Here is a 55,024-nt window from a genome sequence, read left to right as displayed (position 1 = left end):
AGCACCAGGCGCCCGAGCGTTTCGAGCCGCGCGCGAAGTAGTCCCCGATGAAGACCGCCACATGTTCGCCTCCGCGCGTGACCTCCCAGGCCCGGCAATCGGGGTGATAGAGCGGAATGTCGACCGGAGCGAACTCCAGCCCGAAGAGCCGCGTCGCGCAGGTGAAGGCCGCTTCGATCATCCGGTCGAGTTGCAGATAGGGCTTGAGCGCGGCCTCATCGAGATCGTGCTCGGCCTTGCGGCGTTTCTCGGCGTAGTAGCGCCAGTCCCACGGCTGGAGCGGCCCGTCGATGCCCTCCTCGGCCATCATTGCCGCGAGCACCTCGGCGTCCTCCTCCGCGCGGGCCTTGGCCGGTTCCCAGACGGCCATGAGCAGCGCGCGCACGCGCTCCGGCGTCTTGGCCATCTCGGTTTCCAGCTTGAAGGCCGCGAAGCTCTCATAGCCCAGCAGCGCCGCGCGCTCCTGGCGCAGGGCGAGGATTTCGGCACAGATCGCGCGGTTGTCCGTCTCGCCGCCATTCGCTCCACGCGCCTCCCAGGCCCGGAAGGCGCGTTCGCGCAGATCCCGGCGCGGCGAAAATTGCAGGAACGGCACGATCAGCGAGCGCGAGAGCGTGATCACCGGCCCCTCGGCCCCCTTTTCCGCCCCGGCCGACCGGGCCGCGGATTTGACGAACTCGGGCAGCCCGTCGAGATCGGCCTCCGAGAGCGGCATGGTCCAGGCGGACTCATCGGCGAGAAGGTTCTGGGTGAACTCGGTCCCGAGGACGGCGAGCCGCGAGGTGATCTGCCGCATCCGCGCTTCGTCCTCGCCCTCAAGCGCCGCGCCCGCGCGCAGGAAAGCGCGATGCGTCAGCATCAGGAGCCGCGCCTGTTCAGGCGTGAGGTCAAGGCCGTCGCGACCCTCCCAGAGGGTACGGATGCGCTGGAACAGGGCCGAATTCGCGTAGTATTCGCTACGGTATTCGGCGAGCCGGGGCGAAAAGGCGCGTTGGAGCGCCTGGCGGGTGTCGTTGCTGTCGGCGCCAGAGACGGTGAAAAACACCGAAAGCACCTTGTCGAGATCCTCGCCCACGCGTTCCAGCGCTTCGATGGTGTTGGCGAATGTGGGGGGCTCGGCTTGATCGGCGATGGCCGCGATATCGGCCCGCGCGCGCTCCAGCGCCGTCTCGAATCCCGGCTCGAAATGCGTGTCCTCGATGGCATCGAAGGGCGCGATGGAAAACGGTGTGGTCCAATCGTCGAGCAGTGGGTTTGTCATGGAGGCCTCTGGGGTAAATTGGGGGCGTTCGGCGTCTGTGTCCCCGTGAAGATGAGGCTCCGGCCGGTGGAGCGCAAGGGCGGGCGTATGGCGCCGCGCCGCGATCAGGCCTGCGCGCGCCCCGCGCCGCAGACCGGACAGTCGGGGCGGGATTTCAGCCGGACGCGGCGGGTCTCGCCGTAGAGCGCGTCAAAGATCAGCATCTCGCCCTCAAGGCCCGCGCCCGCGCCCGTGATCCGTTTGATCGCCTCGTTCGCCATCATCGCGCCGACGACGCCGGGCAATGTCCCGACGACGCCCGCTTCGGCGCAGCTCGGCGCGAGGCCCGGCGCCGGGGCCTTGGGAAAGATGCACTCGTAACAGGGCGTGCCGCGCGCCGGATCGAAGACCGAAAGCTGCCCTTCCCACTGGCTCAGCGCGCCGGAGATCAGCGGCTTGCCGAGCCGGGCCGCCACGCGGTTGGCGAGATAGCGGGTCTCGAAATTGTCGGTTCCGTCGAGGATCATGTCATAGTCGGCGAGCAGGTCTTCGGCGATGGTCTCGTCAAAGCGCCGGTGATAGGGGCGGATATCCACATGCGGGTTGAGCGCCTTGAGGGCGGCTTCGGCGGAGAAGACCTTGGGCATGCCGCTGCGGGCGTCGGTGTGGATCACCTGGCGCTGCAGGTTGGAGAGCTCCACCACGTCATCATCAATAACGCCGATCGTGCCGACCCCGGCGGCGGCGAGATATTGCAGCGCGGGCGCGCCGAGCCCGCCGGCCCCGAGCATCAGGACACGCGCCTGTTTCAGCGCCTTCTGCCCCGGCCCGCCAACCTCGCGCAGCACGATATGGCGTGCATAGCGTTCCAACTCGGCCTCGGAAAACCGGTCCTGCCGGGGGGCGGGGCGCTCCGGCGCCTGATCCGCGATCCGGGCCTTGAGCCGCCCAAGGAGGCGGCGATAGATCAGCACGAGCGCTGCGAGGCCGCCGAGGATGAGCCAGCCCGCCGCGCCGCCGCCGGTCGCCTCGCGCAGGGGGGCGCCCTCGGGCAAGGTGAGCTGTATCAGGATCACCGCGACGTAGAGCACGCCGATAAGCGCCCATCTCTGGGCCTTGGGCGCGTCCGTCAGGTGGCCTGCGCCCCAGATCGCCGCCGCCACGGCGAGGACCAGAAGCATCAGCGCGTCCCCGTGGAGCCGAATCCGCCCGCGCCGCGCACCGTGTCCGGCAGTTCTTCGACCGCGCGGAACGCCGCACGCACCACCGGGGCCACGACCATCTGCGCAATGCGCATCCCGTGGGTGACTTCGAACATCTCGGTGCCCGCGTTGAGCACGATGACGCCAAGCGGGCCGCGATAGTCGGCATCGATGGTGCCGGGGCTGTTGGGCAGGGTGAGCCCGTGTTTGAGCGCAAGGCCCGAGCGCGGCCGCAGCTGGACCTCGAAGCCCGCGGGGATCGCGATGCGCAGCCCTGTCGGCACGAGCGCGCGCGAGCCCGGCGCAAGACGAAGCCCGCCGCGCGCCACGGCCGGGAAATTGGCCCGGATGTCGGCACCCGCCGCGCCGGCGGTGGCATAGTGGGGCAGCCCGAGCGCGCGATCCGCGCCCTCCTCCCACAGAAACTCCACCGTCACCTCACTCATCGGCCGCAGGCCCCCCGAGCGCCTCGGCGATCCGCGCCGCCAGCTTGCGCGCCACCATGTCCTTGGCCATGCGTGGCCAGCTCTCGTGGCCGTCCTTGTAGATGAGGGTGACGGCGTTTTCGGCCCCGCCCATGATGCCCGTTTCCGGTGAGACATCGTTGGCGATGATCCAGTCGCAGCCCTTGCGCGCGCGCTTGGCGGTGGCGTGCTCCAGCACGTCGTCGGTCTCGGCGGCAAAGCCCACCACGAGCGCCGGGCGGGCGGTCTTGCGCTGCGCAACGCCGGCGAGGATGTCGGGGTTTTCGGCGAACTCCAGCGCCGGCATCCCGCCACCGGTCTTCTTGAGCTTGCGGCTGCTTTGCCGGGCCACGCGCCAGTCGGCCACCGCCGCGGCAAAGATCGCCGCATCGGCGGGCAGCGCCGCGTCCACCGCTTCGGCCATCTCGCGGGCGGTCTCGACGGGGTGGACCGTAACCCCCCTTGGCGGCGGGACCGAGGCGGGACCGGTGATGAAGACCACCTCCGCCCCGAGGGCCGCGAGGGCGGCGGCAATCGCCGTGCCCTGAGCGCCGGAGGAGCGGTTGGCGATGTAGCGGACGGGGTCGATGGGCTCGTGCGTCGGGCCGGAGGTCACCACGATGCGCCGCCCCTTGAGCGGCCCGTCCACGAGCCGCGCGGTCGCCGCCTCGACGATCTCCATCGGCTCCGCCATCCGTCCCGGCCCGTATTCGCCGCAAGCCATGTCGCCCTCGTTGGGCCCCACAAGCGCGATCCCATCGCCGCTCAGGGTCGCGAGGTTGCGCTGCGTCGCCGGATGCTCCCACATCCGCACATTCATCGCCGGGGCGATGAGAACCGGCGTGTCGGTGGCCAGAAGGAGCGTCGAGGCGAGGTCATCGGCCTGCCCGCCCGCCATCTTGGCCATGAGGTCCGCCGTCGCGGGGGCGACGACGATGAGATCGGCCACGCGGGAGAGCTGGATATGGCCCATGTCGGCCTCATCGGTGAGATCGAACAGATCGGTGTAGACCTTCTCGCCCGCCAGCGCCGCGACCGAGAGCGGCGTGACGAATTCGGCGCCTGCGCGGGTGAGGACCGGCGTGACCGCAGCGCCGCGCTCGCGCAATCGGCGGATCAGATCCAGCGCCTTGTACGCCGCGATGCCGCCGCCAATGATCAGAAGAATACGCTTGCCGTTCAGCATTTTGCCCCCGAAATCCGGCCCCTTGCGCCCGCGCCGGACACCGCTTGACCCCTTGCGGGGCAACTTACGCAGGCGCCGATGCGGTGGCAAGCTACCGGAAGGCGGCGCAGGGATCTTCGCGCGGGATCGGCGGCGTGATGATCAACTCATCGAACCCAGCGCCGAATTCCGCGCCCTCTTCGGCCTGGCCGATGGTGACGATGGTGATCTCCGGCGCGGCCCGGCGGAGCAGGAACGGCGCGCCCCAGTCGGGCCGGGCGTGGCCGGTTCCGGTGATCACGGCGACGGGCCCGCCGGTCTCGCTGAGCGCGATCTCGGCCACGCGGGCAAGCTCGGCATCGCGCAGCCGCTGAACCATGACCATCCCGGGCAGAAGCGCCTCGGGCAGCATGTCGCAATGGGCGCTGGCCTGCATCGCCTCTCGCGCCGCCTGCTGATCCTCGGGCAGCGGCTCCGTGAGGCCAAATCGCGCCGCGTCCCCGTCAAACACCGGCTCCGCCCCCTCGTTCAGCGCTGTGCGGGCAAGCTCCCGCGGGATCGCCGCGCCATAGATGCGCGCCTCCGGGGCGGCGGTGAAAATCGGATAATACATCGCGAAATCGGGCCAGCCGCTCTCCGCCCAGCCAAGCGCGGCCTCAAGCGCCGCCGCGTCCCGACGCAGCTCCTCAGTCACGCGCGCCGCCACACCCGCCTCCAGCATCTCGAACACCAGTGCGGCGGGCGCAAGCTCGGCCACGCGCGCGGCCTGAACCGCATGATGCGCGGGGTTGTCATGCACCTCGCCGATAAACACCACATCCGCCCCGGGCCCCGCCACGGCAGGCGCGGCGGAAAGGCAAACGGCGATCGTGGCGGCAAGACCCCTCATAGGAGAAAGTCGTGCACCTCGCGGGATTCGCTTTCAAGGGTCTTGCGCATTTTCTGAAACGCCGCCGCCTCAAGCTGGCGGACGCGTTCCTTGGACAGGCTGAGCTCCTTGCCGAGGCTTTCCAGCGTGCGGGGCTCGTCGCGCAGCTTGCGCTCCCGGACGATGAACCGCTCGCGCTCATTGAGCCTGGTCAGCGCTTCGAGGAGCCAGGCGCGGACCTGATCGGTATCATGCGCGGTCTCGACGGTGTCCGCCGCCTGCGGCCCGGTGTCTTCCAGCGCGTCGATCCACTCGCGGCCCTCATCCTCGGAGGATTGAGTCGCGTTGAGCGAATAATCCGAGCCCGACAGCCGCCCCTCCATCATCTCCACATCATGCAGCGGCACGCCCACTTCCGTCGCGATGAGCTGGCGCAGCTGGTGCCGGTCAAGCTCCTGGCCATCGGCCATCGCCTCGCGCTCGATGCGGGCCTGGACCCGGCGCATGTTGAAGAAGAGCGATTTCTGGGAGGAGGTCGAGCCGGTCCGGACCATGGACCAGTTGCGCATCACGTAATCCTGAATCGAGGCCTTGATCCACCAGACCGCATAGGTCGAGAATCGCACGCCGCGGTCGGGATCGAACTTGTCGGCCGCCTTCATCAGGCCGAGCCCCGCCTCCTGAATGAGGTCATTCATCGGCGCGCCGTAGCGGCGAAACTTGGAGGCCATCGAGATCGCCAGCCGCATGTAGGCGTTGATCAATCGGTGCAGCGATTTCTCATCCCGCTCGTCGCGCCAGGCCCGGGCGAGCTTCTGTTCGGTTTCTGCATCGAGCAGCTCGGCGCGCATCGCATTTCGCGAAAACGCATTGTCCGCGGCAGTCTGTGTCATTGCACGTCTCCCTGAAGCCGGATCGCTATTTCAATGATACGATCTTGAAAAACTCGATAGGACTACGCTTGAACGCCGGCATCGGTTCACTATTCATAGCGTGTTTTTTTCGCCGGGTAGCTTCACGTTTCGTTGTGGAGGTGGCCTCAATTATTCATTTTACCCGCGCATGCTCTTGGAAATAAGGTGTTTTCAACCGGATACATGACAGATCAGGAGCCGCCGATGGCCCGCTACCTTCTCGCCCTTGGCGATCGCGCCTATTCCTCGTGGTCGCTGCGCGGCTGGCTTTTGTTCGAGAAATTCGGGCTGACGGCGGAGTATCGGTTCGGCCGGCTCTATGATCCGGCCTTTGGCGAGATGCTCGCCGAATTCGCGCCGGCCGAGACGGTCCCGGCGCTGAAGATCGACGATCTGGTGATCTGGGACAGCCTCGCCATCGCCGAAGAGCTCGCCACTCGCCATCCCGGCGCCGGGCATTGGCCCGCCGATCCTCGGGCGCGGGCAATGGCGCGGACGCTCGCGGCGGCGATGCATTCGGGGTTTGGCGCGCTGCGCGACTATTGCCCGATGAACCTGCGGGTGAGCTTTGCCGACTGCTCCCCGCCCGACGCGGTGTTGCGGGACGTGGCCCGGCTGACGGACCTCTGGGCGCGGGCGCGGGCCGACTTCGGCGGCGACGGGCCATGGCTCTGCGGGGCGTATTCCGTGGCCGATGCCTTCTTTGCCCCGGTGGCGGCGCGGATCGCGGGGTATAACCTGCCGATCGACGAGGCCGGCGCGGAGTATGTTTTCGCGCATCTCACCGAGCCGTGCTTCCGCGACTGGCGGGCCCAGAGCCTGACCGACGGGCCCGATCAGCCGTTCTACGCCCGCGACTGGCCCCTGCGGGACTGGCCCGCGCCGGTCTGAGAGCGCCTTCACCCCCCGGTAACCTTTGGCGCGCTAGGGTCCGGGCCGGAACATCCGGAGAACCCGTCATGGTCGCGCGCGCCTGTACCGTCGCATTCGAAGGGGTCGAGGCCCGCATGGTGGAGGTGCAATGCGCCGTCACGCCCGGCCTGCCGGCCTTTGCCATCGTCGGGCTGCCCGACAAGGCGGTCTCGGAGGCGCGGGACCGCGTCCGCGCGGCGCTGGCCTCGATGGGCATCGCCCTGCCCTCCCGCCGGATCACGATCAACCTCTCGCCCGCCGACCTGCCCAAGATCGGCAGCCACTTCGACCTGCCCATCGCCGTGGCGCTGCTCGCCGCGCTGGAGATCATCCCCCAGGACGCGACCGAGGAGCTCGTCGCGCTCGGGGAGCTGTCGCTGGACGGCACGATCGTCCCGGTGATCGGCGCCCTGCCCGCCGCGATGGCCGCCGCCGAGGAAGACCGCCACCTGCTTTGCCCCCGCGCCTCCGCGCCCGAAGCGGCCTGGGTCGGGGCCTGCACCGTGATCGGTGCGCGCACGCTGGGCGAGGTTGTGGGCCACTATTCGGGCCGCGCGCCGCTTGCGCCGGCCGAGCCGGGCGAGGTGACCTCCGAGGCCAAGTTCCGCGATCTGCGCGATGTAAAGGGTCAGGAACGGGCCAAGCGGGCGATGGAAATCGCCGCCGCGGGCCGCCACCACATGATCATGATCGGCACGCCCGGAAGCGGCAAATCCATGCTCGCCGCGCGGATGCCGGGGATCCTGCCGCCGCTGACCGCCACCGAGGCGCTGGAGACGTCGATGATCCATTCGGTCGCGGGGCTGCTCGAAGAGGGCGGCATCTCGCGCACGCGGCCTTTCCGGGAGCCGCATCACACCGCCAGCCAAGCCGCGATCATCGGCGGCGGCCGGACGGCCCAGCCGGGCGAGATCAGCCTTGCCCACAACGGCGTGCTCTTTCTCGATGAATTCCCCGAGTTCCCCCGTCAGGTGCTCGAAACCCTGCGCCAGCCAATCGAGACCGGCGAGGTGATGATCGCGCGGGCCAATGCCCATGTGCGCTATCCCTGCCGGTTTTTGCTGATGGCCGCGGCCAATCCCTGCAAATGCGGCTACATGAGCGATCCTGCGCGCGCCTGCGCCCGGGTGCCAAACTGCGGCGAAGATTACCTCGGGCGTATTTCCGGCCCGCTGATGGATCGGTTCGATCTGCGCATCGATGTGCCCCCGGTGGCATTTTCAAACCTCGACCTGCCCGCCAGCGGCGAGCCGTCCGCCACGGTGGCGGCGCGCGTGGCCAAGGCCCGGGCGCGGCAGGATGCGCGCTTTGCGGACGCTGCGGGCATGCGGACGAATGCCGATGCCGAGGGTGAGCTGCTGGAGCAGATCGCCGCGCCGGATGCCGAAGGGCGGGAGCTTCTGACCCGCGTCGCCGGGCAGTTCAGCCTCTCGGCACGGGGGTATCACCGGGTGCTACGCGTGGCGCGGACCATCGCCGATCTGGCCGGCAGCGAGGCGGTCCGGCGGCCCCACGTGGCCGAGGCGATCAGCTTTCGTCTGGCCGAGGCGCCGCTGTCGTCGCAAGCGGCCTGATCCACGCGGCGAGGTGGCGCAGCGTCGCCCGCGCTTCGGGCAGGTAGCTGTGAAAGATCGGCCAGACATGGGGCAGATCGCCCTCGATGATCTCATCGACCTCGACCCCCTCGGCCCGCAGGGTCTCGGCCATGCGCAGCGTATCGTCGCGCAGGATCTCGGTGCGCCCCACCGTGAGCCAGACCGGCGGCGCGCCGTTGAACCCTGCATGGAGCGGCGAGGCCCTGGGGTCGCGCGGATCGGCATCGCCCAGGTACATCTCCCCCATTTCCGAGGCGCGCGCGGCGGGCAGCATCACGTCCCGCGCCGCGTTCTCGCTGAAGCTCCTGCCGGAAAACGTCATGTCCGTGAGCGGAGAAAACGCAAACACGCCGAGCGGCTTGGGCAGGCCTTGGCGCAGGATCTCGGCCAGCAGCGCCAGCGCCAGACCGCCGCCCGCGCTGTCGCCGCCGATGATCACCCCGCCGGGCGCCGCCGCCATCGCGCGATAGGCCGCCAGCGCATCGTCAAAGGCGGCCGGAAACGGATGCTCCGGCGCGAGGCGGTAATCGGGCAGGACGGCCTCCAGCCCGGTCATCTGCGAGATCTTGCCGAGCAAGCCGTGATGCGTCCGGGCCGAGCCGAAAACATAGCCGCCGCCGTGCAGGTAGAGAATCCGCGGCCCGGCGCCGGGCCGCTCAGCGCCCACCACAAGCGCCGGAACGCCGCCCACCGTCTCGCGCCGCACCTCCGCTGCGCGCGGCGGGCGGAAGAACAGCCGGGACTTGGTCTCCAGATTGCGCCGCACGGTCTCCGGCGCGCCCTTGGCCAGAACCGGGCGCTCCGTCAGGCGGAGCCACCGGTTCAGCAAAGGGCGCTGCCAGCTCATGCGCGGCGCGCTTCGATGGCGTCCCAGATCTTGCCGGTGACGTTCACCCCGTCGAAGCGCTCCAGTTCCTGCAACCCGGTCGGCGAGGTCACGTTGATTTCGGTGAGGTAGTCGCCGATCACGTCGATCCCGACGAAAATCTGGCCCTTCTCGCGCAGGAGCGGCCCGATGGCGGCGCAAATCTCGCGGTCGCGGTCCGTCAGGCCGATCTTCTCGGCCCGCCCGCCCACATGCATGTTGGAGCGCGTCTCGCCCTTTTGCGGCACACGGTTGATCGCGCCCACCGGCTCGCCATCGACGAGGATCACCCGCTTGTCGCCGTTCGACACGTCCGGCAGGAACTTCTGGACAATCAGCGGCTCGCGCGAGAACCCGGTGAACAGCTCGTGCAGCGACGACAGGTTCCGGTCATTGGCATCAAGCCGGAACACCCCGGCCCCGCCATTGCCGTAGAGCGGCTTGAGGATGACGTCCTGATGCTCGGCCTTGAAGGCGCGGATGGTGTCGAGATCGCGGGCGATGGTGGTGGGCGGGGTCAACTCGGGGAAATCGAGCACCAGCAGTTTTTCGGGGTAGTTGCGGACCCAGAATGGATCGTTGACCACCAGCGTGCCCGGCGTGACGCGCTGCAACAGGTGGGTCGTGGTGATGTAGAACATGTCGAAGGGCGGGTCCTGCCGGAGCCAGACCACGTCCCAGTCGGCAAGGTCGATCTCCTGCTCCTGTCCAAGCTCGAAATGATCGCCAACCACGCGGCGCACGGTCAGCGGCCAGCCGCGCGCGGTGACGCGCCCGTCGCGGAAAGCGAGCTTGTCGGGCGTGTAGTAGAAGAGCTCATGCCCGCGCGCCTGCGCCTCTTCGGCGATGCGAAACGTGCTGTCGGCGTTGATGTCGATCGGCCCGATCGGGTCCATCTGGATTGCGACCTTGAGCGTCATTCTATTCCCTTTCCCGCGGGCCGTCGGCGGCCCCGATCTTCATGGCCCAAGCCTCGGCCGGGTGCAACGGATATGAGGTTTGATCACAGCCCGAGGTTTTCAACCACCTCGACCGCGCCGGCCGCGTCGACGAGGGCCAGATCGATCCGCATCGGCGTCAGCGCGCCGCGCGGGCGGGTGGCGAGAAACTCCTCGGCGGCGGCCTGAATCCGGGCGAATTGCGCGGGCCGGAGGCGGGTCGCGGCGGCGGCGAAGCTGCGCGATGCCTTGACCTCGACGAAAATCACCTCCTCGCCGCGCGCGAGGATCAGGTCGATCTCGCCGGCCTCCCCGCGCCAGTTGCGGGCAAGCTCTGAATGGCCAGCCGCGAGGTAATGCCGCAGCACGCTCTGCTCCGCCGCGGCCCCCGCAAGCTGGCCGCGCGCGCCGGTGATCCGGCGGCTCACTTCGACAGCTCCAGCGCCATCTGGTAGACTTCGCGGCGCTTGTGGCCGAAGGCCGTGGCGACCGTATCGGCGGCATCGCGTACCGACATGGTGGCCAGCGCCGCCTCCAGCGCGCTGGCGATATCCGCCGCGTTGGCCTCCGCCGCTTCGCCGCGCCCGATGAGGACCACGATCTCGCCCTTGGTCGTCTCGCCCGCGAACGCGTCGGCAAGCTCACCCAGCGGCGCGCGGCGCACGTCCTCGAAGCGTTTCGTCAACTCGCGGCAGACCGCCGCCTCGCGCGCAGGCCCCAGCACCGCCGCCGCATCGCGCAGCATCGCGGCCACCCGTTTGGGGGATTCGTAGAACACCAGCGTGGCGGGGATCTCGGCAAGCGCCTCAAGCTCCGTCTGCCGGGCCTTTTCGGCGTTGGGCAGGAAACCCACGAAGAGAAACCGATCGGTGGGCAGCCCGGCGATGGCCAGCGCCGCGATGGCCGCCGAGGGGCCCGGCGCGCCGGTGACCGGCAGATCGGCCAGCCGCGCGGCGCGCACGAGTTGGAAGCCGGGATCGGCGACCAGCGGCGTGCCGGCCTCGGAGGCATAGGCCACGCTTTTCCCGGCGGTGACTTCGGCCAGAAGCCGGTCGCGGATCTGGGGGCCGCTGCGGTCGTGATAGGCGATGACGCGGCGGTCGCCGAGCTTGACGCCGTGGATTTCCATCAGACGCCGCAGCGAGCGGGTATCCTCGGCCGCCAGCACATCGGCCTTGGCCAGGGTATCAAGCGCGCGCAAGGTGATATCCCGCGCCGTTCCGATCGGGACGGAGACCAGATACAGCCCGGCGGCGAGCGGCCGCGAATCCTCATTCCACACTGGACCCGCCTCCGCTGTCCGCTATAGTCCCCACTAACCAGGCGGGCCCGCAAGGCGCCTGCGACAGATCAGGGGATAGTCAGTACCATGTTCGCGTTCCTTCGCTCAATCCGCAACCGGCTTTCGCGCGGCGCAATCGTGCTTTCGGCGCTTGCCGTGGCGGCCTGTGATCCCGGGGCCTTCCCGCTGGCGGGGGGCGGCGCGTTTGGGCCTAGCATCGATCCGGCCGAGACGGTCACGGTTGCGCTGCTTGTGCCCAAGAGCCATTCCGGCGCGGCGTCGGTGGCTCAGGGTCTGGAAAACGCGGCGCGACTGGCGGTGGCTTCCCAGAGCGACGCGAAGATCGACCTGCGCGTCTATGACACGGCGGGCGATCCCGAACGGGCGGCGCAGCAGGCGCTTCAGGCGGTGGATGATGGCGCCAAGATCGTGATCGGCCCGCTCTTCGGCGCGGCGGCCAATGCCGCGGGGGTCGCGCTCGCGGGCTCGGGCGTCAAGGTCCTGACCTTCTCCAACAACGTCGAATACGCCGGCGGCAACGTCTTCCTGCTTGGCAACACCTTCACCAACACCGCCGACCGTCTGGCGGGCTATCTGAGCACCCAAGGCATCAACCGCTACGTGAGCGTCTATGCCGACAGCGCCAGCGCGCCGACCGGGCTCATCGGCAATGCCGCAATCGGCTCGGCGGTGCAGGCCAACGGCGGCACGGTTGTCGCTTCGGTGGGCTATGAGCTGAGCCAGAGCGGCATCATGGCGGCGGGCCCGCGGGTGCGCGCGGCGGTGAGCGCCAACAACGCGCAGGCGGTGTTCATGACCGCCGATGTCGCCACCGACCTGCCCTTCCTGCTGACCTTCCTGCCCGAAGCGGGCGTCGATCCGGCCACGACCCAATATGTCGGGCTGACCCGCTGGAACGCCTCGCCGCAGATCGGCGATCTGCCCGGTGCGGAGGGCGGGATCTTCGCCATTCCCGATCAGGACGCGAGCTCGCGGTGGAATTCGAGCTACGCCACCGCCTACGGCGCCTTGCCGCACCCGCTCGCCGGGCTTGGCTATGACGGCGTTTCGGCCGTGGCCTCGCTCATCGCAAGCGGCGGCGATGCGTTCAGCACCGCATCCATCACCCGCGCGCGCGGCTTTGCCGGCTCGACGGGCGCCTTCCGCCTTCTGCCCAATGGCACCAACCGGCGCGCGCTCGCAGTCGCCCAGATCCGCGATCAACAGGTAATCGTCCTTGACCCCGCGCCAAGCACCTTCGGTGGCGCCGGTTTCTGAACCGGCCGCCGCCCGCCACACCCCGTCAGATCGCCCCCTTCCGCCGTCGGCGCCGCTCATCGTGGCGCCGGAGCGGTTGTTTGATACCGATGCGGTCTATGCCGAGATCGAGGATCTGGCGCGCACCCATGACGAGGCGTCCGCCTTTCGCGGCGCGCTGGTCCGGCTCCTGCTCGCCCGGCGCAAGGCGGGAATGGCGCTGATCGAGGAGGCCTTCACCGCCCGGCCCTTCGACGCCCGCCCCACCACGCGCGCCTATTCCTGGCTCACCGATTGCATCGTCGTCACCGCGCTGCACGCGGTCAAGCGCCACCTCCACCCGCTCTCCAACCCGACCGAGGGCGAGCGGCTCTCGGTCCTTGCCGTCGGGGGCTCGGGGCGGGGCGAGATGGCGCCCTACTCCGATGTCGACCTGCTGTTCCTCACGCCCTACAAGACCACGCCCTGGGCCGAGGCGGTGGTCGAATCCATGCTCTACGTGCTGTGGGACCTGCACCTGAAGGTCGGCCACGCGACGCGCACGATCCGCGATTGCCTCCGGCTCGGCGCCGAGGACATGACCATCCGCACCGCGATGCTCGAACACCGGTTCCTCGCGGGCGATGCCGTGCTCGCCGGCAAGCTTCACGACAGGCTGTTCAACGATCTCTTTCAGGGCAGCGAGCGGGAATTCACCGAGGCCAAGCTTGCCGAACGCGACAGCCGCCACGAGAAACAAGGCCAGCGCTACATGGTCGAGCCCAACGTCAAGGAGGGCAAGGGAGGGTTGCGCGATCTCCAGTCGCTCTACTGGATCGCGAAATACCTCCACGGGGTGCAGGATGCGGGCGAGCTGGTCGGGCTCGGGCTCTTCACCGACGAGGAGTTCGCGGTCTTTGCCCGGGCGTCGGAGTTCCTCTGGGCGACGCGCTGCCACATGCATCTGATCACCGGCCGGCCCACCGAACAGCTCACCTTCGATCTGCAGGTCGAGGTCGCGGCACGGATGGATTATTCCGACCACGGCGGGCGCCGCGCGGTCGAGCATTTCATGCAGGACTACTTCCGCCATGCGACGTCTGTGGGTGATCTGACGCGGATCTTCCTTGCCAAGCTGGAGGCGGAAAACATCAGTGTGGCGCCGATGCTGCGCCGGTTCTTCCGCCGCACGCCGCGCCTGCGCAAGGGCTTTCGGGTGGTGACCGGGCGGCTCAGCATCGCCGACGAGGACGAGTTCCTGAGCGATCCGATCAACCTGCTGCGCCTGTTTCAGGAGGCGCTGCGCACTGGCCTGCTGATCCACCCCGACGCGATGCGCCTCGTGCCCGCCAACCTCGCGCTCTTCAACGACGAGCTGCGCCGCCGGCCCGAGGCCAACCGGATCTTCTTCGACACGCTGCTGAAATACGGCAACCCCGAACGCGCGCTGCGGCGGATGAACGAGCTCGGCCTGCTCTCCGCCTTCCTGCCCGAATTCGAGCCCATCGTGGCGATGATGCAGTTCAACATGTATCACAGCTACACCGTGGACGAACACACGATCCAGTGCATCAAGGTGCTCTCCGAGATCGAACACGGCGATCTGGTCGAAGAGCTTCCCGTCGCCTCCTCGATCCTCAACGAGGGCGTCAACCGCAAGATCATCTACACCGCGCTGCTGCTGCACGACATCGGCAAGGGCCGGGAGGAGGATCACTCGGTCCTCGGCGCCCAGATCGCGCGCAAGGTCGCGCCCCGGCTCGGGCTCAAGCCCAAGGAGGCCGAAACCGTCGAGTGGCTTGTGCGCTATCATCTGCTGATGTCGGACATGGCCCAGAAACGCGACATTGCCGATCCGCGCACCGTGCGCGATTTCGCCAAGGCGGTCCAGACGAAGGAACGGCTGGACCTGCTCTGCGTGCTCACGGTCTGCGATATTCGCGGCGTCGGGCCGAATGTCTGGAACAACTGGAAGGCGGCGCTGCTGCGCGCGCTCTACCGCCAGACGCGGCGGGCAATGGATGGCGGGCTGGAGGCGCTCAACCGCGAGCAGCGCGGCTCCGAAGCCAAGCGCAACCTGCGCGCGGCGCTGTCCGACTGGTCCGCGCGCGAGTTGCGGGCCGAAACCGGGCGGCATTATCCACCCTACTGGCAGGGTCTGCACGTGACCGCGCATGTGGTCTTTGCCCGGCTGCTGCGCGAGGTGACGGAAGGCAAGGTCGCGATCGATCTGCAGATCGACGAGGACCGCGACGCAACGCGCGCCTGTTTCGTGATGGAGGATCACCCGGGCATCTTCTCGCGGATCGCCGGGGCGCTGGCGCTCGTGGGGGCCAATGTGGTCGACGCGCGCACCTATACCACCAAGGACGGCTATGCGACCGCCGCCTTCTGGATCCAGGACGGCGACCAGACCTCCTATGAGGCCGACCGTCTGCCGCGCCTGACGCAGATGATCCACAAGACGCTGCGGGGCGAGGTCGTGGCGCGCGAGGCGATCAAGTCCAAGGACAAGCTCAAGAAGCGCGAGAAGGCCTTCCGCGTCCCCACGTCGATCACCTTCGACAACGATGGCTCGGACATCTTCACCCTGATCGAGGTCGACACCCGCGACCGCCCCGGCCTGCTCTACGATCTCACCCGGACACTGTCCGAGGCCAATGTCTACATCTCCTCCGCGGTCATCGCGACCTATGGCGCGCAGGCGGTGGATACCTTCTACGTCAAGGACATGTTCGGCCTGAAGTTCCAAAGCCTTTCCAAGCAGAAATCGCTTGAGCGCAAGCTGCGCACCGCCATCGAACAGGGCACCAAGAGGGCGCTGTCATGAGCCGCCGCCGGGAGCGCCTCGGGCCATGAAACCCATCCGCCTGATGTCGGGCATCTTTACCGTCGGCGGCTGGACGCTGATGTCGCGCGTGCTTGGCTTTCTGCGCGATGCGATGATCCTCGCCTTTCTCGGGGTGGGCCCGCTCTACGAGGCCTATGTGGTCGCTTTCCGTCTGCCCAACATGTTCCGCCGCTTCTTCGCCGAGGGCGCGTTCAACATGGCCTTCGTGCCGCTCTTCTCCAAAAAGGTCGAAGCGGGAGAGGACGCGCGCGCCTTCGCGCAGGAGGCTTTTGCCGGGCTCGCCTCGGTGCTGCTGGTGCTGATGCTGCTGGTCCAGCTGGCGATGCCATGGGCGATCCTCGTGCTCGCCTCGGGGTTCCGAGGCGAGCCGGAGTTCGACATCGCCGTGGCCTTCGGGCGCATCGCCTTTCCCTACGTGCTCTTCATCTCGCTCGCCGCCCTGCTGTCGGGCGTGCTGAATGCCACCGGGCGCTTCGCCGCCGCCGCCGCCGCGCCGGTGCTGCTCAACGTGGTGCTGATCGGGGCGATGTTCGGCGCCTACTGGCTCGGCGGGCCGGTGGCCGGCGCGCTCATCTGGGGGATCCCGGTGGCGGGCGCGGCCCAGCTCGCGCTGGTGTGGTGGGCGGCGGCAAAGGCGGGCTTTCCGGTGCGGCTCGCCCGCCCGCGCATGACGCCCGAGCTGCGCAAGCTGATCCGCATCGCCATCCCCGCCGCGCTCGCGGGCGGGGTGGTGCAGGTCAACCTCCTCGTCGGCCAGCAGGTCGCCTCCTATTTCGACAAGGCCGTGGGCTGGCTCTACGCCGCCGACCGCCTCTATCAGCTTCCGCTCGGCGTGGTGGGCATCGCGGTCGGGATCGTGCTCCTGCCGGACCTGTCGCGCCGGCTCAAGGCGGGCGATGACGCCGGCGGGCGCATGGCCTATTCCCGCGCGGGCGAGATTTCCCTCGCGCTGACCATTCCCGCCGCCGTGGCGCTTGTCGTGATCCCGTTGCCTCTGGTCTCGGTGCTGTTCCAGCGCGGCGCGACCACCGCCGACGACAGCGCGGCCATTGCGCTCGCGGTCGCGATCTACGGGCTCGGCCTGCCCGCCTTCGTGCTGCAAAAGGTCGTCCAGCCGCTGTTCTTCGCGCGCGAGGATACGCGACGCCCGTTCCGCTATGCGCTGGTCTCGATGATCGTCAACGCCGCCCTGGCCATCGGCCTCGCGCCGGTGCTCGGCTGGTTCGCCCCGGCCATCGCGACAACCCTCGCCGGTTGGGTCATGCTGGTCCTGCTCCTCACCGGCGCGCGCCCCATGGGCGAGGTCGCCCGGTTCGATGACCGGTTCCGCCGCCGCGTCCTGCGGATCTGCGGCGCGGCGGTGATCATGGGCGGGGTGCTTTGGGTCGCCAACCTGTTGCTCGGGCCGATGCTGGCGGCGCCGGGATGGCGCTATCTCGGCCTCGTTGCGCTGATCGCCTGCGGGATGGTGAGCTACTTCCTCGCGGCGCACAGTCTCGGCGGGCTGCCGCTGGGCGAGCTCAAACGCGCGCTCCGCCGCTGACTCACCGCTGCCGCAGCTTGTCGAGGATCCGCGCGAACCCGCCGGGCACGACAAAGACCGAGACCGCGAAGCCCGTGACGAACCCGCCCACGTCGCCGATCCAATCGGGATTGCCGCCAAAGAGCAGCCCAAAGGCCAGTTGAATCGCCATCAGGATACCGATCAGCCGGAAGGCCGCGAGCTGGGATTGGCCAAGCGCCCCGGCGCGCAGCCAGAGCAGGAAGGTGAAGGCGCCGATGAGCCCGTAGGCCGAGGGGAAGCCGCCGATGAGCCAGCCCTCCGCCGGCCCAAGCAGCCAGAAGATCAGCGCGCCGCCGATCGCCGACAGGACGAACACCGCCAGCACCGCGAGCGGATGGAAGAGCTCACCCACGAATTTCCCGAGCGCGAGGACGAAGACGCCGACGAAGAGCGCCTGTGTGAAGCTGACGTGAACAAAGGCGTAGGTCACGAGCCGTTTCAGCCCGTCGAGGCCCCAGCTCTGGCGCAGGAGCATCAGGTCCATCCACTCGTTGGAAAACCCGTAGCGCTGCATCGCGCCGAGCCGCCAGCCCACGCCCGAGGCCCCGCCGACAAGGCCGCGATCGGCCAGTGACAACACAAGCTCTATGCCCGCGATGAAGAGAAACAGCGCCGCGACGATCGGCGGCAGCGGGTTCACCGGGCTGGGATCATGCGCGCTCATCGGGTCCCCTCGCTTGACGGCATTGGGGCGCAGGGATAAGCCACCCGCACGCCAATATCCAGACGGAGTTTCCCGATGTCCGATGCCGCCCCCGCCAGCGAAGGACCTGCCCGCCAGTTCACACCGCGGGTGTTTTCCGGCATCAAGCCCTCGGGCGGTCTGACGCTTGGCAACTACCTCGGCGCCGTGCGCCGGTTCGTGGCGATGCAGCATGAGTTCGACCAGACGCTCTATTGCGTCGTCGATCAGCACGCGATCACCGTCTGGCAGGATCCGGCCGAGCTCCGGGACCGCACGCGCGAGCTTGCCGCCTTCTACATCGCCGCCGGGCTCGACCCGAAAAAAGCGATCCTCTTCAACCAATCGGCCGTCCCCGAACACTCCCAGCTCGCCTGGGTTTTCAACTGCGTGGCGCGGATGGGCTGGATGAACCGGATGACCCAGTTCAAGGACAAGGCCGGCAAGAACGCCGAGAAAGCCTCGCTCGGGCTCTATGCCTACCCCGCGCTGATGGCGGCCGACATCCTGCTCTATCAGGCGACGCATGTGCCCGTGGGCGAGGACCAGAAGCAGCATGTGGAGCTCACGCGCGATATCGCGGCCAAGTTCAACCATGACTTCGGCACCGAGCTTTTCCCGATGACCGAGCCGGTCATTCAGGGCGCGGGCACGCGGATCATGAGCCTGCGCGATGGATCCAAGAAGATGTCGAAGTCCGATGCCTCCGATGCCAGCCGGATCAACATGAGCGACGACGCCGAAGCGATCGCCCGCAAGATCCGCAAGGCCAAGACCGATCCCGACGCCTTGCCCTCGGAGGCGGAGGGGCTGAAGGACCGGCCCGAGGCGCGCAACCTCGTCAATATCTATGCCGCGCTGTCCAACCAATCGGTCGAGACTGCGCTGGCGGAGCTGGGCGGCAAGCAGTTCGGGGAGTTCAAGCCGATGCTCGTGGATCTTGCCGTGACCGAGCTGTCGCCCATCACCACCGAGATGCGCCGGCTTCTGGCCGATACGGCCGAGATCGACCGGGTGCTTCAGGCGGGCGCCACACGGGCCCGCGAGATCGCCGCGCCGATCCTGAAGCAAACCTACGACTGCGTGGGCTTCGTCGGCGCCTGAGCTCGCGCGTTCAGAAAACCGTATCGGCCCTGTCACGAATCTGACTCACTGGCGCGCTATGAACGGGCTGCGCGACGTGAGGCGCAGTTCGTATTTCCAACGAATGCATTCAGCGCGACTTTCGCCCCCGGTCCCCCCAAGGCCGGGGGCCTTTCACATGTTGCCCCCGAGGAACGTTGCGTCCGGACCGCCGAGCGGGCATGATCCCCCCGCAAGGGGGAGGCACGAACATGCGCAAGTTCCTGGTGGTGCTCGATGACAGCAGGGAATGCCTCAACGCGATCCGCTTCGCGGCGATGCGCGCGGCCAGGACCGGCGGCGGCGTCGAGGTCCTCTCGATCATCCCACCCGAAGAGTTCAACCACTGGATCGGCGTGGGCGACATCATGCGCGAAGAGGCCCGCGAGCGGATCGAGGTCCATTTCGAGGTCTTCGCCAAGTGGATGCGCGACCGGCAGGGGATCGAACCCCGGCTGGTCATCCGCGAAGGCGAGCCGGTGCACGAGATCTTCGCCCAGGTGAACGAGGATCCGCAGATCGGCGTCCTCGTGCTCGGCGCGGGCACCGGAAAAGGGGGCCCAGGCCCGCTTGTGACCCAGCTCGTCAAGTCCGCCGGCACCCTTCCGATCCCGATCACGATCGTTCCCGGCGACATGAGCAAGGACAAGCTCGAAGCCATCACCTGATTTCGAGAAAAAATCACCCGTTCAAGATTGGCCCGATCACGGGACCGATCACGCGACCGTGAGCCGGCGGGCCGGGTTCTGCGCTTTGCCGCACCAAGTCGGTCCACCCGCGCGCAGAGCGTCATTACGCTGCGTCTTTTTCGGATTTCAAGGCCTCCGCCGCTCACAAACGTAGCGCATTGATGTGACGCGAGCGGCTCTTGGCACAGCGGCATTTGCCCCCAAATTCATCGACAAGGGGCGGCACTGACCACCCTGAAACAACCGAGAAAACAGACTGTAAAGGAACTCACAAATGAAACGCTCCATCATCACCGCTTCGCTCGCCGCCCTCGTTGCCTCCGCATCGATCGCAACCGCAGACACCAGCTTCTTCTCCTATGAAGGCGCCCAGTCCGGCAAATCCTACGTCACCTTCGACAGCGTGACCGCCGACTCTGACGCCGTTGTGGAAATCCGCGATTTCCGCCTTGGTGAAGTGGGCGATCTGCTCGGCACCGAAACCGTCCACGCCGGCGCCAACACGCAGGTCAAAGTCCGCATCGGTGAAGAGCCGCTGGGCGACGTGATCGCGATCCTGAAATCCGGCGATCAGGTTCTCGCCACTCAGGAAGTCGACATCAACCGCAACTGATCGGTATCGATATCACGCAAGACAGGGGCTGGTCATGCGACCGGCCCCTCAACTTGTCTGCGACACCGCCACCGCGACGGCGTTGAAGTTCTGAAGTGCGCGTCAAACGGGCGCTTCGCTCGGCGCCACACCCCTCGGGCGCAATCAGCAACGCCGACCAGCGGCGCGCAACGTCAGCCTACGCTGCGGCGACGGACCAGAGCGAACCCGCCCAGAGCCGTCAAGGCAAGGGGCAAGCCAGCGGGCAATGGAACCACGTCAGGCGAGGCCGAGAGGCTGAACGGTGTGTCGAATGAAGCATGTGTGACAGTGAACACGCCAGAGGCGCGCGCGAGGGAATTCACAATGATACTTGGATCGTCATCGCACTGCATGTCGAAGCTGTCTGTAAAGTACCGCACTTCACCGTGCATTTGTGCAAAGGTGGGGGCGAAACGACCGCACCCTCTGAACCCATATTGGACCCCGATGAATGGCGCTGTTTCCTCGGCGAGGGACAGGTCGGCAAAATAGACGCGGGGGTCAGGGATTTCACCTGCTCGCCACGCGTCATTGTACGCCGTGATTTGTTCCGGTGTAGCGCCTGTTATGTCGAATGTTTCGATTGGCGCAGTCAGAGAATCGCAAGGACGTACAACATAATTGACCAATCTGGAAATTCTGGAGCGGCGCGCAATTTGCCAATCGCCGTAGGTATATTCACACGCAGGTGGGCCGGATGACATTCGGTTCCCAACTTGATCAAACGCCATCCCTGGGGCCAACACCGAGTTTGAAAAAAATGTGCCGGTGAGTGTCCGCTCACCTGGGGTCCCATCGGGATTGGTGAAAGAATGTGTCCCCATGAAATACACCGGCGCTGCGGTCGCGAAACTGGCCAAGAGGGCCATCGAAACAGCAAGTAGCAAAATACGCAAAATATAAATTCCTTAATATAAACTGGCCGATATAGGCTGGTTGATAAGTATGCTTGAAACCCGCTTCAAGGCAAGCGATCCCGTCAGAGTTTTGCCAAATTCTCGTTTTTCCAGAAGAAATTACACGTTATGCGCTAAAGGCAGATCCCGCCACACGCTATGCGCAACATTGTGGCACAACAGCACGCAATCTCGTGCAAAGCGCAGCATCGAGAGTGCGCCATGCGTCCGGCCCTTTTTCGGGCCCGCAGCATTGGGCCTGGCCAGAGGCCCCTTTCGCAACGGCGCGAGCTGGTGTATACATGTTTAGAATGGTTCTAAACCTTGACAGGGCGCGCGGGCCCGCGCATATCCGCAAGGCAAAACAGAGGTGCACGATGTTCATTCAGACCGAATCCACGCCGAACCCGTCGACCCTGAAGTTCCTTCCCGGAAAGCCCGTGCTCGCGCAGGGGACGGCCGATTTCCCCGCGCCCGAAGGGGCCGGCGCCTCGCCGCTCGCCACGCGCATCTTCGCGGTCGAGGGCGTTGCCGGCGTGTTCTTCGGCAGTGATTTCATCACCGTGACCAAGGCCGATCAGATCGAGTGGGATCACATCAAGCCATCGGTCCTCGGCGCGATCATGGAGCATTACCAGTCCGGCCAGCCGGTCATGGCCGACGATGCCGCGATGGGCAGCGGTCACGCGGAGCACCACGGCGAAGACGCCGAAATCGTGGGCCAGATCAAGGAATTGCTCGACAGCCGCGTGCGCCCCGCCGTGGCGCAGGATGGCGGCGACATCACCTTCCACGGGTTTGAGCGCGGCGTGGTCTACCTCCACATGCAGGGCGCCTGCGCGGGCTGCCCCTCCTCAACGCTCACGCTCAAGATGGGCATCGAGAACCTGCTGCGCCACTACATCCCCGAGGTCACCGAAGTGCGCCCCGTCGGCGTCCTGTGACCGGGCCGCTCCTTCTCGGCTTCGACACATCGGCCGCGCATTGCGCGGCCGCTTTGCTGCGCGGTGATGACTGCCTCGCCTCCCGGGCCGAGCCGATGAAACGCGGTCAGGCCGAACGGCTGATGCCGCTGCTTGAAGAGTTGCTGGCAGAAGCGGGTTGCACTTGGGCGGATCTCGATGGGATCGGCGTCGGGACCGGGCCGGGGAATTTCACCGGCATCCGGATTTCCGTCTCGGCCGCGCGGGGCCTTGCGCTGGCGCTCGATATTCCCGCCATCGGTGTCGATCTCTTCGACGTGGCCCGCGTTGGGGCCGAGGCCCCGCTCGCCGCCTGGCTTCCCGCCCCGCGGGAGGCGGCCTACCTCCAACATCCCGGCAAGAGCGCGGAGCAAGTCCCCATGGCAGAGATCAAGGCGCTTGGGGATGCGGCCATCGGCCTGCCGGAACCGGCCGAAATCGGCCGGCGGATCGCGGCGCTCGCGGCCGCGCGTCTCGATGCGCCCGGCCCCGCGCCCGCGCCGGTCTACATGCGCCCCGCCGATGCCGCCCCGCCGCGCGATCCGGCTCCGCGCATCGTGCCCTGAGCCGCGGATGACCGCGCCGGATCCCGCCGAACTCGCCGCTCTGCACGCCAAGGCTCGGGGGCCCGACCGCTTTTGGTCCGCCGAGGAATTCCGCTCCCTTCTGGCCGCGCGCCACGTCTTTGCCCTCACCGACCCCGCCACGGCGCCGCACGCCTTCGTACTGAGCCGGGCAGTAGCGGATGAGGCCGAACTGCTGCTCATAGCCACCGACGCCGCGCATCAGCGCCGGGGACACGCCGCGCGCCTTCTCGCCGCCTTCGAAGCCGAGGCCGCCGCCCGGGGCGCGCGCCAGCTCTTCCTTGAAGTCGCCGCCGACAACCGTCCCGCGCTTGCCCTCTACGCGGCCCACGGCTGGCAAACCACCGGCACGCGCCCTCGATATTACGCCCGGCCCAGCGGCCCGCGCGTCGACGCGGCGCTCATGCAAAAGTCCGTGACCTAGCGGCATTCCGGTTTTCCGCCACGCAACACACTGGCATTTCGCAAAAAGCTATTGACCCCCCCTCTGGCCTGCGTCCTAATCTGTGGCGATCGACTGAGATCTTATCAAAGACGGGGCTGGGGGGCCAATCAACGAGCCCGCGCCACCCGCGTCTGTGTCTAATTGGGAGTGTCTTAATGACCCGACTTCAGAACATCCTCGGCGCGACCACCGCCGCGCTCGCCCTTGGCGCCGGTGCTGCGCTGGCCGAACCTGCTATCATCTTCGATCTTGGCGGCAAGTTCGACAAATCCTTCAACGAAGCCGCATTCGCAGGCGCGACCCGTTGGGCCGAGGAGACCGGTGAAAGCTTCCGCGAGATCGAGCTTCAGTCCGAAGCTCAGCGCGAGCAGGCACTGCGCCGCTTCGCGGAATCGGGCGCCAACCCGGTGATCACCATGGGCTTCGCGATGGCCGATCCGCTCAGCAGCGTCGCGCCCGACTACCCGGACACCAAGTTCCTCGCCGTGGATGTCACCTGGCTCGACACGCCCAACATCCGCCAGGTCGGCTTTGCCGAGCATGAAGGCTCCTACCTCGTCGGCATGCTGGCGGCCCTCGCCTCCGAGACCGGCACCGTCGGCTTCGTCGGCGGCATGGACATCCCGCTCATCCGTCACTTCGGCTGCGGCTACGCCCAGGGCGCCCTTGCGGCCGACCCCGATGTCAAGATCGTCGCCAACATGACCGGGACCACCCCGGCAGCCTGGAACGACCCGGTGAAGGGCTCCGAGCTCACCAAGGCCCAGATCAGCCAGGGCGCGGACGTGGTCTTTGCCGCGGCCGGCGGCACCGGCGTGGGCGTCTTGCAGACCGCCGCGGATGAGGGGATCCTCTCCATCGGTGTGGACAGCAACCAGAACCACCTGCACTCGGGCAAAGTCCTGACCTCGATGCTCAAGCGCGTGGACGTGGCCGTCTATGACGCGCTGAAAGCGGGCGAAAATCTCGAAACCGGCGTTTTTGTCTTGGGTCTTGCCGATGATGGCGTGGGCTATGCGCTCGACGAGCACAACGAAGCGCTCATCACCCCCGAGATGAAGGCCGCTGTGGACGAGGCGCGCCAGCAGATCATCGACGGCGAGATCTCCGTGGCCAGCTACTACGAAAACGACAGCTGCCCGGCCTACAATTTCTGATACCCTGATAGCGGGGCGGGGCGGGATACATCCGTCCCGCCCCGTTTCGTCCCAGTCTTGCCGATCCCGTGACCCGCGAGCCGAGCCGGTCGATCAGCGGCGCAACCCGATACCGAGGCCAGCCATGACCGCCCCTGTCACCGCTCCTTCGCCCAGCCCGACCGAGAGCCGCGCGACCGCGCCGGCCATTGAACTCAAGGGCATCTCCAAATCCTTCGGGCCGGTTCAGGCCAACAAGGACATCTCGATCCGCGTCATGCCGGGCACGATCCACGGCATCATCGGCGAGAACGGCGCGGGGAAATCCACGCTCATGTCGATCCTCTACGGCTTCTACAAGGCCGATGCGGGCGAGATTTTCATCAACGGCCACAAGACAGAGATCCCCGACAGCCAGGCCGCGATCGCGGCGGGCATCGGGATGGTGTTCCAGCATTTCAAACTGGTGAAGAATTTCACGGTGCTCGAGAACATCGTTCTGGGCGCCGAAGAGGGCCGGCTGCTCCGCCCCAGCCTCAAGAAGGCGCGCGGCGTGTTGAAGCAACTGGCCGAGGAATACGAGCTCAATGTCGATCCCGATGCGCTGATCGAAGACCTCAGCGTTGGCCATCAGCAAAGGGTCGAGATCCTCAAGGCGCTCTACCGTCAGGCCGATATCCTGATCCTCGACGAGCCTACCGGCGTGCTCACCCCGGCCGAAGCGGATCACCTCTTCCGCATTCTCAACAACCTGCGCGCCGAGGGAAAGACGATCATCCTGATCACGCATAAGCTGCGTGAAATCATGGAGATAACCGATTCTGTCAGCGTCATGCGGCGCGGCGAGATGACCGATACCGTCAGCACCTCGGGCACCAATCCCGAGCAGCTCGCCGAGATGATGGTGGGCCGCAAGGTGCTGTTGCGCGTCGACAAGACCCCGGCGAACCCGGGCGAGAAATTCCTTGAAATCGAGGGGCTGCGCGTCGTCGATGACGCGGGTGTGGAGCGGCTCAAGGGCATCGGCCTGACCATCCGCGCGGGCGAGATTCTGGGCATCGCCGGTGTCTCGGGCAACGGCCAGTCGGAGCTTCTCGAAGTGCTCGGCGGGATGATCCCGGCCACCTCCGGCACCGTGCGCGTGCGCGGCGAGGAGATCGACATCACCGGCAAACACTCCGATGGCCAGTCGCGGCGCGCCCGCGGCATCGCCCACGTGCCCGAAGACCGGCAGCACGAGGGGCTGATCATGGATTTCCACGCCTGGGAAAACATCTGTTTCGGCTATCACCACGACCCGAAGTTTCAGGCCAACCGCTTCCTCATGGACAACGAGGCGCTGCGCAAGGACACCGAGGCCAAGATCGAGCGCTTCGATATCCGCCCCCCCAACTGCTGGACCGCGGCCAAGAATTTCTCCGGCGGCAACCAGCAGAAGATCGTCGTCGCGCGCGAGATCGAGCGCAATCCGGACATCCTTCTGGTCGGACAGCCGACGCGCGGGGTCGACATCGGGGCGATCGAGTTCATCCACAAGCAGATCGTCGCGCTGCGCGATGCGGGCAAGGCGATCCTGTTGGTGAGTGTCGAGCTTGACGAGATCATGTCGCTCTCGGACCGGATCGCAGTGATGTTCGACGGCCAGATCATGGGCGAGCGCCTGCCGGCCGATACCAACGAGCGCGAGCTTGGCCTGCTGATGGCCGGCGTGACCGACGCGCCCACCGGGGCCGCCCCAGCTCTGGAGGAGACGATCCATGGATAAGATGCCGGCATGGGCCGATGCGATACTCGTCCCGCTCATCTCGCTGTTGCTTGCCGCCATCCTCTCGGCGCTTGTCATCATAGGCATCGGCGAAGATCCGATCGCGGCGGTCAAGCTCATGGTTTCCGGCGCGCTCGGCTCGACCTACGGCTGGGGCTATACCCTCTACTACGCGACGAATTTCATCTTCACCGGCCTCGCGGTCGCCGTCGCCTTCCACGCCAGCCTCTTCAACATCGGCGGCGAGGGTCAGGCGACGCTCGGCGGGCTCGGCGTGGCGATCATCTGCCTCGCGCTGCCCTGGCCGCACTGGTCGCTGGCGCTGCTCGCGGCGATCGGGTTTTCCGCGCTCTTCGGCGCGATGTGGGCCCTCATCCCCGCCTACCTGCAAGCCAAGCGCGGCAGCCATATCGTGATCACGACGATCATGTTCAACTTCATCGCCGCGGCGTTGCTGAACTATGTCCTCGTCAACGTGATGCGCCCGGTGGGCAGCATGGACCCCGCCAGCGCGCGCTTCTCCGAGGCCGTCCATATCCCGACACTGCATGAGCTCCTCGCTCCGATCGGGATCGAATTTTCCAAGGCCGCGCCGGCGAACGTGAGCCTTCTGGTTGCGCTTCTGGCCTGTTTTCTCGTCTGGCTGCTCATCTGGCGCACGCGCCTCGGCTACCAGATCCGCGCCTTCGGCAAATCGGAATCGGCGGCGAAATACGCCGGGATCAACCCGGTGCGGATCACCGTCATCGCGATGCTGATCTCGGGCGGTCTCGCCGGTCTGATGGCCATCAACAACGTGATGGGCGAGGCCGAACGGCTTGTGCTCAACGCAACAGAGGGCGCGGGCTTCATCGGCATCGCCGTGGCGCTCATGGGCCGCAACCACCCGTTCGGCATCCTGCTCGCCGCGATCCTCTTCGGCTTCCTCTACCAGGGCGGCGCGGAACTAGCCCTCTGGACCAGCATTCCGCGCGAATTGATCGTGGTCATTCAAGCGCTTGTCATCCTCTTCACCGGGGCGCTGGACAACATGGTGCGGATCCCGCTGGAGAAGCTCTTCGTCCGCTTCCGCCGCAGCTCCGCCGGGGGATCCTCGCGATGACACAGCCCTCCGCCCTGCACGGCAACGAAAGAAAAGGTGACGCATGGACCTGCTGACCATCGTCCAGATCCTCGACAGCACGCTCCGCCTCGCGACGCCGCTTCTGCTGGCCTGTCTCGCCGGGCTCTTCTCCGAACGGGCGGGCATTTTCGACATCGGGCTCGAGGGCAAGATGCTCGCCGCGGCCTTCTTCTCCGCGGCCACCGCGGCGATCACCGGCTCGGTCTGGCTCGGCCTGCTGGCGGGGATCGCGTCCTCCATCCTGCTCTCGCTGCTGCACGGGCTCGCGTCGATCACCTTCCGCGGCAACCAGCTTATCTCCGGCGTCGCGATCAACTTCCTCGCCGCCGGGATGACCGTCCTGATCGCCCAGGACTGGTTCAGCCAGGGCGGGCGCACCCCCTCGCTCATCGGCCGCGGCCGGTTCGAGCAGATCACCCTGCCCTTCGCCGACGCCGTCGAGAGCACACCGATCATCGGCCCGATCTACGCCGAGCTTCTCTCCGGCCACACGATCCTGGTCTATGTCTCGCTGCTGGCCGTTCCGCTCACGTGGTGGATCCTGTTCCGCACCCGGTTCGGCCTGCGCCTGCGCGCGGTGGGCGAAGCGCCCGAGGCGGTGGACACGGCGGGCGTTTCGGTCGTCGGGCTGCGCTATGCGGCGGTCATGATCTGCGGCGTGCTCTGCGGCATCGCGGGCGCCTATCTCGCCACGGGCCTGCAGGCGGGCTTCGTCAAGGACATGACCGCGGGGCGCGGCTACATCGCCCTCGCCGCCCTCATCTTCGCCAAATGGCGCCCGTGGTACGCGCTCTACGCCTGCTTGCTCTTCGGCTTCCTGCAGGCCATCGCGCTGCGCTATCAAAACATCGACCTCGGCGTCTTCGTGATCCCGGTGCAGGTGATGGACGCGCTGCCCTATATCCTCACGGTGGTGATCCTCGCCGGGTTTGTCGGCAAGGCGATCCCGCCGCGTGCGGGTGGTGAGGCCTACGTCAAGGAGCGCTAAGCGGTCGCCTTCGGGTGCGGTGATGCGTCAAACCGCCGTTTGACCCAGATCAATGCCCGGCTTGCGGACTTCAGACAATCTGGGACCTGCCCCGGCGGGCGGGGTGGCCTCACGCCCCATCCCGTGCCCGGTGCGCTCAACGCAACCGAAGCCAGGTCCATCATATGTCCCACGTCCCCCACGCACTCGCCGACGAATTCCCCGACCATGCCGAGGCGCTCAGCCGTCTCAAATCGGACGACGCCCATGCCGCGCGTCTGTTTGACGAGTACCACGAGGTCAACCGGCTGGTGCATCGCGGCGAGACGGATGTGGAGCCGATGAGCGATCCCCATCTGACCGAACTTCGCAAGCGGCGGATGGCGCTCAAGGATGAGGTCTATGCCCTGCTCAAGGCGCGCGGCGACGCGGCCGTCGGCTGAAGCCCAAGGGAGGGACGCGGATGATCGAGATCAGCACAAACAAGGTCGTCCGGGTGATCTTCCTCGCTCGCGAGTATGGCCCCGGCAGCCGGCAGTTGAGCGACTATGTCTCGGGGCTCAATGAAGACGAGGCGGCCAATCTCGTGGCCCTCCTGTGGATCGGGCGCGACAGTTTCGACGCGGCCGAGTGGGAGGAGGCGCTCGCCAATGCGCGGCAGGAAGCGACCGCCCCGACCGAGGACTACCTTGCCGGCATCCCCGAGCTTGCCGATCACCTTGAGGCAGGGCTCGACGCCCTCGGCATCACTGTGTCGGAGGCAGAGGACCATTTCCGCGACGGGTGAGGTCACATCTGAGAGCGCGCATAGGCCTCCAGTTGCGTCGCGACGGTGCCCCAGCCGGAGAAAAACCCCATGTCCTCATGGGTTTGTCGCGCCTCGGCGGAACGGTGCCGGACGGTGGCGGTGTAAGCCGTCTCCCCCGCGCCCGCATCGGCGAAATCGAGGATCGCGGTCATGAAGGGATCGGGCGCCGGTGCCCAGCCCTCGCTGTAGGTATCGGTGAACACCAGCCGCGTCTCGGGCACCACCTCTAGAAACACGCCACGGTTCTCGATGCGGGCCCCATCGACGACCAGCACCGTGTCGAACCGCCCTCCCGGGCGTAGATCAACATCGCAGGCGTCGAGCCGGTGGGGCTCCGGCATGAAGAACGCCTTGAGGTGGTCCGGCGTGGTCCAGCAGCGCCACAAGAGCGCGCGCGGGGCCTTGAGACTCCGCGTGATCTGAAGGTCCGTTTCGGGATTGAGTTTCATGTCTCGTCCTCCTCCTTGAGATTCGCGATATGGCCCTCGAACCGATCCAGCCGCGCCTCCCAGACGCGGGCCTGCTGGTCGAGCCAGTCGCGGACAGGGGCGATCGCGCCGGGCGCGAGCGCGCAGCGACGGGTGCGCCCGGTCTTGGCCGTCGTGATGAGCCCCGCCGCCTCCAGCTTGCGTAGATGCGCCAGAAAGGACGGCAGCGCCATGTCATGCGCCGCTGCCAATTCGCTCACAGTCGTCGGCCCGCGCGCCAGCCGGTCTAGGACTGCGCGCCGGGTCGGATCACCAAGCGCGGTAAAACAGGCGGACAGGGTGTCATCATACTTAGCCATATGACTAACCATGCGCCCTCCGCGCTGCCCCGTCAAGACAGTTAGCGTAATGGCTAACCATTATGCCCGCACGCTCCCTCCCCCAATCTCGCGCGTTGCCTTTGGCCGCGCTGCGGCGCAATGTGGAGCCATGCAGATCTACCTTCCCGTCGCCGAGGTTTCGGTCAATATCTACCTGCTGCTCGGACTGGGCGGGATGATCGGCATCCTTTCGGGAATGTTCGGCGTGGGCGGGGGCTTCCTGCTGACGCCGCTGCTCTTCTTCATCGGCATCCCGCCGGCCGTTGCCGTGGCCACCGGCGCCAACCAGATCGTCGCCTCCTCGGTTTCGGGCCTGCTCGCGCATCTGCGGCGCAAGACGGTGGACCTCAGGATGGGGATGATGCTGCTCGTGGGCGGCCTGACCGGCGCGGGTGGCGGCGTATTCATCTTTAACTACCTGAAATCATTGGGGCAAGTCGATCTTCTGATCAACCTGTGCTACGTGATCTTCCTCGGCGTGATCGGCGCGCTCATGTTCGTCGAGAGCCTGCGCGCCCTGCGCCGCTCGCGGGTGTATCGCCCCGGTGCGCCGCGCCGAAAATTGCACCAGCACACCTGGGCCCACGCGCTTCCGATCAAGATGCGCTTCCGCGTCTCGGGCCTCTACATCTCGGTGATCCCGGTGCTGCTCGTGGGTTTTCTGGTCGGAATGCTCTCGTCGATCATGGGCGTGGGCGGCGGGTTCATCATGATTCCGGCGATGATATACCTGCTTGGGATGCCGACGCGGGTCGTGGTCGGCACCTCACTGTTCCAGATCATTTTCGTGACCGGCTTCACCACCTTGCTGCACGCCACGACGAACTTCACCGTGGACGTGGTGCTGGCGCTCCTGCTGCTCATCGGCGGCGTCGTCGGTGCCCAATTCGGCACCCAGATCGGGCTGATGCTGAAGGCCGAACAGCTCCGCATCGGGCTGGCGGCGCTTGTGCTCGTGGTCTGCGGCAAGCTGGCGCTGGATCTTCTGCTGGAGCCCTCCGAGCTCTTCTCTCTGGCCGCTGGGGAGGCCCCGGAATGATACGCGCGGGGCTCCTCGGGCTGGGCCTCGGCCTTCTCGCCCTGCCCGCGCTTGCCGAACAGGTCGTGCTCGGGCTCAGCCGCGACCGGGTCCAGATCACCACCACCTTCGACGGCTCCGACATCCTGATCTTCGGCGCGGTCAAGCGCGAAGCGCCCGCGCCGGAAGATCCGATGGATGTGGTGATTTCGGTGCAAGGCCCCTCCACGCCGGTTACGGTGCGGCGCAAATCGCGGCGCTTCGGCATCTGGATCAACACCGACACGGTCGAGGTGGGTCGCGCACCGAGCTTCTTTGCCATCGCGACGACGAGCCCCATCGAGGACACGCTTCTGCGGATCGAGGACATGCGCGAGCGCGTCTCGCTCGACCGCGCGATCAGCGGGTGGCGCTGGATCGACGACGTGGAGGAGCCGCTGGAATTTCTCGACGCACTCAAACGCATCCGCTTCGAAGAAGGGCGCTACACGATCAACGAGAGCAGCATCGCCTTTGACGAGGAAACCCTGTTCCGGACGTCGATTCGCCTGCCCGCGAATCTCACCGAGGGCGGCTATCTGACCCGCATTTTCCTCACGCGCGAGGGGCGGATCGTGTCGAGCTACGAGACGGTGATCGACGTGCACAAGGTCGGGCTGGAGCGCTGGCTCTACAGCCTGTCGCGGGAGCAACCGCTGATTTACGGGCTGATGTCACTGGCGCTTGCGATCTTCGCGGGCTGGGGCGCCTCCGAGCTGTTCCGGGCGATAAGACGAGCTTAAATTGCGCTAACCTCTTCCCACGTAGGGCATTTTCGTCGCCATCAGCGTCATGAACTGCACATTCGCCTCTGCCGGTAGCTCCGCCATCTGACGCACCGCGCGGGCCACGTCAGCCACCTCCATCGTCGGCGGCGGCGGGCCGCTTGAGGCGGCGATAATCCCGTCCAGAAGCTCGGTGCGGGCGTTGCCGATATCGATCTGGCCGCAAGCGATGTCGAAGGCGCGGCCATCGAGCGAGAGCGTCTTGGTCAGCCCGGTGATCGCGTGTTTCGTCGTGGTGTAGGCCACCGAGTTCTCGCGCGGGGCGTGGGCCGAGATCGATCCGTTGTTGATGATTCGCCCGCCCATCGGGCTCTGGCGGCGCATCTGGGCGAAGGCGGCGCGGGCGGCGAGGAACATGCCGGTGACGTTGACATCCACCACGGCGCGCCATTCCTCCGGCGAGAGCTCGTCGATGAGGGCCGCGCGCCCGAAGGTTCCGGCGTTGTTGAAGAGCACGTCGAGGCGGCCCGTGGAGGCGGTGAAGCGCTCGAAGGCGGCCGCGACAGCATCCGGGTCGGTCACGTCGGCGGGCAGGGTGTGGGCGCCCGCGCGGCCCTCGGCGATGGTGCGGAGCTTGTCTTCCGAGCGTGCGAGAAGGCCGACCTGCCAGCCCGCGTCGAGGAACTCCCGGGCGCAGGCCGCGCCGATACCGCTGCTGGCGCCTGTGATTACGATGCTTTTCATTCCGCCTCCGTGGTTTCCAGCGTCAGGGGCGCGGGCGCGGCGCGCAGATCGTCCACGCGCAGCGGCCCCGAGGGTTTGGAGAGACGCGCGCGCACCACCCAGTGAAGCCGCTCCTGCGCCCGGGTGATCGCCACATAGGCCAGACGTTTCCACAGCGGCTGTCCCGCCTCGTTGCGCCCCATCCGCGCCGCGGCATAGAGGTCCGGCGCGAAGACCTGAACGGCCTCCCACTGCGAGCCCTGCGCCTTGTGGATCGTCACGGCCGCACCATGCAGGAAGACCGCGCCCATGTGGGCGGCGTAGGGGATAAAGGGCTCTTCCTCTCCGGGTTTTTCGATCTTCACGATGGAAGCCGCACTGAGCTGGGGATCCTCCGCGCCGATGACATGCAGGCGCGAAAACCCCGAGCGGCGGCCGGGTTCGAGATAGACCACCTGAGCCCCCTTCACCAGGCCGCGGGCCTCAAGATCGAGCCGTTTCTTGCGGTGTTTGAGCGGGAGCTCCAGCCCATCGCAGATCAGCGGCTCGCCAGGCAGGAGCGCATCCTCCGGCGCGCCGTGCACCGAACGGAACGCGTTGATCAGGCGGATGCGCGTCGCGTTGCGCCAGACAAGAACCGGCGAGCGGGCCATCAGATCGACTTCGACCCGCTGGCCCCAGATGACGCGTTCGTCGCGCCGCGCAGCCGACTCGACCATGGATTCGAAGTCTTCAAAGCTCAGGTCGGGATCACCCAGGGCATGGGCGAGATCGAGAATCGGGTTGTCGGCCTCTTGGCGGTGGACGCGGGCGAGCGAGAGGATGCGCTTCTCCGGGAGCTTGTCGAAGATCATCTCGCCCGATTGCCCCACCGGGGCGAGTTGGGCCGGATCGCCGAACAGCAGGAGCGTAGGGAAGATTTCCTTGAGGTCATCGAACTGCCGCGCATCGAGCATCGAAGCCTCGTCGATGAGCCCGATGTCCAGCGGCTCCTCGCGGCGTTTCCATCCGGTGATGAAGTCCGAGCCGCGCAGACCGGCGGCGGCAAACGCGCCGGGAACCGAGGGCGTACGGTCGTAAAACCCCTTGGCCCGGTCGAGCGACTCGTCGGTCAGCCCGTCGATCTCGGGCCGGTCGCCGTTGCCCGCAAGCCAATCGGCGATCTTCTCGTACTCCGGGTCATAGACCGGGGTGTAGAGGATGCGGTGGATGGTGGTGGCGGGGACGCCACGCATCCGAAGCACGCTGGCGGCCTTGTTGGTCGGCGCGAGGACGGCGATCGTCCTGCGATCCTTGCGGCGGCGGCCTTCATAGTCGCCCGAAATGACCTCCACGCCCGCCTTTTGCAAGGCGCGCACCAGTTCCGCGAGGAGGAGTGTCTTGCCGGACCCGGCCTTGCCGGTGATGGCCAGAACGTTGGTCTTGCCCTCTTTGGGCGGGGTCAGCGTGTCGTTCAGCAGATCGACGCCCACGGAGGCCAGCATCTCGGAGATGCGGTCGTGGGCTTCGGCCTGATCGTCTGAGAAGGTGAGGGCGGGCGCGCGCATGGCCAGACATTACGCGCGCCGCTCACCGGGGGGAAGCGGTGTTTCAGGCGATGGCGGCCAATTGCGGCACGTTGCGCTCAAAGGCCTGGCGGAACCAGTGGTCGGAGAGCGCGAGGGTCAGGCCCGCGCGTTTGGCCACCAGTTCCTTGGCTTCCTTGGAGAATTCCCACAGACCGACGCTGATGGCCTCGCGGCCTTCGCCATCCGTGCCCAGAACGGTCGGCTTGGCGCCGATGCGGGTGTAGATGCGGATCATGCGGGCGTCGAACACGCCGACGAAATGATCCAGCGAGAAACGGTCCATGATCTCACCGCCGGCGAGCATCAGCGCGCCCGCCACGTTGCCCTCGGCGCCAGGCGCGAGGCAGAACCGCGTGCATTCCCAGATCAGGCCAGAGCGGATTTCGACGCCGTCCGTGACATGAAGGAAGTGTTCATTGACCATCGTGCGGCCGGTGGTCGGCAGGAAGCGCATCGAGCCGCCGTGGCGCCCGTCGGCGCGTTCCCAGATCACGTAGAGCGGGTTGAGCTCGTCGTATTGATCCTTCTCGAACCCGTTCTCGTCGACGGTCACGTCCCAGCCAAGGCGATCCTTGAACTGATTGGCGCGGTCGCGGAACATGGTGTCGCGAAGCAGCGGGTAGTTGTCGAGTTCGGAAGCGTAGATGTAGCGCAGCATGGTGTCATTCCCCGATGAATGTTCGATGGGGTCATGGTGCGTTTGCAGTGGTTAACAGGAATGATCCGGGCCGTGCGCGGCAATGAACGACCATTGACCGCACCGTACGGTGCGGCAGGATTCAGACAACGATCAGGCCTCTTTGCATTGCGCGGGCCACCGCGTGGGTGGTGTTGAGAGCGCCGAGTTTGTGCCGCGCGCTTTCGATATAGACGCGCAGGGTGTGTTCCGAGATCGAGAGCTTCTGGGCCGCCTGTGCGCGGGACTGACCAAGAGCGAGACAGGTAATCGCATCAACCTCCCTCGGGGACAGAGCGGTGATGGGTGGTCCTTCTCGCCCGGGTTCAAGCTCCAGCGCCTTCTCGTTCATGGCATGGGCCACGATGATGAGACTTCGGCGGTTGGCCTCTGCGAACTCTTCCCATTCCTCGTCGCTTCGGTCGTCGGTGACGGTGAAGAGTGCGTATTGGCCGTTGGGCCCTCTTGTCGGGATGGAGTAGCCTTGGCGGCCGACCCCATACTCTATTGCCTCCTTCTGGAACTGGCGGGTGGCCTTGCCAGACCAATCCAGTTGTTTCCAATCCACCGGGTGAAAGCTGTTGTAGCAACCGGTGATCACCGGATCGACGCGCAGATATTCCTTTTCAAGGTAGCGTTCGACCCATTCGATTGAGTAGGTTCCGCAGCCGTATTGTTCGCCTGAACTGCTGACCCAGTGGTAGACCACATGAGAGACATTGAAGCGATCGCGGAGAGCTTCCGCGACCGCCTGCATGTCTTCAAGCGCGGTCGCCTGCTCCAATTGCTCGAGAATTGTGTCTACCGAAGCCTTCATAAGCACGGCTGTCCCCCACCGTTGTGTTCGATGGCACCGGGGAGGTCTCTATCGCGGCCACCATGAGCGCATCATCCAGCTGCTCGGCGAGAGCCGAAAGGTCGTTCGTGCGGGCGTAGGTCCGAAGATCCGCGATTACGTCGACGATCCAAGTGCTTTGCATGGGATTTCTCGCTTTCTGGTGGTTAATAACTCGTTAACATAAGACTACCATGAAGCGAAAACGTCGCGAAATTCACGTTTTTCAACTCCCCAGAAATAGCGAGGGGGCAAATTTCAAGCTATTGAAATGAAACGGACGGGGTCTGAGAGTTCCGCCGCAGACCCCTGCGCGCCCCTCTGAGGCCCCGTCCGATCGTGGTAAATGCGTCCGAATCCTAGCCGCCGGCAGCGGCCAGCGCGTCCTCCAATGTGCGCAAACCGGTGCGCGGTGTCTGGACGAGGACCGCCATGTTGCCGGGTTTGTGCTCGTTGCGCAGCATCTTCATATGGGCCTGCGGGATCTCAGCCCAGGGAAACACCTCGGACATGCAGGGATCGAGACGCCGCTCGACCATGAGCTTGTTGGCCGCCGCCGCCTGCTTGAGGTGGGCAAAGTGGCTGCCCTGAATGCGTTTCTGGTGCATCCAGACGTAGCGCGCGTCCATGGTGAGGTTGTAGCCGGTTGTCCCGGCGCAGATCACCACCATGCCGCCCTTTTTCACCACGAAGGTTGAGACCGGGAAGGTCGCCTCGCCCGGGTGCTCGAAGACCATGTCGACGTTGACGCCCTTGCCGGTGATGTCCCAGATCGCCTTGCCGAACCTGCGCACCTCGGCGAACCAGGTCTTGTACGCGTCGGTGTTGACCTTGGGCAGCTGGCCCCAGCAATCGAAGTCCTTGCGGTTGATCACCCCCTTGGCGCCGAGCCCGAGGACGAACTCGCGTTTGTCCTCCTCGGAGATCACGGCGATCGCATTGGCGCCGGCGGTATTGATGAGCTGGATCGCATAGGAGCCGAGGCCGCCGGACGCGCCCCAGACGAGGACATTCTGCCCCGGCTTGAGTTCATGCGGGTGGTGGCCGAAGAGCATCCGGTAGGCCGTTGCGAGCGTCAGCGTGTAGCAGGCGCTCTCCTCCCAAGTGAGGTGGCGCGGTCGGGGCATGAGCTGCTGGGCCTGCACATTGGTGAACTGGGCGAAGGAGCCGTCGGGCGTCTCGTAGCCCCAGATCCGCTGCGAGGGCGAGTACATCGGATCGCCGCCGTTGCACTCTTCGTCATCGCCGTCATCCTGATTGCAGTGGATCACGACCTCGTCGCCCACCTTCCAGCGCGTGACCTTGTCGCCCACGGCCCAGACGATCCCGGACGCATCCGAGCCCGCGATGTGAAACTCCGCCTTGTGGACGTCAAATGGGCTGATCGGCACGCCGAGCCCGGCCCAGACGCCGTTGTAGTTCACCCCCGCCGCCATGACGAGCACCAGCACCTCATAGCTGTCGAGCTTGGGCACATCGACCACCTCGACCTGAAACGACGTATCAGGCTCCCCGTGGCGCTCCCGCCGGATCGTCCAAGCATACATCTGCTTGGGCACATACCCCATCGGGGGCATCTCACCGACCTCGTAGAGGTCTTTCTCCGGGGCTTCGTAGTTGAAGGGCTCTCCGTCTGTGTCCAGCGCCATGACCGTCTCCATACCTGTCCTTACGCCGCAGTGCAGAATCGCGGCTTACCCCGGATTTATGGATTGGCGAGCAACAATGCAACACCATTTGCATTGTTTTTGTAATTTTATGTCTTTGCGGATTCGGGAGTGCCCCTCTCCGTCTGAACCTCTCCCGCCGTGAGAGAGGTCTGCTTATCCGGAGCCGGTGACTCCAGGTGCTGAGCAATGGAGCGGGCGTAAAACTCGATGGTCGGCCGATGCTCCTCGGGCACGGTGATCGTTCCGCCCCCCTCCACAACGAGCTTGCGCTCTTTCAGCAGCCGCAGCGCAAACTCCACGATTTCCGCCGTATCTTCCGAGGGGAAATGGCCGGGCACATCGGCCAACCGCGCCTTCAACGCCGCGGTCTCCGCGTCGAGATCTCCTCGTGCCCAGTCGCCCCCACGCGCCAACACCTGCGCCACCAACGGCACAGGCAGGACCGGAACATCCCGCGCGATACGCGCCATCAGCGCAGTGGCCAGGGCCTCCGTGGGCTCCTCCTCCTGCGCAACGGCCTCGGCCAGCGACAGCGGCAGACCGAAGTGAACCGCCGCATAGCCAAAGCGCCGATAGCGCCGCGACACCCAGAGCCATAGCCGCTCCGCCACGAAGGCGAACGCCGTGCGCACGCCGCCCTGAAACCGGCGCGCGCCCGCCTTGCCGGCCCCGAGAAGGACGCGATCCTCCAGCACACGGTCATAGTTCAGCGCCACCGGCACAAAGACGACATTGCGCCCCCCGCTGCGATACCCCTCCACCAGATAGCTCAGGAGCCCCATCTTCGGTGTCTGCACCGCGCCATTCAGACTCAGCCCGCCTTCGGGGAAAATCGCCTGCGCGACGCCGCCGTCCGTCGCCTTGCGCACGTATTGCGCCAGGACCTTGCGATAGAGCGCGTTGCGCGAGTTGCGCCGGATGAAATACGCGCCCATCCCTCGGACCAGCGCGCTCAGCGGCCAGAGCCGCGCCCATTCGCCGACCGCATAGGACAGCGCGGATTTGCGCGCGGCGAGATAGGTGACCAGCACGTAATCCATGTTGGAGCGGTGATTCATGACGAAGACGATCGTCGCTTCGGGGTCGATCCGGCGGATGGCGGCCTCGTCATCATGGCTCAGCCGCACCCGATAGAGCGCATTGGAGAGCCAGCGCGCGGCACGGATCGCAAACCCGAAGTAGGCCGTGGCGCTGAAGGAGGGGACGATTTCGCGCGCATAGCGCTTGGCCTGCTCGAAGGCGACGTCTTCCCGCACGCCGTTGGCCTCGGCATAGACCACGATCGCCTTCGTCACTTCCGGATCGTAAACCAGTCTCTGGATCATGTCCTGCCTGCGCAGGAGCTTGAAGGGCTGGATCGGCCGCGCCAGCCGTTTGTTGACTCGCGTCACGACCCGCTCCATCCGCCGCCGGAAGAACCAGCGCACGGAGGGGAAAAGCAGATGACTGGCCGCCGTGATCGCCGCGAAAAGCAGGATGACGATGAATAGCCACAGCGGGAGTTCGACGGTCGATGTCATGGCGCGACGTTGGCAAAGACGGGCCCCGACGACAAGAGCGCGCCCTCGCCGCAACGCAGCGAATTGACACGGCCACTTTGTTTCGCATATCACGAGCGTAAGGAAATATTATTACCCCAAGCGAGTTGACCGCCGCCATGACCGATCGCCCAAAAGACCGCCCCTGGCTCATCCGGACCTATGCGGGGCACTCCACCGCGCAGGCCTCCAACGCGCTCTACCGCGCCAATCTGGCCAAGGGGCAGACCGGGCTTTCGGTGGCCTTCGATCTGCCGACCCAGACCGGCTATGACAGCGATCATGAGCTGGCGCGCGGCGAGGTCGGCAAGGTGGGCGTCCCGGTGGCGCATCTGGGCGACATGCGCGCGCTCTTCGATCAGATCCCGCTCGATCAGATGAACACCTCGATGACGATCAACGCCACCGCGCCCTGGCTTTTGGCCCTCTATATCGCCGTCGCCGAGGAGCAGGGAGCGGATATCACCAAGCTTCAGGGCACGGTCCAGAATGACCTGATCAAGGAATATCTCAGCCGGGGCACCTATATCTGCCCACCGCAACCCTCGCTCAAAATGATCGGCGACGTGGCCGAATATTGCTACCGGCACGTTCCGAAATGGAACCCGATGAACGTCTGCTCCTATCATTTGCAGGAGGCTGGCGCGACACCTGAACAGGAGCTTGCCTTTGCGCTGGCCACGGCGATTGCCGTGCTTGACGAATTGCGCCCCCGGGTCGCGGCGGAAGATTTCCCAGCGTTGGTGGGGCGGATTTCCTTCTTCGTAAACGCCGGCATTCGGTTCGTGACCGAAATGTGCAAGATGCGCGCCTTTGTCGACTTGTGGGACGAAATTTGCCGCGAGCGTTATGACGTGGCCGATGCGAAATACCGCCGCTTCCGCTACGGGGTGCAGGTCAATTCGCTGGGGCTGACCGAGCAACAGCCGGAAAACAATGTCCACCGCATCCTCATCGAAATGCTCGCGGTCACGCTCTCGCGCAACGCGCGTGCGCGGGCGGTGCAATTGCCGGCGTGGAACGAAGCCCTCGGATTGCCGCGACCATGGGATCAGCAATGGTCGATGCGGATGCAACAGATCCTCGCCTATGAAACCGACCTTCTGGAATTTGACGATCTGTTTGACGGCAATCCGGCCGTGGAGGCCAAAGTCAAGGAGCTGAAGACCGCGGCGCGGCATGAGCTCGGCACCTTGACCGCGATGGGCGGGGCCATCGGGGCGATCGACTATATGAAAAGCCGTCTGGTGGAGAGCAACCTGGAGAGGATCGGGCGGATCGAGCGCAAGGAGTCCGTTGTTGTCGGTGTCAATCGGTGGACCGAGGGAGAGCCGAGTCCGCTGATGGAAGGCGGCGCGACGATCATGACGGTCGATCCCGCAGTCGAAGCGCAGCAGATCGCACAGCTTGAGGACTGGCGCGCGACCCGCGATGGCGCGGCAGTGGCACAGGCTCTCGCGACCCTGCGCTCGGCAGCTGAGGCGGGGGACAACATCATGCCAGCCTCCATCGACGCGGCCCGGGCCGGGGTGACCACCGGCGAATGGGCCGCGGAAATGCGCCGCGTTTTCGGCCAGTATCGGGGCCCCACGGGCGTCTCCGCCGCGCGGTCCAACCGGACCAAAGGGCTCGAAGACCTGCGCGCAGAGGTCGACGCTGTGAGCGACAGGCTTGGCCGGCGCCTAAAGGTCCTGATCGGAAAGCCCGGCCTCGATGGGCACTCCAACGGTGCCGAGCAGATCGCCTGCCGCGCGCGCGACTGCGGCATGGATATGGAGTATGATGGTATCCGCATGACCCCGGCCGAACTTGCCGACGCCGCGCAAACCGGCGCGCCACATGTCATCGGCCTTTCCATTCTTTCAGGAAGCCATTTGCCGCTTGTGTCCAAGCTCTTGCAACTGTTGAGGGAAAAAGGCTTGGGGCATATTCCCGTCGTGGTTGGGGGGATTATTCCTGACAAGGACGCCCAGGAATTGAAAAACATGGGCGTCATGCGCGTTTATACGCCGAAGGATTTCAACCTCAATACAATCATGAGTGATATCATCACCATAGCACCCGGGCACGAAACCGCAGCAGAATAAGGCGGCAAATAGTTAATATTACCGCCCCAGAGAGCTTTTCCCATAAGTGACGCTAGGTTAGCACCGGTTCTGACACAATTTTTCCCTTGCACTTTCCGCCTCAAGAGCCAATTGCTTCCGAAAAATGGAGGCCAAAATGGCGATAGATCTCGAAAAAATGTCCCGTGATGAACTTTTGCAATTGCGAGCGGACATCGACAAAGCCCTGAAAACCGTTGATGCGCGTTCCCGCTCCGAAGCGCGGGTTGCTGCCGAAAAGGCCGCGAAGGAATTTGGGTATTCCCTGGATGAGTTGCTGAACAAATCCGGCGGCAAAGACAAGAACCCGCCGAAATACCGCCATCCCGAAGATCCGACCAAAACATGGACCGGCCGCGGGCGCAAACCCGCCTGGGTCATCGATTGGATTGATGCCGGAAAAGATGTCGAAGATCTTGCCATCTGATCCGCGAGGCGATTTGAAATGACTGTGCATATCGGAGCCGAGAAGGGCCAGATTGCCGAGACTGTCCTCATGCCCGGCGACCCCCGTCGCGCGCAATGGGCGGCGGAGACATTTCTGAAGGATGCCGAGCTCGTTAACGAGGTCCGTGGCATGCTCGCCTATACGGGGACCTGGAATGGTCATCGCGTGACCATTCACGGATCCGGCATGGGGATGCCCTCACTGTCGATCTATGCCAACGAGCTGATTACGCAATATGGCGCCAAGACCTTGATCCGGATCGGATCCTGCGGCGCGATGCAGTCGCACGTGAAGATCCGCGACGTGATCATTGCCATGACGGCCACATCGATTTCGACTCCGTCGCGTGGCATATTCCGGGAGATCAATTTCGCGCCCTGTGCCGATTGGTCCCTGCTCCGCGCGGCCGTTGAGACTGCCGAAGCCAAGGGAATCGCGCCGCATGTGGGCGGGATCTACTCGTCGGATGTGTTCTACGATGAGCGCCCTGACCTGTCGGACATCATGACCCGGCACGGCATTCTCGGCGTCGAGATGGAAGCCGCAGAGCTTTACAATCTCGCGGCGCGTCATGGGGTGCGGGGGCTCGCGGTGCTGACCGTGTCCGATCATCTGCAAACGAAGGAAGCCCTTCCGGCGGACGAGCGCGAGCGCAGCTTCGGCGAAATGGTCGAGATCGCGCTCGGCGCAGCCTTTGCGAACAGCTAAACAAAACAGGGGGCGCATTTAGCGCCCCCGTCATCCGCGTGGTCGAGTCCAGACGGCCCTCAGACCTGCCGTTCAACCATCATCTTCTTGATTTCCGCAATTGCCTTCGCCGGATTCAACCCCTTGGGGCAGGTCTTGGCGCAGTTCATGATCGTGTGGCAGCGGTAAAGCTTGAACGGATCTTCCAGTTCGTCAAGCCGCTCGCCCGTCGCTTCATCCCGGCTGTCGATAATCCACCGATAGGCATGAAGCAGCGCTGCCGGCCCGAGATAGCGATCGCCATTCCACCAATAGCTCGGGCAGGACGTCGAACAGGACGCGCACATCACGCATTCATAAAGCCCATCGAGCTTCTTGCGATCCTCGATCGATTGCTTCCACTCCTTGGCGGGCCGGTTTGTCTTGGTCTCGAGCCAGGGCATGATCGACGCGTGTTGGGCGTAGAAATGCGTGAGGTCCGGAATGAGATCCTTGACCACAGGCATGTGCGGCAACGGGTAGATCTTCACGTCGCCCTTGATCACGTCCATCCCATAAATGCAGGCGAGCGTATTACGCCCGTCGATATTCATCGCACAGGAGCCGCAGATCCCCTCACGGCAGGAGCGGCGGAAGGTCAGGGTCGGATCAATCTCGTTCTTGATCTTGATCAGAGCATCAAGAACCATCGGCCCGCAGGTATCCATGTCGACGAAATAGGTGTCGACAGAGGGATTCTCGCCGTCATCCGGGTTCCAGCGATAAATCTTGAACTTCCGGACGTTCGTAGCCCCCGCAGGCTTGGGCCAGGTCTTTCCCGTGCGGATGCGGGAGTTTTTAGGTAGCGTAAATTCAACCATGGATCTCGTCTCTCAAAGTGGCAGCTTGGCAATGCCATTCTGGGCAATACACGTAGCTGATTGTGGGCGTTGTGCTATTTCCAAAATCTTGCTCACGGTCCGTTGATCGCCTCCGGAAACGGCGGAACTCGCCAGATAGATCAACTCGTCAGAGCTTGCCGCGTCTATGATGCAATCTGTCGCAAAGCTCGCGTCGATCCCGGGAAATCTGGCGGCAACCGTATTGTTCACCGCCTGTTTCGCCTGTGATCGAACCAGCTGGTCCGCACTGGAAGAAAAGCCGGAGCATGCTGAAAGCAGAAAGCAAGATACCACGATGTGAATTGCAAGGAATTGTCGGTTCATTCGCCTCCCCTTACCGCTTGTTTAGCTGTGTTCGATTGCGTGTTTGTAGAAGCCCCAAACTTCGAACTCCCTACCGATGCGCCGAAAATCTTCTCTCGCAAAACCCTTGCTCGGACATCGAAACTGTGATGTTCGCGAACCAAGGCTGCAATATCCGAGCGATCGCGATGGGGAGCTCGTAGTGCGCGCTTGACCGTATCGACCGCAGTACCTTCATCATAAAGATAGATGTGGTCGCGGAACTCAGCTGGAACGCCATCCATACGTTCGGTGACCAGAGAAGTCCCACTCGCCAATACATCGTAGGCTCTGTTCGAGAGAAACCCCATTTTACGCATCGAGTCCGTGTGATCATTAAGCACGACGTTCGCAGAGGCATAGTAGCCGCCCAGCAAATGGTTTGGAATGTGTTCGCCACCAAAGACCGCAGCGGGTAAAAGATCGCTCCAGCCTCGTCCCCAAACCTGTATCGGCAGCTCTGCTTCCACCAATTCACGCACCACGTTCCGCTCCGCATATTTACGGCGATTACCTACGAAAAGTATGTCCGAAGCGAGTTCCGCTCGCCGCTTGTCTGGTGAAAAGACCGTAGGATCCGTGCATTGCAGCAAAAGACTTGCGGAAACTCCGCGTGCCTGAAGCTCGGCGCAGTAGGTAGGGGAAGCCACAAAAATATGACGAGCGCGAGAGATTTCCTTTTCGGTCAGCTTGTCGGCTTGTGAAATCAGCCAAATAAATATCGGCCGTGGCCAATGCCGCTTGAATGGCGCCTTGCCGCGAATGACCAGATCAACACCCGGCTCGAACGATATCCGCTTGATCCAGCCTTTAATCCCGCTTGCGGGTTCCCTCTCTGTCACGAATTGCAGCGACGTCGATACACCAATCCGGTTTAAAGCTTCGCTCAACGACTGGGCGAAATAGTAGTCTCCCCATGCCCGCCCGCCTTCCGGAGGCGGACATGGGAGCATCAGCCTTACCCTCTCCGTCGTCTGCCTCATGGTGCCGTTCCATATCCGAACGTTTCATAGTCGATGGCATATCGCTCCACGATCAGTCGTTTTGCTTTGTCCGACACCTCAACAGTCTCGCGTGATTTCTTCACATGGCCCAAAGAAATACCTTCTGGTGCCGGGCCGAACCGGTTATCCAGCCAATCCACAAACTTGCCAAGACCGTCTTCTAATTTGAACCATGCACAGCCTTTCGGAAGAAACTCCACCATTGGTCTGGTGTGGTTATCATAAACGAACGCATTCTTTTTTTGGGCCCTTGGCAAAGTATAGAGCCACCTCTCAAGAGACATTCGCCGGGGGATCGTCTTTTGCCGTTTCTGGAACTTGAAGGCGGAAACCAGCCTCGACTCGGGATGACGTACGATAGCAGCGGCGGAGTCATAAAATTCCCTGGGCAATATACGCTCGAGATTGCGAGCGTCGATATGCTGGGGAGAAGATCTGGTCCAAGGGTTTTCAGGCGGATCCCGGCGAAAAGCGCGATCTTCGAATGCCGCAGTCCCGAACCGCACGGCAAGATACTCCGTCACTGTTGTCCCGGCACATTTCGGAACATGGACGAAGTAAAACAACTCTTGCTCGGTGCGATATAAAGGCATCGCTACATCTTTGAGGAACTAGAAATTCGAAACAGGTGTAACATCAGTAGACCCGCGCTTTCGGTGCGATTTTCTTGAGATCGATGCCGCCTTCTTCGCTGGTGGTGAGCGGGTCGAGATGGACCGGGCGATAGGTCAGGTCCACCTTGTCGCTCACCGTGGCGAGGGTGTGGACGCGCCAGTTCTCGTCGTCGCGATCCGGATAATCCTCATGCGCATGGGCGCCGCGGCTTTCCTTGCGCGCAACCGCGGAGTGGATCGTGGCCAGCGCGTTGGGCATCAAGTTGGTGAGCTCCAGCGTTTCCATGAGATCCGAGTTCCAGACGAGCGAGCGATCCGTGACCTTGAGGTCGGCGACTTTCGCGGCCACCGCGTCCATCTTCTCGCAGCCCTCGGCGAGCGTCTTGTCCGTCCGGAAGACGGCGGCGTCGGCCTGCATGGTCTTTTGCATCTCGAGGCGCAGATCGGCGGTCGGGATGGCGCCGTCGGCGTAGCGGTAGTGATCGAAGCGCGCGAGGGCGGCGTCGATGCTCGCCTTGTTCGGGGTCGGCACGGCGGTTTCAGGATCGACGACCTGGCCCGCGCGGATCGCGGCGGCGCGGCCGAAGACCACGAGGTCGATGAGCGAGTTGGAGCCGAGCCTGTTGGCCCCGTGCACCGACGCGCACCCCGCCTCGCCCACGGCCATGAGGCCGGGAGAGATGCGATCAGGATCATCCTGTGTCGGGTTGAGAACTTCGCCCCAATAATTCGTCGGAATACCGCCCATGTTGTAGTGCACGGTCGGCAACACCGGGATCGGCTCCTTGGTCACATCCACCCCGGCAAAAATATGCGCGGATTCCGAGATCCCCGGAAGGCGCTCGGCGAGGGTTTCGGGCGGCAGGTGGTTGAGGTGGAGGTGGATGTGATCACCTTCCGCGCCAACACCCCGGCCATCGCGGATCTCCATCGTCATGCAGCGCGAAACCACATCGCGGGAGGCGAGATCCTTGTAGGTGGGCGCGTAGCGCTCCATGAAGCGCTCGCCTTCGGAATTGGTGAGGTACCCGCCCTCGCCCCGAGCGCCTTCAGTGATGAGGCAACCGGCGCCGTAGATGCCGGTCGGGTGGAACTGGACGAACTCCATGTCCTGAAGCGGCAGGCCTTGCCGCGCGACCATCCCGCCGCCGTCACCGGTGCAGGTGTGGGCCGAGGTCGCGGAGAAATACGCGCGCCCGTAGCCGCCCGTCGCGAGAACGACCATCTTGGCGGAGAAAAGGTGCAGTGTGCCGTCATCCAGTTTCCAGGCGAGCACACCCTGACACTGCCCGTCCTCGGACATGATCAGGTCGATCGCGAAATACTCGATGTAGAACTCGGCGTTGTTCTTGAGGCTCTGGCCGTAGAGCGTGTGCAGGATCGCGTGGCCGGTCCGGTCGGCGGCGGCGCAGGTGCGTTGCACCGGGGGACCTTCCCCGAACTCGGTGGTGTGGCCGCCGAAGGGGCGTTGGTAGATCGTGCCCGCCTCGGTCCGCGAGAAGGGAACGCCGTAGTGCTCCAGTTCATAGACAGCTTTGGGCGCTTCACGGGCGAGGTATTCCATCGCATCGGTGTCGCCGAGCCAGTCAGACCCCTTGACCGTGTCATACATGTGCCACTGCCAGTGATCCGGGCCCATGTTGGAGAGCGACGCGGCGATACCGCCTTGCGCCGCCACGGTGTGGGACCGCGTTGGGAAGACCTTGGTCACGCAGGCGGTGCGGAGCCCCTGTTCGGCCATGCCCAGCGTCGCGCGCAGACCGGCGCCCCCGGCCCCCACGACGACGACATCATAGGCATGGGTTTCGTATTCGTAAGCTGCCATTGTCGGTTGCTCCGGATCAGAGGGCGAGTTTTGCGATTGCGAAGAGGCCGACGCCCATCAGGATGTATGACGCGGCGTTGACGCCGACCAGGGTGAGTTTGCCCGCGATGCCGTGGACGTAATCCTCCACCGCTTCGACCACTTCGGAGGTCAGGTGCAGGATCAGCACAACGAGCGTCACGGCCATCACCAAAGCGGGGAAGGGTCGTGCGAAAAAAGCCAGGACCTCTTCGCGCGAGCCGCCAAGCGCGCTGCCGAAGGTGAGGACGAAAGCTGGGACCACGACGACGAGGGCCATCGAGAGGACCATCATGTGCCAGTGATGCTCGGTGCCGCTGCGCGCGGAGCCATTGCCTTCGGCGCGCTTGCGATCGGTCAGAAAACGCATGTCTCTCTCCCTACACCAGAATCGCGGCGATGACGGTCAGGACCGTGGCGCCCGCCAGCATGCCAATCGCCAGTTTTTCCGAGGTCGGCACATCGAGGCAATATCCGAAGTCCCAGATGACGTGGCGCAGGCGCCCGAGCATGTGGTAGAAAATCGCCCAGGTCGCGGCGAGCAGGACAAGATCCCCAAGGAAGCTGCGGAGCAATCCATCGATGAAGGCAAAAGCGCCGTCGGATGTCGCGGCGGCCAGCAGCCACCAGACCACGAGAAAGAGCCCGAGCCAGAGCGCGATGCCCGTCATCCGCACGAGGATCGACGAGAACATCGGAAGCTGCCAGCCGTAGATCTGGAGATGAGGTGAGAGAGGTCGGTTCCCTCGATTGACATCGGCCATGATTGCTCCTTTCGGTGGCTTGCCTCTGTTCTACGCAAAAATAGCCCCATGTCACGTGCATGACATGTTTAAATCATCGGGCTTCGCATGCGGCAGTGCAGAAAACCGCATTTGTGATCACGCAAATTATTCGTGTGATCACAAGATTCAGGCCTTGTTAAAGACAGAAGGCCGCCCGAGAGAATCGCTCAGGCGGCCTTCACATCACAGAATAGGCTACGGGGCAGTTCGCCGTCGGGTCCAGCCGGGCCCTTACTCGACAAACCCCAGATGGCTCAGGGCATTGCGGGCAAGCTCTCGCTTTTGCCGATCCCGCCCCATCAGGTCCTCGTTAATGGAATGGACCAGCGAACTGAAACTGCGATCGGCAGTCATAGAGCGCACCAGGTCCGAAACTTGCTCATTGGGCACTGACAGCACCTCGAGCGTCGACGTAGGATATGTTTTCATCGTTTGACCTTCCCCCAATTCAAAGGTCGCCCCACGACGTAGTCCAATCGTCGCAGAACCGCGAATACAATACCGCGATTCCCTTTTTTTCCAAGACAGAATTCTCTGCAGTGCAGAAAAAGCCTGTCTCCATTCAGCGTCAAATCGGGAAAAATGCCCAATAATCAAGGTCTAGCAAGACGTCGGGGAGGTATTTTCCAACCCCATCCCGCAAGGCCCCGGGGGCCCCGCCGCGCGTCGCCACCAACCTCAGCCGGATCGCGCCGACGCCCGGCGCGGCCGTTTTGCCCTTCTCCAGCACCTCGGACCAGGCGCGGATCGTGTCGCCCGCAAAGCAGGGATTGGCATGGGCTCCGCCGTTGAGCCCGGCGATCAGTTGGGCGTTTGCCAGCCCGTTGAAGCTCAACGCGCGCGCCATGGAAATGACATGGCCGCCGTAGATCAGACGCTTGCCGTCCTCCCGCTGGGTCGCATCGAAATGCACCTTGGCGGTGTTTTGCCAAAGCCGCGTGGCGATCATGTGTTCGGCTTCCTCGATCGTCACCCCATCGGTGTGGTCGATGATCTCGCCTGGCTCATAGTCGCCCCACCGGTGGCGCTCTCCCGCCAGGCCGAAATCATAGGACGAAAAATCGAGCCCCTCCGGCACGACCAAGTCCTCGACCGAGAGCGCCGGCTTTAGCTCCGGGATCACCGGATCGGGCGCAGGCACGGCGGGGTCGCCCTTGCGCACCATGACCCAGCGAACATAGTCGAGCACCACACGCTCATCTTGATTGAGGCCGCGGCTCCGCACCCAGACGATCCCGGACTTTCCGTTGGAATTTTCCTTCAGACCGATGACCTCCGAGACCGCGCGGAGCGTATCGCCCGGATAGACCGGCGCGAGCCAGCGCCCCTGCGCGTAGCCGAGATTGGCCACGGCGTTGAGCGAGATATCCGGGACGGTCTTGCCGAACACCACGTGAAACGCGGCCCAATCGTCGAGCGGGCTGCGCGCGAGGCCGCAGGCGCGGGCAAACTCATCGGAAGAGGTCAGGGCGTGCCGCGCAGGGTAAAGCGCATGGTAGAGCGCGCGCTCGCCGCCCGAGACCGTCCGAGGCACCGCATGCTCGATCTGCTCGCCGAGGCGATAGTCCTCGAAGAACCGCCCGGGGTTGGTCTTGGGCATCTACTGCTCCCCCAGCTTCATGTCCGGCGAATAGGTCCCCTCGACCTCCTTCACCACCGCTTGGCCGCAGCGCATCACGCCATTCGCCTCATCAAACGCGTAGGTCGGCCCGCCGTGGAGCGACCAACCCTTGTTCAACGCAGCGCTGACCTTGTGGCAAAACGCCGAGGTGTCGTCTTCACTGAGAAATCGGTAGAGCTTCATCTGGGTGTCATCCTTGCTGTGTTCGAAAACCGGGGCGGTCAGCGCGAGAGGTCGGCGATCGCTTTGGCCAGCGCAAGCGTCTTGCGCGCCGTTTCCACGTGGAGGTTTTCAACGATCCTGCCATCGACCACGGCGACGCCCTTGCCCGCTGCCTTTGCTGCATCGAATGCATCGATCTGGCGCCGCGCGAGGGATATCTCGGCGTCCGAGGGGGCAAAGGCCTCGTTGGCTGCGGCGAGCTGTGCGGGGTGGATGAGGGTTTTGCCGTCGAATCCCATGTCGCGCCCCTGCTCACATTCCGCACGCAGACCCTCGTCATCCTTGAACGCGTTGTAGACACCATCAACGATGGCCACGCCGTGGGCCTTGGCGGCCAGCAGGCAAAGACCAAGCCCCGTCTGCATCGCCAGCCGATCGGGCCGGAAGCGCGCCCCGAGATCCTTGGCGAGGTCGTTGGTCCCCATGACCATTCCCTCAAGCTTCGGATGCGCCGCGATCTCCTCCGCGCGCAGCATCCCCAGCGGTGTTTCCATCATGGCCCAGACCGGCACATCGCCTGCCAACCCCGCGACCTCGTCAATCATGGCCGCGCTCTCGACCTTGGGCAGGAGCACCGCATCGGCGGCCATGGACGCCACGGCGCGCGCATCCGCCGCGCCCCAATCCGTGTCGAGCCCGTTGATCCGCACGATCCGTATTCTCGAGCCGTAGTTTCTTTGTGCAAGCGCCTGGTGCAATGCCTCCCGGGCCGCCGCCTTCTCCTCCGGCGCGACCGCGTCTTCGAGATCGAAGATGATCGCATCGGCTTGAAGTCCTTGCGCTTTCTCCAGCGCGCGCGCGTTGGACGCCGGTAGATAGAGGACAGATCGCAGCGGTCTGGTCCGGGTTTCGGCGGGTTTGCTCATGATTTTCTCCGGCAATTATCTTGCGCGATATGGGGCATTTTTTAGCGAATAGTTCAAGCTGAGATTTCAATTGACGGTTTCCTCAAGAAACGCGCGACGCGTTAACCACGTATTTCCACTTTACCCTGCAGTGTTTACCCATGCCGGACACCGCTAGGAGGGCCCCCGGAAGCAAGTTGGGGCAAGCGCAGGAAAAACCACGTCCGCACGTGACGAAACCTCGACGGCCGCCCGCACACCCCGTTTCGCCGGCAGCCGGACTCAAAGCGAAAGTTGAAACCATGAAGTTCAAGATGACCATGTTGACGATGACGGCTTGCTTTCTCTCCATTGCAGCGGCGAGCGTTCAGGCTCAGACGCGCAATGCATGTGCGCCCCGTGAAACCGTCGTGAAGCGGTTGGCCGACAAATACGGTGAAACCCGCCAGTCCCTCGGCCTCGGCGCCAACAACACCGTGATCGAAGTCTTTGCCTCGCCCGAAACCGGCAGCTGGACCATCACCTCCACGGCCGCGACCGGCGTGACCTGCCTCGTGGCCAGCGGTCAGGCGTTTGAAGCCGTGATGGATGCGCTGCCCGTCGCCGGGACCGACATTTAAGGGGTCTGGCTCAGCCCGAGCCAGATCAACCGCAGACCTGTCACCGCAAGCAGGAGATAGGTCAGGGCAAAGAACGGCCCCGACGGCACGGCGCGGTGCAGCTTCACACCGGCCCAGACCCCCAGCACCATGAAGGGGGCGAGAATGAGGTCGACCCGCAAGGTCTCCAGCGTGAACATCCCCAGAAACGCGTAGGGGATGAACTTCACCGCGTTCACAACCCAGAACACCAGCACCGTTGTCGCCTGGTACTCGGTTTTTTCCGGGTTCTGCGAAAGCATGTAGGCGGCCACAGGCGGCCCGCCGGCGTGACTGACGAAACTGGTGAACCCTGCCATGACCCCCGCCAAGAGCCCGACCCAGTCGGGCGCCGCGCGTGATCCGTGGTGGGCGAGCGCCGGGCGGACCCCCACCTGCCACAGCACGAACGCAACGCAGATCACCCCGATCAGCAGGCGGATGCTATCGGCATCCACCATCGTGTAGAGCCAGCCGCCAAGCCCTATCCCCGGCACCGCGCCGATGATGAGCAGCCTGGACGCGGGCCAGTTCCAGCGCTTCCAATAGGGTTTGAGCGAAAACACATCCGCCAGCATCAACAGCGGCAACATGATGCCAAGAGCCTCCCCCGGCTCAAGCACCAGCGCCAGAATCGATGACGAGACAAAGGCCGCGCCGCCGCCGAGGCCGGCTTTCGACAGCCCCGCAAAGGCAACCGCTGGTATCGCTACCATCAAAAAGCTCAGGTTTGTCTCGATCACGGGGGGCACACTTGGAAAATATCGTCCTCCCCGTCACTTAGACTAGTTCGCCGGGGTTTGCGAGAGGGCGCGTGGCGGATGCCGCGGCGCGGCGCCCTTGTCAGACAAGGGGTTTGGGACTAGGCAGTCGCAGGAACAAAAAAACTCGACTGGAGACAAATTCATGGCCAGACCGAAGATCGCCCTGATCGGCGCCGGACAGATCGGCGGGACGCTCGCGCACCTCGTCGCGCTGAAGGAATTGGGAGACGTCGTTCTCTTCGACATCGCCGAAGGCACCCCGGAAGGCAAGTCGCTCGACATCGCCGAATCCGGTCCGGTCGAAGGGTTTGACGCAAGTCTCAAGGGCACCCAGTCCTATTCGGACATCGCCGGCGCGGATGTCTGCATCGTGACCGCGGGCGTCCCGCGCAAGCCGGGCATGAGCCGCGACGACCTGCTTGGCATCAACCTCAAGGTCATGAAATCGGTGGGTGAAGGCATCCGCGACAACGCGCCCGATGCCTTTGTCATCTGCATCACCAACCCGCTCGATGCGATGGTCTGGGCCCTGCGCGAATTCTCCGGCCTGCCCCACGAGAAGGTCTGCGGCATGGCGGGCATCCTCGACAGCGCGCGCTTCCGCCATTTCCTCAGCGTGGAATTCGATGTTTCCATGAAAGACGTCACCGCCTTCGTGCTCGGCGGCCACGGCGACACCATGGTCCCGCTGACCCGCTACTCGACCGTCGCCGGCATCCCGCTGCCGGACCTGGTGAAAATGGGGTGGACCACGCAGGAGAAGCTCGACGCGATCGTCCAGCGCACCCGCGATGGCGGCGCCGAGATCGTCTCGCTGCTCAAGACCGGCTCGGCCTTCTACGCGCCCGCCGCGTCCGCCATCGAAATGGCCGAAGCCTATCTCAAGGACCAAAAGCGCGTCCTGCCCTGCGCGGCCTATGTTGACGGCGCCTATGGGCTCGACGGCTTCTACGTCGGTGTCCCCACCGTGATCGGCGCGGGCGGGATCGAGAAGATCGTCGAGATCAAGCTCGACAAGGAAGAACAGGCCATGTTCGACAGCTCCGTGGGCGCGGTCAAAGGGCTCGTGGACGCCTGCAAAGGCATCGACGACTCGCTCGCCTGATCCGCGTGCCCCGAGCGCAGCGCGCCGGGGCAGCACTGAAACAGACCGTCAGCGGCAACCAGGCCGCTGGCGCTTCAACCGGTCCTCGCCTCCGCGCGCATCAAGCCGGCCCCGAGACGCTCAAACGCATCTCGCCTCCCCACGGGTTGAGGCAATTTTTCCGAAATTCCGTGCGATTCCCCCTCGCTCTTCGCCCATTCCTTCCCTCTCGTCAGCTTTTGTGATCACATGATTTTTTTATGTGATCACATATGTCGGAATTCCGGCAAAAGGGCATGCAAACCACTGTGATGTTGCTAATGTCGCGGCAATTGAGGGCGCGACTTGCCGCCGCAACACAGGAATCGGGACACAACCATGAACATACACGAGTATCAGGCGAAGGGATTGTTGCGGGCGTATGGGGCGCCTGTATCGGATGGGCGTGCGGTATTGCGGGCGGAAGAGGCGAAGACGGCGGCGGGTGAGCTGGATGGTCCGATCTGGGTCGTGAAGGCGCAGATTCATGCCGGCGGGCGCGGCAAGGGCACGTTCAAGGAGGCCGACGCGGGCGAGAAGGGTGGCGTTCGGATCACCAAATCGGTCGAGGAAGCCGCTTCCGAGGCCAAGAAGATGCTCGGGCGCACGCTCGTGACCCACCAGACCGGCCCCGCGGGCAAGCAGGTGGGTCGGATCTATATCGAGGACGGCGCGGGGATTTCCACCGAGATGTACCTCGCGCTGCTGGTCGATCGCCAGACCAGCCGCGTGTCCTTCGTCTGCTCGACCGAGGGCGGCATGGACATCGAGGAAGTGGCCGCCGAGACCCCGGAGAAGATCCTGAGCTTCTCGGTCGATCCGGCGACGGGCTACCAGCCGTTCCACGGCCGCCGCATCGCCTTCATGCTGGGCCTCGAGGGCAAGCAGGTGAAGCAATGCGTGGCGCTGATGGGCACGCTCTACAAGATGTTCCTCGAGAAGGACATGGAGATGCTGGAGATCAACCCGCTGATCGTCGATGACGCGGGCGATCTGAAGTGTCTCGATGCCAAGATGGGCTTTGACGGCAACGCCGTGTACCGCCACTCCGACATCGCCGAGCTGCGCGACACCTCCGAGGAGGATCCCAAGGAGCTGGCGGCCTCGCAGTATGACCTGAACTACATCGCGCTCGACGGCGAGATCGGCTGCATGGTCAACGGCGCAGGGCTAGCGATGGCGACGATGGACATCATCAAGCTCTACGGCGCGGAGCCGGCGAACTTCCTCGACGTGGGCGGCGGCGCGACCAAGGAGAAGGTCACCGAGGCGTTCAAGATCATCACGTCGGACCCCAACGTCAAAGGCATCCTCGTGAACATCTTCGGCGGAATCATGCGCTGCGATGTGATTGCCGAGGGCGTCGTGGCGGCGGTCAAGGAGGTCGGCCTGCAGGTCCCGCTGGTGGTGCGTCTCGAAGGCACCAACGTCGAGAAGGGCAAGGAGATCATCAACACCTCCGGCCTCGACGTCATCGCCGCCGACGACCTCAAGGACGGCGCGGAGAAGATTGTCAAAGCCGTGAAAGGCTGATCGGAATGCATTCGATGCCGACACATCGCCACCGGGCGCAGAGGGCTGCGCCGACCCGCGGGAAGGCGCAGATGCGCCGCCCCGGGGGGGCGGGTCGGCGCAGCCCGGCGGTCCCCGCCGGGCAGAACTTCAACTCCGGGCGCGCGTAAGACGCCACACAGATATCAGGAGCCAATCACATGGCCGTCCTCATCGACGAAAACACCAAAGTCATCTGCCAGGGTCTGACCGGCAGCCAAGGCACATTCCACTCCGAACAGGCCATCGCCTATGGCACCAAGATGGTCGGCGGCGTGACCCCCGGCAAAGGCGGGCAGGAGCATCTCGGCCTGCCGGTCTTCAACTCGGTCCACGAGGCCAAGCACGTGACCGAGGCCAACGCCACGGTGATCTACGTCCCGCCCCCCTTCGCCGCCGACTCGATCCTCGAGGCGATCGACGCCGAGATGGAGGTGATCGTGGCGATCACCGAAGGCATCCCGGTGCTCGACATGATGCGCGTCAAGCGCGCGCTGGAGACGTCGAAGTCGATCCTCATCGGCCCCAACTGCCCCGGTGTCATCACGCCGGACGCCTGCAAGATCGGCATCATGCCCGGCCACATCCACAAGCGCGGCTCGGTCGGCGTCGTCTCGCGCTCCGGCACGCTGACCTACGAGGCGGTCAAGCAGACGACGGACGTCGGCCTCGGCCAGAGCACCTGCGTCGGCATCGGCGGCGATCCGATCAAGGGCACCGAACACATCGACACGCTGGAATGGTTCCTCGCCGATGACGAAACCACCTCGATCATCATGATCGGCGAGATCGGCGGCTCGGCGGAAGAAGAAGCCGCCCAGTTCCTCGCCGACGAGAAAAAGCGCGGCCGCTGGAAGCCGACCGCCGGCTTCATCGCCGGCCGCACCGCCCCTCCGGGCCGCCGCATGGGCCACGCCGGCGCCATCGTCGCCGGCGGCAAGGGCGGCGCTGAAGACAAGATCGAAGCCATGCAAGCCGCCGGAATCGTCGTCGCCGAAAGCCCCGCTGGCCTCGGCGAAGCCGTCCTCAAGGCCATCGGGTA

58 protein-coding genes (1 of these 58 cut by a window edge) are annotated in these 55,024 nt (G+C 64.9%); 26 read left to right on the top strand and 32 right to left on the bottom strand.

The genetic code is table 11. From position 1 onward, the window contains the following. The 6 genes from BM353_RS08645 to BM353_RS08620 all read right to left on the bottom strand — a co-directional run. A protein-coding gene (locus tag BM353_RS08645; protein ID WP_092079400.1) for a M3 family metallopeptidase crosses the window boundary here: on the bottom strand, positions 1 to 1,261 show its 5' portion. Its footprint begins 764 nt before the window's first position; the window shows 1,261 of its 2,025 coding nt (coding positions 1–1,261); it begins with the start codon at positions 1,259 to 1,261; its stop codon lies beyond the left edge, outside the window. A gap of 104 nt (positions 1,262 to 1,365) precedes the next feature. Continuing rightward, a complete protein-coding gene (locus BM353_RS08640) occupies positions 1,366 to 2,421 on the bottom strand; it encodes a HesA/MoeB/ThiF family protein (protein ID WP_092079397.1) in 1,056 nt (351 codons plus the stop codon). After that, positions 2,421 to 2,888: a dUTP diphosphatase gene (gene dut, locus BM353_RS08635; protein ID WP_092079394.1), complete on the bottom strand. Its 468-nt coding sequence runs from the start codon at positions 2,886 to 2,888 to the stop codon at positions 2,421 to 2,423. Before dut ends, BM353_RS08640 begins: the two co-directional genes overlap by 1 nt. After that, positions 2,881 to 4,092 (bottom strand): bifunctional phosphopantothenoylcysteine decarboxylase/phosphopantothenate--cysteine ligase CoaBC, encoded by a 1,212-nt coding sequence (gene coaBC / locus BM353_RS08630; RefSeq protein ID WP_092079391.1) that lies wholly within the window; start codon positions 4,090 to 4,092, stop codon positions 2,881 to 2,883. Before coaBC ends, dut begins: the two co-directional genes overlap by 8 nt. A 91-nt stretch (positions 4,093 to 4,183) precedes the next feature. After that, on the bottom strand, positions 4,184 to 4,960 hold the full coding sequence (locus tag BM353_RS08625; protein ID WP_092079388.1) for a ChaN family lipoprotein: 777 nt from the start codon (positions 4,958 to 4,960) through the stop codon (positions 4,184 to 4,186). Continuing rightward, entirely contained in the window at positions 4,957 to 5,832 is an 876-nt protein-coding gene (locus tag BM353_RS08620) for an RNA polymerase factor sigma-32 (RefSeq protein ID WP_092079385.1), read from the bottom strand. Before BM353_RS08620 ends, BM353_RS08625 begins: the two co-directional genes overlap by 4 nt. Before the next feature lie 225 nt (positions 5,833 to 6,057). Between BM353_RS08620 and BM353_RS08615 the strand changes: the two genes are divergently transcribed. Both BM353_RS08615 and BM353_RS08610 read left to right on the top strand, forming a co-directional pair. Continuing rightward, positions 6,058 to 6,744, top strand: coding sequence for a glutathione S-transferase (locus BM353_RS08615; protein WP_092079987.1), 687 nt, complete (start codon positions 6,058 to 6,060; stop codon positions 6,742 to 6,744). Between the two features lie 68 nt (positions 6,745 to 6,812). Beyond that, positions 6,813 to 8,339: a YifB family Mg chelatase-like AAA ATPase gene (locus tag BM353_RS08610; RefSeq protein ID WP_092079383.1), complete on the top strand. Its 1,527-nt coding sequence runs from the start codon at positions 6,813 to 6,815 to the stop codon at positions 8,337 to 8,339. Here the strand turns inward: BM353_RS08610 and BM353_RS08605 are convergent. The 4 genes from BM353_RS08605 to rsmI all read right to left on the bottom strand — a co-directional run bounded on the left by BM353_RS08605 (position 8,293) and on the right by rsmI (position 11,445). Continuing rightward, positions 8,293 to 9,207 carry an alpha/beta hydrolase gene (locus tag BM353_RS08605; RefSeq protein ID WP_092079380.1) on the bottom strand — a complete coding sequence of 305 codons (915 nt, stop codon included), beginning with the start codon at positions 9,205 to 9,207 and terminating at the stop codon, positions 8,293 to 8,295. The two genes, BM353_RS08610 and BM353_RS08605, sit on opposite strands and share 47 nt — an antisense overlap. After that, positions 9,204 to 10,145 carry a glutathione synthase gene (gene gshB, locus BM353_RS08600; protein WP_092079377.1) on the bottom strand — a complete coding sequence of 314 codons (942 nt, stop codon included), beginning with the start codon at positions 10,143 to 10,145 and terminating at the stop codon, positions 9,204 to 9,206. The genes BM353_RS08605 and gshB overlap by 4 nt, the downstream gene beginning before the upstream one ends. 83 nt (positions 10,146 to 10,228) lie before the next feature. Beyond that, positions 10,229 to 10,591, bottom strand: a complete 363-nt coding sequence (locus BM353_RS08595; protein ID WP_245759607.1) for a YraN family protein — start codon at positions 10,589 to 10,591, stop codon at positions 10,229 to 10,231. Beyond that, positions 10,588 to 11,445 carry a 16S rRNA (cytidine(1402)-2'-O)-methyltransferase gene (gene rsmI / locus BM353_RS08590; RefSeq protein WP_245759606.1) on the bottom strand — a complete coding sequence of 286 codons (858 nt, stop codon included), beginning with the start codon at positions 11,443 to 11,445 and terminating at the stop codon, positions 10,588 to 10,590. The genes BM353_RS08595 and rsmI overlap by 4 nt, the downstream gene beginning before the upstream one ends. 87 nt (positions 11,446 to 11,532) lie before the next feature. Here rsmI and BM353_RS08585 point away from each other — a divergent pair, with 87 nt between their 5' ends. The 3 genes from BM353_RS08585 to murJ are packed head-to-tail and all read left to right on the top strand — an operon-like array spanning position 11,533 to position 17,075. Further along, complete coding sequence (locus tag BM353_RS08585; RefSeq protein ID WP_092079374.1) at positions 11,533 to 12,723, top strand: penicillin-binding protein activator; 1,191 nt, start codon at positions 11,533 to 11,535, stop codon at positions 12,721 to 12,723. Continuing rightward, a complete protein-coding gene (locus BM353_RS08580; protein ID WP_092079371.1) occupies positions 12,683 to 15,511 on the top strand; it encodes a [protein-PII] uridylyltransferase in 2,829 nt (942 codons plus the stop codon). The genes BM353_RS08585 and BM353_RS08580 overlap by 41 nt, the downstream gene beginning before the upstream one ends. A 25-nt stretch (positions 15,512 to 15,536) precedes the next feature. Then, entirely contained in the window at positions 15,537 to 17,075 is a 1,539-nt protein-coding gene (gene murJ / locus BM353_RS08575; protein WP_092079368.1) for a murein biosynthesis integral membrane protein MurJ, read from the top strand. Between the two features lies 1 nt (position 17,076). Here murJ and BM353_RS08570 read toward each other — a convergent pair whose 3' ends face one another. Continuing rightward, entirely contained in the window at positions 17,077 to 17,760 is a 684-nt protein-coding gene (locus BM353_RS08570; protein WP_092079365.1) for a rhomboid family intramembrane serine protease, read from the bottom strand. Positions 17,761 to 17,835: 75 nt separating this feature from the next. Here BM353_RS08570 and trpS point away from each other — a divergent pair, with 75 nt between their 5' ends. From trpS to BM353_RS08555, 3 genes are all read left to right on the top strand, one after another. Beyond that, positions 17,836 to 18,882: a tryptophan--tRNA ligase gene (trpS, locus tag BM353_RS08565; protein ID WP_092079361.1), complete on the top strand. Its 1,047-nt coding sequence runs from the start codon at positions 17,836 to 17,838 to the stop codon at positions 18,880 to 18,882. A gap of 230 nt (positions 18,883 to 19,112) precedes the next feature. After that, positions 19,113 to 19,568, top strand: a complete 456-nt coding sequence (locus BM353_RS08560) for a universal stress protein (RefSeq protein ID WP_092079359.1) — start codon at positions 19,113 to 19,115, stop codon at positions 19,566 to 19,568. Positions 19,569 to 19,863: 295 nt separating this feature from the next. After that, on the top strand, positions 19,864 to 20,202 hold the full coding sequence (locus BM353_RS08555) for a hypothetical protein (RefSeq protein WP_092079357.1): 339 nt from the start codon (positions 19,864 to 19,866) through the stop codon (positions 20,200 to 20,202). A 173-nt stretch (positions 20,203 to 20,375) separates the two neighbouring features. Here the strand turns inward: BM353_RS08555 and BM353_RS16620 are convergent, their stop codons facing one another. Next, complete coding sequence (locus tag BM353_RS16620) at positions 20,376 to 21,119, bottom strand: VPLPA-CTERM sorting domain-containing protein (protein WP_143104130.1); 744 nt, start codon at positions 21,117 to 21,119, stop codon at positions 20,376 to 20,378. Positions 21,120 to 21,496: 377 nt separating this feature from the next. Here BM353_RS16620 and BM353_RS08545 point away from each other — a divergent pair, with 377 nt between their 5' ends. The 9 genes from BM353_RS08545 to BM353_RS08505 all read left to right on the top strand — a co-directional run bounded on the left by BM353_RS08545 (position 21,497) and on the right by BM353_RS08505 (position 28,888). Next, the gene (locus tag BM353_RS08545; RefSeq protein ID WP_092079350.1) at positions 21,497 to 22,063 is read left to right on the top strand and encodes a NifU family protein; all 567 of its coding nucleotides are present in this window, start codon (positions 21,497 to 21,499) and stop codon (positions 22,061 to 22,063) included. Beyond that, entirely contained in the window at positions 22,060 to 22,647 is a 588-nt protein-coding gene (gene tsaB, locus BM353_RS08540) for a tRNA (adenosine(37)-N6)-threonylcarbamoyltransferase complex dimerization subunit type 1 TsaB (RefSeq protein ID WP_092079347.1), read from the top strand. The genes BM353_RS08545 and tsaB overlap by 4 nt, the downstream gene beginning before the upstream one ends. Positions 22,648 to 22,654: 7 nt before the next feature. Further along, complete coding sequence (locus tag BM353_RS08535; protein ID WP_092079344.1) at positions 22,655 to 23,089, top strand: GNAT family N-acetyltransferase; 435 nt, start codon at positions 22,655 to 22,657, stop codon at positions 23,087 to 23,089. Positions 23,090 to 23,265: 176 nt separating this feature from the next. Continuing rightward, complete coding sequence (locus tag BM353_RS08530; protein WP_092079341.1) at positions 23,266 to 24,267, top strand: BMP family lipoprotein; 1,002 nt, start codon at positions 23,266 to 23,268, stop codon at positions 24,265 to 24,267. Between the two features lie 124 nt (positions 24,268 to 24,391). After that, the gene (locus BM353_RS08525) at positions 24,392 to 26,011 is read left to right on the top strand and encodes an ABC transporter ATP-binding protein (RefSeq protein WP_092079339.1); all 1,620 of its coding nucleotides are present in this window, start codon (positions 24,392 to 24,394) and stop codon (positions 26,009 to 26,011) included. Beyond that, positions 26,004 to 27,113: an ABC transporter permease gene (locus BM353_RS08520; RefSeq protein WP_092079336.1), complete on the top strand. Its 1,110-nt coding sequence runs from the start codon at positions 26,004 to 26,006 to the stop codon at positions 27,111 to 27,113. Before BM353_RS08525 ends, BM353_RS08520 begins: the two co-directional genes overlap by 8 nt. A 43-nt stretch (positions 27,114 to 27,156) precedes the next feature. After that, on the top strand, positions 27,157 to 28,122 hold the full coding sequence (locus BM353_RS08515; protein WP_092079333.1) for an ABC transporter permease: 966 nt from the start codon (positions 27,157 to 27,159) through the stop codon (positions 28,120 to 28,122). Between the two features lie 164 nt (positions 28,123 to 28,286). Further along, complete coding sequence (locus tag BM353_RS08510) at positions 28,287 to 28,544, top strand: HP1242/YdcH family protein (RefSeq protein WP_092079330.1); 258 nt, start codon at positions 28,287 to 28,289, stop codon at positions 28,542 to 28,544. A 20-nt stretch (positions 28,545 to 28,564) separates the two neighbouring features. Then, the gene (locus tag BM353_RS08505) at positions 28,565 to 28,888 is read left to right on the top strand and encodes a DUF3775 domain-containing protein (RefSeq protein ID WP_092079328.1); all 324 of its coding nucleotides are present in this window, start codon (positions 28,565 to 28,567) and stop codon (positions 28,886 to 28,888) included. A gap of 2 nt (positions 28,889 to 28,890) precedes the next feature. Here BM353_RS08505 and BM353_RS08500 read toward each other — a convergent pair whose 3' ends face one another. Beyond that, positions 28,891 to 29,358, bottom strand: a complete 468-nt coding sequence (locus BM353_RS08500; RefSeq protein WP_092079325.1) for an SRPBCC family protein — start codon at positions 29,356 to 29,358, stop codon at positions 28,891 to 28,893. Continuing rightward, entirely contained in the window at positions 29,355 to 29,696 is a 342-nt protein-coding gene (locus BM353_RS08495) for an ArsR/SmtB family transcription factor (protein ID WP_092079322.1), read from the bottom strand. The genes BM353_RS08500 and BM353_RS08495 overlap by 4 nt, the downstream gene beginning before the upstream one ends. 130 nt (positions 29,697 to 29,826) lie before the next feature. On the opposite strand from BM353_RS08495, the gene BM353_RS08490 reads away from it, so the two are divergent. Then, positions 29,827 to 30,756 carry a sulfite exporter TauE/SafE family protein gene (locus BM353_RS08490; RefSeq protein WP_092079319.1) on the top strand — a complete coding sequence of 310 codons (930 nt, stop codon included), beginning with the start codon at positions 29,827 to 29,829 and terminating at the stop codon, positions 30,754 to 30,756. Further along, complete coding sequence (locus BM353_RS08485; RefSeq protein ID WP_092079316.1) at positions 30,753 to 31,517, top strand: TIGR02186 family protein; 765 nt, start codon at positions 30,753 to 30,755, stop codon at positions 31,515 to 31,517. Before BM353_RS08490 ends, BM353_RS08485 begins: the two co-directional genes overlap by 4 nt. A 6-nt stretch (positions 31,518 to 31,523) precedes the next feature. On the opposite strand, the gene BM353_RS08480 is transcribed toward BM353_RS08485, so the two are convergent. The 6 genes from BM353_RS08480 to BM353_RS08455 all read right to left on the bottom strand — a co-directional run bounded on the left by BM353_RS08480 (position 31,524) and on the right by BM353_RS08455 (position 38,491). Further along, positions 31,524 to 32,243 (bottom strand): SDR family oxidoreductase, encoded by a 720-nt coding sequence (locus BM353_RS08480; protein WP_092079312.1) that lies wholly within the window; start codon positions 32,241 to 32,243, stop codon positions 31,524 to 31,526. Next, a complete protein-coding gene (locus BM353_RS08475; protein WP_092079308.1) occupies positions 32,240 to 33,769 on the bottom strand; it encodes an ATP-dependent DNA helicase in 1,530 nt (509 codons plus the stop codon). Before BM353_RS08475 ends, BM353_RS08480 begins: the two co-directional genes overlap by 4 nt. 43 nt (positions 33,770 to 33,812) lie before the next feature. Beyond that, positions 33,813 to 34,448 carry an acyl-homoserine-lactone synthase gene (locus BM353_RS08470; RefSeq protein WP_092079305.1) on the bottom strand — a complete coding sequence of 212 codons (636 nt, stop codon included), beginning with the start codon at positions 34,446 to 34,448 and terminating at the stop codon, positions 33,813 to 33,815. Positions 34,449 to 34,569: 121 nt separating this feature from the next. Continuing rightward, positions 34,570 to 35,283 carry a helix-turn-helix transcriptional regulator gene (locus tag BM353_RS08465; RefSeq protein ID WP_092079302.1) on the bottom strand — a complete coding sequence of 238 codons (714 nt, stop codon included), beginning with the start codon at positions 35,281 to 35,283 and terminating at the stop codon, positions 34,570 to 34,572. A 377-nt stretch (positions 35,284 to 35,660) separates the two neighbouring features. Beyond that, complete coding sequence (gene ccrA, locus BM353_RS08460; protein WP_092079977.1) at positions 35,661 to 36,950, bottom strand: crotonyl-CoA carboxylase/reductase; 1,290 nt, start codon at positions 36,948 to 36,950, stop codon at positions 35,661 to 35,663. Between the two features lie 107 nt (positions 36,951 to 37,057). Then, entirely contained in the window at positions 37,058 to 38,491 is a 1,434-nt protein-coding gene (locus BM353_RS08455; protein ID WP_092079299.1) for a 1-acyl-sn-glycerol-3-phosphate acyltransferase, read from the bottom strand. Positions 38,492 to 38,628: 137 nt separating this feature from the next. On the opposite strand from BM353_RS08455, the gene BM353_RS08450 reads away from it, so the two are divergent. The 3 genes from BM353_RS08450 (at position 38,629) to deoD (ending at position 41,770) form a co-directional block, all read left to right on the top strand. Continuing rightward, positions 38,629 to 40,596 carry a protein meaA gene (locus tag BM353_RS08450; RefSeq protein WP_092079974.1) on the top strand — a complete coding sequence of 656 codons (1,968 nt, stop codon included), beginning with the start codon at positions 38,629 to 38,631 and terminating at the stop codon, positions 40,594 to 40,596. Between the two features lie 136 nt (positions 40,597 to 40,732). Further along, positions 40,733 to 41,041 carry an H-NS histone family protein gene (locus BM353_RS08445; RefSeq protein ID WP_092079971.1) on the top strand — a complete coding sequence of 103 codons (309 nt, stop codon included), beginning with the start codon at positions 40,733 to 40,735 and terminating at the stop codon, positions 41,039 to 41,041. Positions 41,042 to 41,059: 18 nt separating this feature from the next. Further along, positions 41,060 to 41,770 carry a purine-nucleoside phosphorylase gene (gene deoD, locus BM353_RS08440; protein ID WP_092079296.1) on the top strand — a complete coding sequence of 237 codons (711 nt, stop codon included), beginning with the start codon at positions 41,060 to 41,062 and terminating at the stop codon, positions 41,768 to 41,770. 59 nt (positions 41,771 to 41,829) lie between these two features. On the opposite strand, the gene BM353_RS08435 is transcribed toward deoD, so the two are convergent. From BM353_RS08435 to BM353_RS08390, 11 genes are all read right to left on the bottom strand, one after another. Continuing rightward, positions 41,830 to 42,609 (bottom strand): succinate dehydrogenase iron-sulfur subunit, encoded by a 780-nt coding sequence (locus tag BM353_RS08435; protein WP_092079293.1) that lies wholly within the window; start codon positions 42,607 to 42,609, stop codon positions 41,830 to 41,832. Between the two features lie 12 nt (positions 42,610 to 42,621). Further along, the gene (locus tag BM353_RS16615) at positions 42,622 to 42,954 is read right to left on the bottom strand and encodes a succinate dehydrogenase (RefSeq protein WP_143104129.1); all 333 of its coding nucleotides are present in this window, start codon (positions 42,952 to 42,954) and stop codon (positions 42,622 to 42,624) included. Then, positions 42,951 to 43,955: a glycosyltransferase family protein gene (locus tag BM353_RS16610; protein WP_143104128.1), complete on the bottom strand. Its 1,005-nt coding sequence runs from the start codon at positions 43,953 to 43,955 to the stop codon at positions 42,951 to 42,953. The genes BM353_RS16615 and BM353_RS16610 overlap by 4 nt, the downstream gene beginning before the upstream one ends. Beyond that, positions 43,952 to 44,569, bottom strand: coding sequence for a sulfotransferase family 2 domain-containing protein (locus BM353_RS08425; RefSeq protein WP_092079288.1), 618 nt, complete (start codon positions 44,567 to 44,569; stop codon positions 43,952 to 43,954). The genes BM353_RS16610 and BM353_RS08425 overlap by 4 nt, the downstream gene beginning before the upstream one ends. Positions 44,570 to 44,612: 43 nt before the next feature. Continuing rightward, positions 44,613 to 46,415, bottom strand: a complete 1,803-nt coding sequence (gene sdhA / locus BM353_RS08420; RefSeq protein WP_092079285.1) for a succinate dehydrogenase flavoprotein subunit — start codon at positions 46,413 to 46,415, stop codon at positions 44,613 to 44,615. Between the two features lie 16 nt (positions 46,416 to 46,431). Continuing rightward, entirely contained in the window at positions 46,432 to 46,803 is a 372-nt protein-coding gene (locus tag BM353_RS08415) for a succinate dehydrogenase, hydrophobic membrane anchor protein (protein WP_092079282.1), read from the bottom strand. A 10-nt stretch (positions 46,804 to 46,813) separates the two neighbouring features. Further along, positions 46,814 to 47,197: a succinate dehydrogenase, cytochrome b556 subunit gene (gene sdhC / locus BM353_RS08410; RefSeq protein WP_092079279.1), complete on the bottom strand. Its 384-nt coding sequence runs from the start codon at positions 47,195 to 47,197 to the stop codon at positions 46,814 to 46,816. 252 nt (positions 47,198 to 47,449) lie between these two features. Beyond that, a complete protein-coding gene (locus BM353_RS17165; protein WP_281248113.1) occupies positions 47,450 to 47,572 on the bottom strand; it encodes a hypothetical protein in 123 nt (40 codons plus the stop codon). Between the two features lie 214 nt (positions 47,573 to 47,786). Continuing rightward, on the bottom strand, positions 47,787 to 48,818 hold the full coding sequence (locus tag BM353_RS08400) for a MaoC family dehydratase (protein WP_092079273.1): 1,032 nt from the start codon (positions 48,816 to 48,818) through the stop codon (positions 47,787 to 47,789). Then, positions 48,819 to 49,022 (bottom strand): DUF1737 domain-containing protein, encoded by a 204-nt coding sequence (locus tag BM353_RS08395; protein ID WP_092079270.1) that lies wholly within the window; start codon positions 49,020 to 49,022, stop codon positions 48,819 to 48,821. A gap of 38 nt (positions 49,023 to 49,060) precedes the next feature. After that, positions 49,061 to 49,927, bottom strand: coding sequence for an HpcH/HpaI aldolase/citrate lyase family protein (locus BM353_RS08390; protein ID WP_092079267.1), 867 nt, complete (start codon positions 49,925 to 49,927; stop codon positions 49,061 to 49,063). Between the two features lie 299 nt (positions 49,928 to 50,226). On the opposite strand from BM353_RS08390, the gene BM353_RS08385 reads away from it, so the two are divergent. Further along, positions 50,227 to 50,526: a hypothetical protein gene (locus BM353_RS08385; RefSeq protein ID WP_177220521.1), complete on the top strand. Its 300-nt coding sequence runs from the start codon at positions 50,227 to 50,229 to the stop codon at positions 50,524 to 50,526. On the opposite strand, the gene BM353_RS08380 is transcribed toward BM353_RS08385, so the two are convergent. Beyond that, a complete protein-coding gene (locus BM353_RS08380) occupies positions 50,523 to 51,260 on the bottom strand; it encodes a sulfite exporter TauE/SafE family protein (RefSeq protein ID WP_092079965.1) in 738 nt (245 codons plus the stop codon). The two genes, BM353_RS08385 and BM353_RS08380, sit on opposite strands and share 4 nt — an antisense overlap. Before the next feature lie 190 nt (positions 51,261 to 51,450). On the opposite strand from BM353_RS08380, the gene mdh reads away from it, so the two are divergent. From mdh to sucD, 3 genes are all read left to right on the top strand, one after another. Continuing rightward, the gene (gene mdh, locus BM353_RS08375) at positions 51,451 to 52,413 is read left to right on the top strand and encodes a malate dehydrogenase (RefSeq protein ID WP_092079264.1); all 963 of its coding nucleotides are present in this window, start codon (positions 51,451 to 51,453) and stop codon (positions 52,411 to 52,413) included. A 357-nt stretch (positions 52,414 to 52,770) separates the two neighbouring features. Further along, the gene (sucC, locus tag BM353_RS08370) at positions 52,771 to 53,964 is read left to right on the top strand and encodes an ADP-forming succinate--CoA ligase subunit beta (protein ID WP_092077475.1); all 1,194 of its coding nucleotides are present in this window, start codon (positions 52,771 to 52,773) and stop codon (positions 53,962 to 53,964) included. Positions 53,965 to 54,143: 179 nt separating this feature from the next. Further along, positions 54,144 to 55,024: succinate--CoA ligase subunit alpha (gene sucD, locus BM353_RS08365; RefSeq protein WP_092077473.1), on the top strand; the 881-nt coding region annotated here is incomplete at its 3' end.

This window comes from Poseidonocella sedimentorum, assembly GCF_900116005.1.
Classification (GTDB): Bacteria; Pseudomonadota; Alphaproteobacteria; order Rhodobacterales; family Rhodobacteraceae; genus Poseidonocella; species Poseidonocella sedimentorum.
The sequence above is the reverse complement of the archived record's forward strand: the minus strand, read 5'-3'. Positions and strand labels throughout refer to the sequence as shown.

Bases quoted from the DNA above. Each gene is read 5' to 3' on its own strand.
- BM353_RS08640 (WP_092079397.1), bottom strand. From the start codon at position 2,421: ATGCTTCTGGTCCTCGCCGTGGCGGCGGCGATCTGGGGCGCAGGCCAC.
- dut (WP_092079394.1), bottom strand. From the start codon at position 2,888: ATGAGTGAGGTGACGGTGGAGTTTCTGTGGGAGGAGGGCGCGGATCGC.
- coaBC (WP_092079391.1), bottom strand. From the start codon at position 4,092: ATGCTGAACGGCAAGCGTATTCTTCTGATCATTGGCGGCGGCATCGCG.
- BM353_RS08625 (WP_092079388.1), bottom strand. From the start codon at position 4,960: ATGAGGGGTCTTGCCGCCACGATCGCCGTTTGCCTTTCCGCCGCGCCT.
- BM353_RS08620 (WP_092079385.1), bottom strand. From the start codon at position 5,832: ATGACACAGACTGCCGCGGACAATGCGTTTTCGCGAAATGCGATGCGC.
- BM353_RS08615 (WP_092079987.1), top strand. From the start codon at position 6,058: ATGGCCCGCTACCTTCTCGCCCTTGGCGATCGCGCCTATTCCTCGTGG.
- BM353_RS08610 (WP_092079383.1), top strand. From the start codon at position 6,813: ATGGTCGCGCGCGCCTGTACCGTCGCATTCGAAGGGGTCGAGGCCCGC.
- BM353_RS08605 (WP_092079380.1), bottom strand. From the start codon at position 9,207: ATGAGCTGGCAGCGCCCTTTGCTGAACCGGTGGCTCCGCCTGACGGAG.
- gshB (WP_092079377.1), bottom strand. From the start codon at position 10,145: ATGACGCTCAAGGTCGCAATCCAGATGGACCCGATCGGGCCGATCGAC.
- BM353_RS08585 (WP_092079374.1), top strand. From the start codon at position 11,533: ATGTTCGCGTTCCTTCGCTCAATCCGCAACCGGCTTTCGCGCGGCGCA.
- murJ (WP_092079368.1), top strand. From the start codon at position 15,537: ATGAAACCCATCCGCCTGATGTCGGGCATCTTTACCGTCGGCGGCTGG.
- BM353_RS08570 (WP_092079365.1), bottom strand. From the start codon at position 17,760: ATGAGCGCGCATGATCCCAGCCCGGTGAACCCGCTGCCGCCGATCGTC.
- trpS (WP_092079361.1), top strand. From the start codon at position 17,836: ATGTCCGATGCCGCCCCCGCCAGCGAAGGACCTGCCCGCCAGTTCACA.
- BM353_RS08560 (WP_092079359.1), top strand. From the start codon at position 19,113: ATGCGCAAGTTCCTGGTGGTGCTCGATGACAGCAGGGAATGCCTCAAC.
- BM353_RS08555 (WP_092079357.1), top strand. From the start codon at position 19,864: ATGAAACGCTCCATCATCACCGCTTCGCTCGCCGCCCTCGTTGCCTCC.
- BM353_RS08545 (WP_092079350.1), top strand. From the start codon at position 21,497: ATGTTCATTCAGACCGAATCCACGCCGAACCCGTCGACCCTGAAGTTC.
- BM353_RS08535 (WP_092079344.1), top strand. From the start codon at position 22,655: ATGACCGCGCCGGATCCCGCCGAACTCGCCGCTCTGCACGCCAAGGCT.
- BM353_RS08530 (WP_092079341.1), top strand. From the start codon at position 23,266: ATGACCCGACTTCAGAACATCCTCGGCGCGACCACCGCCGCGCTCGCC.
- BM353_RS08525 (WP_092079339.1), top strand. From the start codon at position 24,392: ATGACCGCCCCTGTCACCGCTCCTTCGCCCAGCCCGACCGAGAGCCGC.
- BM353_RS08520 (WP_092079336.1), top strand. From the start codon at position 26,004: ATGGATAAGATGCCGGCATGGGCCGATGCGATACTCGTCCCGCTCATC.
- BM353_RS08515 (WP_092079333.1), top strand. From the start codon at position 27,157: ATGGACCTGCTGACCATCGTCCAGATCCTCGACAGCACGCTCCGCCTC.
- BM353_RS08510 (WP_092079330.1), top strand. From the start codon at position 28,287: ATGTCCCACGTCCCCCACGCACTCGCCGACGAATTCCCCGACCATGCC.
- BM353_RS08505 (WP_092079328.1), top strand. From the start codon at position 28,565: ATGATCGAGATCAGCACAAACAAGGTCGTCCGGGTGATCTTCCTCGCT.
- BM353_RS08500 (WP_092079325.1), bottom strand. From the start codon at position 29,358: ATGAAACTCAATCCCGAAACGGACCTTCAGATCACGCGGAGTCTCAAG.
- BM353_RS08495 (WP_092079322.1), bottom strand. From the start codon at position 29,696: ATGGCTAAGTATGATGACACCCTGTCCGCCTGTTTTACCGCGCTTGGT.
- BM353_RS08490 (WP_092079319.1), top strand. From the start codon at position 29,827: ATGCAGATCTACCTTCCCGTCGCCGAGGTTTCGGTCAATATCTACCTG.
- BM353_RS08485 (WP_092079316.1), top strand. From the start codon at position 30,753: ATGATACGCGCGGGGCTCCTCGGGCTGGGCCTCGGCCTTCTCGCCCTG.
- BM353_RS08480 (WP_092079312.1), bottom strand. From the start codon at position 32,243: ATGAAAAGCATCGTAATCACAGGCGCCAGCAGCGGTATCGGCGCGGCC.
- BM353_RS08475 (WP_092079308.1), bottom strand. From the start codon at position 33,769: ATGCGCGCGCCCGCCCTCACCTTCTCAGACGATCAGGCCGAAGCCCAC.
- BM353_RS08470 (WP_092079305.1), bottom strand. From the start codon at position 34,448: ATGCTGCGCTACATCTACGCTTCCGAACTCGACAACTACCCGCTGCTT.
- BM353_RS08465 (WP_092079302.1), bottom strand. From the start codon at position 35,283: ATGAAGGCTTCGGTAGACACAATTCTCGAGCAATTGGAGCAGGCGACC.
- ccrA (WP_092079977.1), bottom strand. From the start codon at position 36,950: ATGGCGCTGGACACAGACGGAGAGCCCTTCAACTACGAAGCCCCGGAG.
- BM353_RS08455 (WP_092079299.1), bottom strand. From the start codon at position 38,491: ATGACATCGACCGTCGAACTCCCGCTGTGGCTATTCATCGTCATCCTG.
- BM353_RS08450 (WP_092079974.1), top strand. From the start codon at position 38,629: ATGACCGATCGCCCAAAAGACCGCCCCTGGCTCATCCGGACCTATGCG.
- BM353_RS08445 (WP_092079971.1), top strand. From the start codon at position 40,733: ATGGCGATAGATCTCGAAAAAATGTCCCGTGATGAACTTTTGCAATTG.
- deoD (WP_092079296.1), top strand. From the start codon at position 41,060: ATGACTGTGCATATCGGAGCCGAGAAGGGCCAGATTGCCGAGACTGTC.
- BM353_RS08435 (WP_092079293.1), bottom strand. From the start codon at position 42,609: ATGGTTGAATTTACGCTACCTAAAAACTCCCGCATCCGCACGGGAAAG.
- BM353_RS16615 (WP_143104129.1), bottom strand. From the start codon at position 42,954: ATGAACCGACAATTCCTTGCAATTCACATCGTGGTATCTTGCTTTCTG.
- BM353_RS16610 (WP_143104128.1), bottom strand. From the start codon at position 43,955: ATGAGGCAGACGACGGAGAGGGTAAGGCTGATGCTCCCATGTCCGCCT.
- BM353_RS08425 (WP_092079288.1), bottom strand. From the start codon at position 44,569: ATGCCTTTATATCGCACCGAGCAAGAGTTGTTTTACTTCGTCCATGTT.
- sdhA (WP_092079285.1), bottom strand. From the start codon at position 46,415: ATGGCAGCTTACGAATACGAAACCCATGCCTATGATGTCGTCGTCGTG.
- BM353_RS08415 (WP_092079282.1), bottom strand. From the start codon at position 46,803: ATGCGTTTTCTGACCGATCGCAAGCGCGCCGAAGGCAATGGCTCCGCG.
- sdhC (WP_092079279.1), bottom strand. From the start codon at position 47,197: ATGGCCGATGTCAATCGAGGGAACCGACCTCTCTCACCTCATCTCCAG.
- BM353_RS17165 (WP_281248113.1), bottom strand. From the start codon at position 47,572: ATGACTGCCGATCGCAGTTTCAGTTCGCTGGTCCATTCCATTAACGAG.
- BM353_RS08400 (WP_092079273.1), bottom strand. From the start codon at position 48,818: ATGCCCAAGACCAACCCCGGGCGGTTCTTCGAGGACTATCGCCTCGGC.
- BM353_RS08395 (WP_092079270.1), bottom strand. From the start codon at position 49,022: ATGAAGCTCTACCGATTTCTCAGTGAAGACGACACCTCGGCGTTTTGC.
- BM353_RS08390 (WP_092079267.1), bottom strand. From the start codon at position 49,927: ATGAGCAAACCCGCCGAAACCCGGACCAGACCGCTGCGATCTGTCCTC.
- BM353_RS08385 (WP_177220521.1), top strand. From the start codon at position 50,227: ATGTTGACGATGACGGCTTGCTTTCTCTCCATTGCAGCGGCGAGCGTT.
- BM353_RS08380 (WP_092079965.1), bottom strand. From the start codon at position 51,260: ATGGTAGCGATACCAGCGGTTGCCTTTGCGGGGCTGTCGAAAGCCGGC.
- mdh (WP_092079264.1), top strand. From the start codon at position 51,451: ATGGCCAGACCGAAGATCGCCCTGATCGGCGCCGGACAGATCGGCGGG.
- sucC (WP_092077475.1), top strand. From the start codon at position 52,771: ATGAACATACACGAGTATCAGGCGAAGGGATTGTTGCGGGCGTATGGG.